Origin of the sequence: Streptomyces sp. NBC_01352 (assembly GCF_036237295.1) — a bacterium.
GTDB lineage: Bacteria > Actinomycetota > Actinomycetes > Streptomycetales > Streptomycetaceae > Streptomyces > Streptomyces plumbiresistens.
In genome coordinates this window covers 1-41521 of record NZ_CP108355.1, presented here as the reverse complement: position 1 = coordinate 41521, position 41521 = coordinate 1, and the positions used below count along the sequence as shown (strand labels likewise).

At 70.4% G+C, this 41521-nt stretch carries 48 protein-coding genes and 1 pseudogene; 35 read left to right on the top strand and 14 right to left on the bottom strand.

Annotation, left to right across the window (positions count from 1 at the left end):
• The first annotated feature begins 48 nt into the window (after positions 1 to 48).
• Together mobF and OG252_RS52220 are read left to right on the top strand one after the other, a co-directional pair.
• Entirely contained in the window at positions 49 to 5250 is a 5202-nt protein-coding gene (gene mobF, locus OG252_RS52225) for a MobF family relaxase (RefSeq protein WP_329345493.1), read from the top strand.
• A gap of 62 nt (positions 5251 to 5312) precedes the next feature.
• Positions 5313 to 5708, top strand: coding sequence for a hypothetical protein (locus tag OG252_RS52220; protein ID WP_329345491.1), 396 nt, complete (start codon positions 5313 to 5315; stop codon positions 5706 to 5708).
• 67 nt (positions 5709 to 5775) lie between these two features.
• On the opposite strand, the gene OG252_RS52215 is transcribed toward OG252_RS52220, so the two are convergent.
• From OG252_RS52215 to OG252_RS52200, 4 genes are all read right to left on the bottom strand, one after another.
• Positions 5776 to 6600 carry a hypothetical protein gene (locus OG252_RS52215; protein ID WP_329345489.1) on the bottom strand — a complete coding sequence of 275 codons (825 nt, stop codon included), beginning with the start codon at positions 6598 to 6600 and terminating at the stop codon, positions 5776 to 5778.
• Positions 6600 to 8294 (bottom strand): type IV secretory system conjugative DNA transfer family protein, encoded by a 1695-nt coding sequence (locus OG252_RS52210; protein ID WP_329345487.1) that lies wholly within the window; start codon positions 8292 to 8294, stop codon positions 6600 to 6602. Before OG252_RS52210 ends, OG252_RS52215 begins: the two co-directional genes overlap by 1 nt.
• 256 nt (positions 8295 to 8550) lie before the next feature.
• Complete coding sequence (locus tag OG252_RS52205; RefSeq protein WP_329345485.1) at positions 8551 to 10650, bottom strand: hypothetical protein; 2100 nt, start codon at positions 10648 to 10650, stop codon at positions 8551 to 8553.
• Between the two features lie 173 nt (positions 10651 to 10823).
• Entirely contained in the window at positions 10824 to 11000 is a 177-nt protein-coding gene (locus OG252_RS52200) for a ribbon-helix-helix domain-containing protein (RefSeq protein ID WP_329345484.1), read from the bottom strand.
• 256 nt (positions 11001 to 11256) lie between these two features.
• Here OG252_RS52200 and OG252_RS52195 point away from each other — a divergent pair, with 256 nt between their 5' ends.
• The 11 genes and pseudogenes from OG252_RS52195 to OG252_RS52145 all read left to right on the top strand — a co-directional run bounded on the left by OG252_RS52195 (position 11257) and on the right by OG252_RS52145 (position 15554).
• On the top strand, positions 11257 to 11559 hold the full coding sequence (locus OG252_RS52195; RefSeq protein WP_329345482.1) for a hypothetical protein: 303 nt from the start codon (positions 11257 to 11259) through the stop codon (positions 11557 to 11559).
• Positions 11556 to 11702 carry a hypothetical protein gene (locus tag OG252_RS52190; protein WP_329345481.1) on the top strand — a complete coding sequence of 49 codons (147 nt, stop codon included), beginning with the start codon at positions 11556 to 11558 and terminating at the stop codon, positions 11700 to 11702. Before OG252_RS52195 ends, OG252_RS52190 begins: the two co-directional genes overlap by 4 nt.
• Positions 11699 to 11911 (top strand): hypothetical protein, encoded by a 213-nt coding sequence (locus OG252_RS52185; RefSeq protein ID WP_329345479.1) that lies wholly within the window; start codon positions 11699 to 11701, stop codon positions 11909 to 11911. Before OG252_RS52190 ends, OG252_RS52185 begins: the two co-directional genes overlap by 4 nt.
• Positions 11908 to 12264: a hypothetical protein gene (locus OG252_RS52180; protein WP_329345478.1), complete on the top strand. Its 357-nt coding sequence runs from the start codon at positions 11908 to 11910 to the stop codon at positions 12262 to 12264. The genes OG252_RS52185 and OG252_RS52180 overlap by 4 nt, the downstream gene beginning before the upstream one ends.
• Entirely contained in the window at positions 12261 to 12569 is a 309-nt protein-coding gene (locus OG252_RS52175) for a hypothetical protein (RefSeq protein ID WP_329345477.1), read from the top strand. The genes OG252_RS52180 and OG252_RS52175 overlap by 4 nt, the downstream gene beginning before the upstream one ends.
• Positions 12566 to 12907, top strand: coding sequence for a hypothetical protein (locus tag OG252_RS52170; protein ID WP_329345476.1), 342 nt, complete (start codon positions 12566 to 12568; stop codon positions 12905 to 12907). The genes OG252_RS52175 and OG252_RS52170 overlap by 4 nt, the downstream gene beginning before the upstream one ends.
• Positions 12904 to 13080 carry a hypothetical protein gene (locus tag OG252_RS52165; RefSeq protein ID WP_329345474.1) on the top strand — a complete coding sequence of 59 codons (177 nt, stop codon included), beginning with the start codon at positions 12904 to 12906 and terminating at the stop codon, positions 13078 to 13080. The genes OG252_RS52170 and OG252_RS52165 overlap by 4 nt, the downstream gene beginning before the upstream one ends.
• Positions 13077 to 13724, top strand: a complete 648-nt coding sequence (locus tag OG252_RS52160) for a hypothetical protein (protein ID WP_329345472.1) — start codon at positions 13077 to 13079, stop codon at positions 13722 to 13724. Before OG252_RS52165 ends, OG252_RS52160 begins: the two co-directional genes overlap by 4 nt.
• A gap of 461 nt (positions 13725 to 14185) precedes the next feature.
• Positions 14186 to 14512: pseudogene (locus OG252_RS52155) on the top strand (hypothetical protein); the annotation flags it as partial.
• Complete coding sequence (locus tag OG252_RS52150; RefSeq protein WP_329345471.1) at positions 14509 to 15090, top strand: hypothetical protein; 582 nt, start codon at positions 14509 to 14511, stop codon at positions 15088 to 15090. The pseudogene OG252_RS52155 and the gene OG252_RS52150, both read left to right, overlap by 4 nt.
• A gap of 23 nt (positions 15091 to 15113) precedes the next feature.
• Positions 15114 to 15554, top strand: coding sequence for an NUDIX hydrolase (locus OG252_RS52145; protein ID WP_329345469.1), 441 nt, complete (start codon positions 15114 to 15116; stop codon positions 15552 to 15554).
• Positions 15555 to 15615: 61 nt separating this feature from the next.
• Here the strand turns inward: OG252_RS52145 and OG252_RS52140 are convergent, their stop codons facing one another.
• The 7 genes from OG252_RS52140 to OG252_RS52110 all read right to left on the bottom strand — a co-directional run bounded on the left by OG252_RS52140 (position 15616) and on the right by OG252_RS52110 (position 21356).
• Positions 15616 to 16518 (bottom strand): hypothetical protein, encoded by a 903-nt coding sequence (locus OG252_RS52140; RefSeq protein ID WP_329345467.1) that lies wholly within the window; start codon positions 16516 to 16518, stop codon positions 15616 to 15618.
• A complete protein-coding gene (locus tag OG252_RS52135; RefSeq protein WP_329345466.1) occupies positions 16515 to 17192 on the bottom strand; it encodes a hypothetical protein in 678 nt (225 codons plus the stop codon). The genes OG252_RS52140 and OG252_RS52135 overlap by 4 nt, the downstream gene beginning before the upstream one ends.
• Before the next feature lie 219 nt (positions 17193 to 17411).
• On the bottom strand, positions 17412 to 17681 hold the full coding sequence (locus OG252_RS52130; RefSeq protein WP_329345464.1) for a hypothetical protein: 270 nt from the start codon (positions 17679 to 17681) through the stop codon (positions 17412 to 17414).
• 17 nt (positions 17682 to 17698) lie between these two features.
• Complete coding sequence (locus tag OG252_RS52125) at positions 17699 to 19162, bottom strand: 3'-5' exonuclease (RefSeq protein WP_329345461.1); 1464 nt, start codon at positions 19160 to 19162, stop codon at positions 17699 to 17701.
• 176 nt (positions 19163 to 19338) lie between these two features.
• Entirely contained in the window at positions 19339 to 19791 is a 453-nt protein-coding gene (locus OG252_RS52120) for a hypothetical protein (protein ID WP_329345460.1), read from the bottom strand.
• A gap of 609 nt (positions 19792 to 20400) precedes the next feature.
• Entirely contained in the window at positions 20401 to 20793 is a 393-nt protein-coding gene (locus OG252_RS52115) for a restriction endonuclease (protein WP_329345531.1), read from the bottom strand.
• Positions 20790 to 21356: a hypothetical protein gene (locus tag OG252_RS52110; protein ID WP_329345530.1), complete on the bottom strand. Its 567-nt coding sequence runs from the start codon at positions 21354 to 21356 to the stop codon at positions 20790 to 20792. Before OG252_RS52110 ends, OG252_RS52115 begins: the two co-directional genes overlap by 4 nt.
• 131 nt (positions 21357 to 21487) lie before the next feature.
• Between OG252_RS52110 and OG252_RS52105 the strand changes: the two genes are divergently transcribed.
• The 11 genes from OG252_RS52105 to OG252_RS52055 all read left to right on the top strand — a co-directional run bounded on the left by OG252_RS52105 (position 21488) and on the right by OG252_RS52055 (position 30551).
• Positions 21488 to 22675 carry an XRE family transcriptional regulator gene (locus OG252_RS52105; RefSeq protein WP_329345529.1) on the top strand — a complete coding sequence of 396 codons (1188 nt, stop codon included), beginning with the start codon at positions 21488 to 21490 and terminating at the stop codon, positions 22673 to 22675.
• The gene (locus OG252_RS52100; protein ID WP_329345528.1) at positions 22675 to 23220 is read left to right on the top strand and encodes a flavoprotein; all 546 of its coding nucleotides are present in this window, start codon (positions 22675 to 22677) and stop codon (positions 23218 to 23220) included. The genes OG252_RS52105 and OG252_RS52100 overlap by 1 nt, the downstream gene beginning before the upstream one ends.
• A gap of 425 nt (positions 23221 to 23645) precedes the next feature.
• On the top strand, positions 23646 to 25052 hold the full coding sequence (locus OG252_RS52095) for a hypothetical protein (RefSeq protein ID WP_329345532.1): 1407 nt from the start codon (positions 23646 to 23648) through the stop codon (positions 25050 to 25052).
• Positions 25053 to 25183: 131 nt separating this feature from the next.
• Positions 25184 to 25456 carry a hypothetical protein gene (locus OG252_RS52090; RefSeq protein ID WP_329345527.1) on the top strand — a complete coding sequence of 91 codons (273 nt, stop codon included), beginning with the start codon at positions 25184 to 25186 and terminating at the stop codon, positions 25454 to 25456.
• A gap of 388 nt (positions 25457 to 25844) precedes the next feature.
• Entirely contained in the window at positions 25845 to 27509 is a 1665-nt protein-coding gene (locus tag OG252_RS52085; RefSeq protein ID WP_329345526.1) for a hypothetical protein, read from the top strand.
• A gap of 220 nt (positions 27510 to 27729) precedes the next feature.
• Positions 27730 to 28452 (top strand): hypothetical protein, encoded by a 723-nt coding sequence (locus tag OG252_RS52080; protein WP_329345524.1) that lies wholly within the window; start codon positions 27730 to 27732, stop codon positions 28450 to 28452.
• Positions 28453 to 28729: 277 nt separating this feature from the next.
• Positions 28730 to 29137 carry a RapZ C-terminal domain-containing protein gene (locus OG252_RS52075; protein ID WP_329345522.1) on the top strand — a complete coding sequence of 136 codons (408 nt, stop codon included), beginning with the start codon at positions 28730 to 28732 and terminating at the stop codon, positions 29135 to 29137.
• Between the two features lie 127 nt (positions 29138 to 29264).
• Positions 29265 to 29531 (top strand): hypothetical protein, encoded by a 267-nt coding sequence (locus tag OG252_RS52070; protein WP_329345520.1) that lies wholly within the window; start codon positions 29265 to 29267, stop codon positions 29529 to 29531.
• Between the two features lie 16 nt (positions 29532 to 29547).
• A complete protein-coding gene (locus OG252_RS52065) occupies positions 29548 to 29943 on the top strand; it encodes a hypothetical protein (protein WP_329345518.1) in 396 nt (131 codons plus the stop codon).
• 36 nt (positions 29944 to 29979) lie between these two features.
• On the top strand, positions 29980 to 30282 hold the full coding sequence (locus OG252_RS52060) for a hypothetical protein (protein ID WP_329345516.1): 303 nt from the start codon (positions 29980 to 29982) through the stop codon (positions 30280 to 30282).
• A complete protein-coding gene (locus tag OG252_RS52055) occupies positions 30279 to 30551 on the top strand; it encodes a hypothetical protein (protein ID WP_329345514.1) in 273 nt (90 codons plus the stop codon). The genes OG252_RS52060 and OG252_RS52055 overlap by 4 nt, the downstream gene beginning before the upstream one ends.
• 160 nt (positions 30552 to 30711) lie before the next feature.
• Here OG252_RS52055 and OG252_RS52050 read toward each other — a convergent pair whose 3' ends face one another.
• Both OG252_RS52050 and OG252_RS52045 read right to left on the bottom strand, forming a co-directional pair.
• Positions 30712 to 31239: a type II toxin-antitoxin system prevent-host-death family antitoxin gene (locus OG252_RS52050; RefSeq protein ID WP_329345512.1), complete on the bottom strand. Its 528-nt coding sequence runs from the start codon at positions 31237 to 31239 to the stop codon at positions 30712 to 30714.
• 62 nt (positions 31240 to 31301) lie between these two features.
• Positions 31302 to 31781 carry a hypothetical protein gene (locus OG252_RS52045; protein WP_329345510.1) on the bottom strand — a complete coding sequence of 160 codons (480 nt, stop codon included), beginning with the start codon at positions 31779 to 31781 and terminating at the stop codon, positions 31302 to 31304.
• Positions 31782 to 32022: 241 nt separating this feature from the next.
• Between OG252_RS52045 and OG252_RS52040 the strand changes: the two genes are divergently transcribed.
• On the top strand, positions 32023 to 33087 hold the full coding sequence (locus OG252_RS52040) for an integrase (RefSeq protein ID WP_329345509.1): 1065 nt from the start codon (positions 32023 to 32025) through the stop codon (positions 33085 to 33087).
• Between the two features lie 84 nt (positions 33088 to 33171).
• Here OG252_RS52040 and OG252_RS52035 read toward each other — a convergent pair whose 3' ends face one another.
• Positions 33172 to 33621, bottom strand: a complete 450-nt coding sequence (locus tag OG252_RS52035; protein ID WP_329345508.1) for a hypothetical protein — start codon at positions 33619 to 33621, stop codon at positions 33172 to 33174.
• Positions 33622 to 34658: 1037 nt separating this feature from the next.
• Between OG252_RS52035 and OG252_RS52030 the strand changes: the two genes are divergently transcribed.
• The 10 genes from OG252_RS52030 (at position 34659) to OG252_RS51985 (ending at position 41081) form a co-directional block, all read left to right on the top strand.
• Complete coding sequence (locus OG252_RS52030; RefSeq protein ID WP_329345507.1) at positions 34659 to 35234, top strand: hypothetical protein; 576 nt, start codon at positions 34659 to 34661, stop codon at positions 35232 to 35234.
• Between the two features lie 11 nt (positions 35235 to 35245).
• Positions 35246 to 35470: a hypothetical protein gene (locus OG252_RS52025; protein WP_329345506.1), complete on the top strand. Its 225-nt coding sequence runs from the start codon at positions 35246 to 35248 to the stop codon at positions 35468 to 35470.
• Positions 35471 to 35481: 11 nt separating this feature from the next.
• Entirely contained in the window at positions 35482 to 36615 is a 1134-nt protein-coding gene (locus tag OG252_RS52020) for a hypothetical protein (RefSeq protein ID WP_329345505.1), read from the top strand.
• Between the two features lie 81 nt (positions 36616 to 36696).
• A complete protein-coding gene (locus tag OG252_RS52015; protein WP_329345504.1) occupies positions 36697 to 37908 on the top strand; it encodes a hypothetical protein in 1212 nt (403 codons plus the stop codon).
• Positions 37901 to 38302 (top strand): hypothetical protein, encoded by a 402-nt coding sequence (locus tag OG252_RS52010; RefSeq protein ID WP_329345503.1) that lies wholly within the window; start codon positions 37901 to 37903, stop codon positions 38300 to 38302. Before OG252_RS52015 ends, OG252_RS52010 begins: the two co-directional genes overlap by 8 nt.
• 49 nt (positions 38303 to 38351) lie before the next feature.
• On the top strand, positions 38352 to 38771 hold the full coding sequence (locus OG252_RS52005) for a RapZ C-terminal domain-containing protein (protein ID WP_329345502.1): 420 nt from the start codon (positions 38352 to 38354) through the stop codon (positions 38769 to 38771).
• A gap of 107 nt (positions 38772 to 38878) precedes the next feature.
• Positions 38879 to 39259 carry a hypothetical protein gene (locus OG252_RS52000; protein WP_329345501.1) on the top strand — a complete coding sequence of 127 codons (381 nt, stop codon included), beginning with the start codon at positions 38879 to 38881 and terminating at the stop codon, positions 39257 to 39259.
• 19 nt (positions 39260 to 39278) lie between these two features.
• On the top strand, positions 39279 to 39587 hold the full coding sequence (locus OG252_RS51995) for a hypothetical protein (RefSeq protein ID WP_329345499.1): 309 nt from the start codon (positions 39279 to 39281) through the stop codon (positions 39585 to 39587).
• The gene (locus OG252_RS51990; protein WP_329345497.1) at positions 39587 to 40105 is read left to right on the top strand and encodes a hypothetical protein; all 519 of its coding nucleotides are present in this window, start codon (positions 39587 to 39589) and stop codon (positions 40103 to 40105) included. The genes OG252_RS51995 and OG252_RS51990 overlap by 1 nt, the downstream gene beginning before the upstream one ends.
• A 70-nt stretch (positions 40106 to 40175) precedes the next feature.
• On the top strand, positions 40176 to 41081 hold the full coding sequence (locus tag OG252_RS51985) for a hypothetical protein (protein ID WP_329345495.1): 906 nt from the start codon (positions 40176 to 40178) through the stop codon (positions 41079 to 41081).
• Positions 41082 to 41521 lie beyond the last annotated feature (440 nt).

Genomic DNA, 41521 nt, shown 5'->3' with positions numbered 1-41521 from the left:
TAATTTGTCGGTGTCGCTCGCGCTCTTGATCGCGTATCCTCAGTGACCATGCTGCGCATTACCGCGATCTCCGGAGGAGAGGCAGGGATCAACTACCTGCTCTCCGGTTCGGGATGCGCCGGCGGGCACGGGCAGGAGGTCGAGGCCACGCTCGACGGGCCGGAGGGCTACTTCGCCAAGGGCACGGAACACGGAACTCCGCTTGCCATCTGGGTGGGTGAGGGTCTCTCAGAGTGGGGTCTCACCGAGGACGCTTCCGCGACGGAGCGTGACATTCGCGCGGTGTTCGCGAACCACTCGCACCCCGAGGAGTACCGGGCCGCGGTGTCCGCCGCGAAGGCGTACATCGACGAGAACGGCATCACCGGCACGGCCGCGCAGAAGGTCATGAAGGACGCCGAGGCCAGCGCCCGCCGGGGCCGGAAGCCATACGAGTACCGCACGGTCGAGCAGCGGGTCGACGACCGCCTGGCGAAGGAGCCGAGCGCCGACCCGGAGCGTGTGGCGGAGATCCGGAGGGAGGAGCGGGACAAGGGTCAGTCCGCTCCCGCCATGTACTTCGACCGGACGTATTCGGTCCAGAAGAGTGTGTCCGTCTACCTCACTTCGCTGGAGGCCGCCGGTCGTCACGAGGACGCCGCGAAGGTGAGGGCCGCGTTCGTCACGGCCATCAAGGCCGGCGAGAAGGTGTTCGAGGCGGAGGCCAGCTTCGGCCGGATCGGCTACCACGGCAAGGCGAAGGGCGACCGCCCGTCGACCGGGAGGTACGTGGACTCGACCGGCTACACGGCCGCGATCTTCACCCACGAGGTCTCGCGTGAGGGTGACCCGCAGTTGCACGCGCATGTGGCGGGTCTCAACAAAATCAAGGTCCACGACGCGGACGGCAATGAGCACTGGGTGACCCTCGACTCGCGTGCGATGAACAAGGCGCGCGAGGCCGCGGCCGCCGTCTTCGAGCGCACGCTTGAGCAGGAGATCGAGAACGTCGCGCCCGTCGTGTTCGAAATGAGGCCGGACGGACTGGCCCGCGAGATCAAGGGGTTCGAGCAGGAGCTGCTCGACGGTATGTCGACCCGTTCCTTTCAGGTCGACCAGCGGTATGAGGAGCTGTTCGAGCAGTACGTCCAGGACCACGGCCGTGAGCCCTCCGCGTACACCCAGGCCAGGCTCAAGGAGATGGCCACGCTGGACACGCGTGACCCGAAGCGGAATGAACACCAGTCGGCCGAGGCGAGGATCGAGCGTGCTACCCGGATCGCCGAGGAGTGCGTCGACGGGGGTCTGCTCGGTGCGCTGGAGCGGGTCGAGCAGGTTGGCGTCGAGACCCGGCTCGCCGAGGTCGACGTCCCCGAGTTCGACCGCGAGCAGGTCATCACGGAGTCGCTGGAGGCCCTGCAGACCAAGCGGGCGACGTGGGACCGCAGCGAGCTCATCCAGCAGCTGAACACCACGCTCGGTGACAATCTCCCGCGCGACATGCCGCTGCTCGCGGTCGCCAACGAGCTGGCCGACGAGGCCCTGAAGTCCGGGAACTACGGCGTCGTGCAGACCGCCGGCCTGTCCATCATCGGTGACGCGCCGTCCCGCATCCGGGCGAGCGACGGCCGCTCGGTGTTCAGCCCGAGCGCCATGGCGTCCGAGAAGTTCTCGTTGGAGGAGCACCTCGGCGACGAGGCCCGGGTCGCTTCCCGCGCCCACCAGACCGGCGCCCCGTGCCTGGCCCCGCCCGTCCTCGACCAGGTGGTGAAGGAGTCCGGCGTCAGCGCCGACCAGGCCGACGTCGTGCGCGGTGTCCTGGGCGACAGCAAGAAGATCAGCGTGGTCGAGGGCCCCGCCGGCGCCGGTAAGTCGTACGCGACCGGCGTGGTCGCGGCCGCCTGGCAGGAGCACACCGGGGGCCGCGTGATCGGCCTCGGTCCGAGCGCCGTCGCCGCCGAGGTCCTCGGCGAGGAGGGCATCGACATCCGGGAGAACACCACCCGCTTCCTCGACGTGTACTCCCAGGGCCTCGGCAGTCGGGAGATGGTCGAGAAGTTCAGGCTGCGCGCGGGTGACCTGGTGGTTCTCGACGAGGCCGGTATGGCGAGCACCGACCACATCACCCGCGTCTCCGAGTTGTGCGAGGCCGCCGGGGCCAAGTTGGTGCTCATCGGTGACCAGCAGCAGCTGCAGTCCCCGGAGGCCGGCGGCTTGCTGCGGACGATGGTCGAGGAGGGCCCGCACTACTCCCTGTCGAACGTGCGCCGCTTCCGGGAGGCGGACGGCACCGTGCGCGAGTGGGAGGCCAAGGCGAGCCTTGCCCTGCGCCGCGGCGATGCCCGTGCGCTGGAGGAGTACCGCCTGCAGGGCCAGATCGAGGGCGGCACGATCGAGGAGATGAAGGACGCCGTAATCCAGGCGTACGTGGCGGACACCCTCGCGGACCGCGAGTCCGTGGTGATGACCGCCACCAACAGCCGCGCTACCGAGCTGAGCAGGGAAATCCGTACGGAGCTCGTGCGGTACGGGCTGGTCGACGAGGAGGGCGTGCCCCTGGTCGACGACAACCGTGCGGGTGTCGGCGACCTCATCCAGGCCCGGAACAACGACGCCAAGTTGAAGGACAGCGAGGGCCGGTTGGTCCTCAACCGCCGGGTGTACCGGGTGACCGGTGTCGGCGAGGAGGGGCAGCTCGTCGCGCGCCGGGTGGCCGGCCGCGACGCCGACGGCACCGAGCGGCTCGCCGGAACGGTCACCCTGCCCTCGGACTACGTCGGGGAGCACGTCTCTCTCGCGTACGCGGGCACGGTCAACGCGGTGCAGGGCCGCACGGTCGGCTACGGCGGATACTTGCTGGTCGAGGAGGGGATGAACCGTCAGCAGGTCTATCCCGGCCTGACCCGTGCCCAGCGGAAGAACCGGGCGTTTGCCGCGTGCCAGGTTCCGGCTGACGAGCACCGGCTGCAGAGGCTCGACCAGGACGCGATGTCCATGCTCCAGACCGCCGTTGAGCGTGACGGAGGCGAGCTGTCCGCGCTGCAGGAGCTGCGGGAGAGCCAGGACTGGGCCGAGTCGATCCCGGCCCTTGAGCCGAAGTGGCGCGACTACGTCGAGGAGCACACCCGCAACCAGTACGAGCCGATGCTTCGGCAGATGCTCTCTGAGGACCACTACAACAAGCTCCGGCAGGGCGATCCCGGCACGGTCTACCGCAAGCTGCGGGAGGCCGAGCTGGCCGGGCACGACGGCAAGAAGCTGCTGGCGAGTGCCATCGCGATGCGCCCGATGAGCTACCCCGTGCCGGACAACGTCCCGGCGCTGGTCAACTGGCGTATCGACACGGTTCTTGAGGACCGCACGCCGGAGCACGAGCCGGCCGGACCCTGCTGGGCGGACCGCACACCGGAGATCCCCGGCATCAACGGCGAAGTCGCCAACAAGCTGGCCGAGGCCATGGACGCCCGGCGCGACGTGCTGGGCGAGCGCCTGGCAGAGGAGCCCCCGGAGTGGGCCGTCCGTCATCTGGGCCCCGTGCCCGAGGACGTCCTCGACCGCGCCGACTGGGAGCGTCGCGTCGGCACCGTCGAGGCGTACCGCGAGCTGTACGGCGTGGACGCCCCCAACACGGCGATCGGCCGTCTGCCGGCGAAGGGTGCGGTCGAGCAGCGCGCCGCGTGGGAGGCCGCGCACTCCGCCCTCGGTCGTACCGAGGACCAGGAGACCCTGGCCAGGACCTCGGACGCTGCTCTGCGCGAGATGGTCAGCCGCTACGAGCGCGAGAAGTCGTGGGCCCCGACGTACATGGGCGAGGAGCTGTCCGAGGCCCGGCAGTTGGTACTGCGCTACGAGGAGAAGGCCATCCTCGCGCAGGCCGACGCCGACCAGTGCACGGACGACGCCGAGCGCGCCGAGCTGGAAGCGCAGGCCCGCGGCTACGAGGACCTGGTGTCCAACATGTCCGAGCGGGTCGAGGTGATGGAGCAGATCGACGCGGCCCGCTCTGCCTGGTACGAGGAGACCGCCCCGGCCCGGGAGGCCGCCGAGGCCGCCCGCGACGAGCTCGACCGCCGTGGTGTCGACGACCAGGCGCAGGCTCAGCAGGACGCCGACGAGGCCGAGCAGCAGCTCGACCAGGAGGTCGACGAGGAGCTCGTCGCCGAGCCGGAGTACGACCTCGACCAGGCGCCGGAGATGGACTGGGAGGTCGAGGGCGAGACCCTCGACCAGGCCCCCGACGTGCGCGACGAGGCCGAGTTGGCCCCGGAGCTCACGCACCAGGAGCAGGAGGAGCTCGACCAGGCGCTCGCCGCGTACGAGCAGCGGCACCGCGTGGCCGCCGAGGTCGCACACGATGCCGAGCAGGCGCCGGAGATGGACTGGGACGTCGAGGGCGAGACCCTCGACCAGGCCCCCGACGTCGAGCAGGAGCTGTCCGAGCAGGACGAACAGCAGCGGATCCAGGACGAACTGGCCGCCGAGGCCGCCGCGTACCGCGAGGACCGGCGGGTCGAGGCCGAGCAGGCCGCCGCCGAGCAGGCGCCGGAGCTCGACTGGGACGTGGAGGGCGAGACGTGGCAGGTCGAGGAGTCCCTCGACGCCACCGAGGAGACCGCCGAGGTCACGGCCGAGGCGGACACGCCCACCTACACGGTGGACCCCGAGATCAACGCGGCGATCGAGGCGTGGGTGCAGCAGTCGCGCGAGCAGGTCGAGGCCGCGCGTGAGGCCGAGCCGCACGACCTCGACCAGGCGCCGGAGATCGATTGGGACATCGAGGGCGAGACGTACGAGGAGCGGCACGAGGAGACCGTCGAGGCGGAGGTCGGGCAGGACGTCGAGGCCGAGCTGCAGCCGGAGGCGCCGGCGCAGGACTTGGTGTCGGTGGTGTCCGGGCCCTCGGCCGAGGAGGAGCTGCTGCGTGCGTACAACGAGACGGAGTACGTCAACGAGAACGCGCGGATCGACCAGGAGCGTGCCCAGCGCGATCAGCTGGCGCCCGCGCAGCAGCAGGAGCCCGAGCAGGAGTCCGCTCCCAAGCTTCCGGTTCAGCTGTCGGACCTGCAGGAGGACCTCGACAAGGCCCACGCCGCGCTCACCGAGATTGCCGCCCGCATGGCGGAGAGCAACCAGGCAGCCGCCGCTGCCGACGAGGCGGTCCGCGCCGAGCAGGCCGAGGTCAACCGCAGCCGTCAGGCCGAGGCCGAGCAGGCCCCGCAGATCCAGCACCAGCAGGAACAGGGCCCGATCATCAGCTACGGCCCGCAGTAACGGCGTGCTGGCCCTCCGGTCGGCCCGCCCCATACCCTCAACCGACCAGGAGGTGAACCGAGTTGAGTGCCCAACCGGAGTGGACGCCGCCCGAACTGCGGTCGCAGGACGAGCTCAAGGCGATGGTCGCGTACGTGACCGAGCACGGCTATGGCAGCACGAGTAAGACCTACGTCCGGGGCATCGTCACGGCGCTGAGCTGGGCGATCGGCGAGGCGGACGTCTCCCCCATCACCGGCAGGTCGCTCGGCCGGCCGGTCACCGGCATGGAGGCCAGCGGCGAGCGCAGCCGCGCGTACGAGGCCCTGTACCCCAACAGCGACCCCGCCCTGTGGCGGGTCACCCAGGAGCAGGGCCAGGACTACACGCTCGCCGTCGAGCACACGCTCGCGTGGGCCACGGGCGGGGACACGGGCCTGGCCGTACCGGCTGACTGGCCCTGGCCCCAAGACCGGTAGGAAAAGCCGCAGAAGGCAGCAGGAAGCCCCCAGCGCGTTGCGCTGGGGGCTTTCCTTGTTCGGGCCGCTAGTTGGCCGCTACAGGGCCAGCAGAGGGCGGCTCACTGCGCTGGTCACGGTCCCACTCGAAGTAGACGGTCAGGGTCGCGTCGTCGTCGATCGCCCGTGGGGCGCCGGAGTGCTTCGGGTCGTTGGCCCATTCGTCGTCCTGGTGTTTCTTCATCTCGATGCACTTGGTGAGGGCCGTGATGAGCCGCCGCTTGACGCCGGGGGCGTACCGGTCGTGCCAGTCCCCCGCACGGCTCGGGGTGCCGTACGACGTCCGGTAGATCTTCATCCATTCCTGGCAGAGCCAGCCCAGTTCGACCACGGCCTCGCGGTGCCGGTACCAGCACGGAGGGATGCGCGGCGGGGTCACCGGGCCGCCGGACACGGAGCCGTAGCCGGTGGGGTTCTGCTCGGCGTAGATGTTCGCCGGCCACCCGACCCACCCGTATGTGCCCTGCAGTTCGGACCGCACCCAGCGGATCAGGACGTCCCAGGCTTCTGCGGCTTCTGCCTTGTTCATGCCGTTGTCGAAGGAGAAGTTCCAGACCGCGAGCTTCTCCTCGGCCGTCGAGGCGAGTGCCTCCAGGTCCTTGGCGAGCTGCTTGACCGTCTTGCCGAGAGCGTCCAGGCCCGTCCGGATCGGGGCGAGGGCCTGCACCTCCGCCTGCAGGCCCGTGGTCCGCTCCTCCAGGTGGTCGAGCGCCTCCTGAACGGAGCCGAGCTGGGCGAGCGCGGTCTGCACGTTGCCGTCGCGCTCGCTCAGCGTCTTGACGTCCTTCTCGACCTTGCCAATGTCCTTGGCCAGGGCGAAAACCTGCGAGGCGAGCCCGCCGTCCACCGCCATCAGCGGCTTCCCTTCGCCATCGAGACGCCGGAGTCCGTGGAGTCGCCCGAACGCTGGCCGGGCACCTTCGGGTTGGACGTCAGCTTCTTCACGTCACGCCGCTTCCACAAGGGCTTGATATGCGTGATGACGGGGCTGCAACCAGCGAAGATGACCAAAGACTGACGCTTGCCGAGCTTGAAAACCTGGCCCGGCGTGATGACCGGCTTCTCCTCGGTGACTGTGGAGATGGACGACTCCCCGTTCTTCGTGGTGGTGGTCCTGCGTTCCTTCTCGTAGGTGCCGCACATGTCGCTGATGTCCTTGCGGACCTGGGCGTCGCCGATGCCGCGCAGGAAGATCCGGATGTTGGCGTCGTCCCAGATGATCCGGCCCGCCTGCTCTCCCCAGACTTTGAACAGCTGGGCACGGGACTGAATGACGATGACCAGGGTGATTCCCCGGCCGCCGGAGTCGGGCATCCAGCTGTCGACCGGCAGCGGGATGATGTTGGCGATCTCATCCAGCGCCCACAAGCAGGGCGGGTCCATCCGACCGCTGCCGTTCTTGTTGCCCAGCTCGATCGTGACGCTGCGCAGGTAGTCCGCGAACATCACGAACAGCGGGGCCACGACGGACCCGGGCTTGTCACTGCCGATCATGTAGAGCGTCCCGCGGTTGAGCAGGAAGGTCTCGGCGTCGAAGTGCTCGCCGGGGCCAGGCAGGACCGTGGCCGCGACCTTGGGGTTCGACATCCAGCCGAGCGCGTTGGACAGCGTCGTGAAGATGCCGTCACCCGTGCCCTGTACGACCTGCTGCCGCTGGACCAGGAGCTCCGCCCAGTCCCGGGCGCCGGCCATGTGCAGGATGTTCGCCGCGGTCTGGTCCTTGCGGTTCTGGCTCCACTGGTAGACGTCCATCATCGTCTTCCCGCCGAGCGCAGCCGCGTGCATGAACCGCGACAGAACCTCGCAGGCCGTGGACTTGAAGAACGCGTCCACGCCCGAGCCGGAGCCGTCGCCGGAACGCGCGCCGTACAGCAGGTACGCGGCCCGCTGAATGGCCACGTCGCGCACCTCGCAACCGCGGATCGGGTCCCAGCGGAAGGTGTTGAGCTGCTGCTCGCCGCTCAGGCCCAGCGGGTCCCAGACCCATACGGGGCCGAGCAGTTCGCGCAGTTCCTTGGTCGCCAGGTGGTCCCCGACCTTGGACGACGTGTGTACGACCGCGCCGTCCCACTGGTAGATCATCGAGTTGATGATGATGGACTTGCCCTGCCTCGACGGGGCCAGGATCAGGTAGTTCGCCTCCGGCGTGCCCCAGATGCCGGTAGGCAGGCCGCCGGAGCGCAGACGGCCCAGCGGCACGGCGTACGCCGTGGTGGCCACCTTCTTCTCCTGCCCGACCAGGCTCGGACGGGTCTGCGGGATCAGCTCCCGGGCGTGACGGGCGCTCATCTCGTCGCGGATCTCCCGCTTGCTGGCGAACCCGGGACGCGGCCTGAACTGCGCCCAGGCCCAGCCGATGCCGCCCACGGTGGCCGCAGCCGCCACGGCCACCGCGATGCCGCCGGGGCCGTACAGGAAGTGGTTGAAGCTTTCGAGGTGGTCGATGATCGCCGGGTTGTCGGTGTTCGTGGCCGGATCGGAGCCGGGCAGACCCGGCACCGGCGTGGCGGCCAGCTCCATGGCCTTAATCTTCGCGTGGGACATCATGGGGTGCGTTCTCCTGTCGTCTCGCTCAGCCCCCGGATAGGCGCTGCAATCGCCTTCCGGGGGCGCTGTCTGTTGTGGGCCGATGACCTTGTTGGGAACCGTACGTCTGAGGTCGGACAACCTCCCGCGCGTTTTTGCGTGGGAGCGCTCGGATAGCGCGCGGTTTGCCGCATACGGCGATCGGATGACCCCCGCCGGTCGAGTCTGCAACGGTCGGCCTGTGGATACTTTCCGCGCAGATTCAGCTGACGAGGCATCAGACCGGCTGACGCTGGCCGTTGATCGAACGGGTCTGCGCGGCATCCTCAGCCCGCTCGTGACCGTCCGCGCGGTAGTCGCTCGGCTCCTGCCGCGCGCCGCTCGACTCCGCGCGGCGGCTTTCCGAGCGCGCGGTTTCGCCCTCCGGCTGCCGCGCGCCGCCGTTGGCGATCATCGCGGCCCGCTTCTTGCCGAACTCGATCAACCAGTTGCGTGCGTTGCCCTCGTTGACGCCGTACGCCACCGACAGCTCCTTGGCGGTCGGGAGCTCCCGGCCCTCGGTCGCGGCCGCGAGGTACTCCACCCAACCCTTCTGCTTGTCCGGGCTGCGGAAGGTCGGCGCCTCGGCCAGCGTCGCCACCTCGGCCTCACCGCCGAGCCGTTCGGCCAGCTGCGGCCGCAGGGACTCCAGCAGCTCCGCCGCCTCCCGTGCCTCAGCCTGCGTGCGGGCCGCCTCCTCGGCCGCCAGGCGCCGGGTCTCCTCGGCCTCCCGCCGCAGCTCAGCAGCCTGTTCGGCCGCCGTGGTGTGCTCACGGACCGCGTGCTGCGCCTCGACGAGAGCCGACCGCAGACGCTCGACCTCACCCTCGGCCCGACGCGCCTCTTCGGTCTTGGTGCGAGTCGTGTCCTCGGCGGTCGCCTGCTCGTTGACCAGACGCTGCAGCTGCTCGCGGATCGAGGTCACCTCAGCCGCGGCCGTGGTGCGCCGCGTGGTCTCCTCGGCGATCAGGTCCTGTACCCGGGACAGCTCCGCAGCCGCCTCGGAGAGCTTCTTCTGCTCCTCCTCGGCACGCTCAGCGAGCCGAGCGACGTTACGGGACTCTTCGGTCATTTCGGATTCCGCGCGCTTCCGCGCAGCTTCCGCGCGCTGCCGAGCGTCTTCCGCGCGCCCCGCCTCAGCCTTGGCCTTCTCGGTCTCCTCGGCCGCCTTGGCGAGTGCCTCCTCGGCTTCCTCCCGCGCGGCCACGGCCGCCGCCTTCTCCTCGACCGCCGCGCGCTTCTCCTCTTCCGCGCGCTCCCGCGCGGCCTCGGCCTCGGCCTGAGCCTGTGCCGCGCGCTCCGCCTGCTCTTCCAGTTCTGCCGCGCGCTCCGCGTTCTCGATCCGCTTCGCCGCCGGCATGATGGCGACCCGCTCCATCAGGTCCGTCACTTCCAGCGGGTCCTTGAAGTTCACCGTGGCGACATCGTCCACCTCGGTCCACCCGCCCAAACCGCGCAGCACGGCGAGCGCCTGGCCGCTGTCGGTGGCGAAGTCGGCCCGAGCCATGGAAGTGGTCGCCGCCTTACGCGCCTGCTCCAGTTCCTTGACCGCCGTGGCGAGGCGCCGCCGCTTGGCTTCCTTGCCCTCGATGAGCGTCTTGTGCGCCTCCAGCAGCGTGCGCAGCCGGAACAGCTGCTTGCCCGCCTTCTTCGCCAGGGCCGCCCGGTAGACCTGCCCGCCCTTGCTGGCCGGGTCGATGTCGAGGCCGGCGAACAGGGCCGCCCAGCCCTTGGTCCACAGCAGCCCGATGAGCTTGGCCGGACCGGGCTTTGCCTCGGTGTCGGGGAGCTCCGCCCCCTTCATGACCGCCCGGAACTCCAGCTCGATGACGACGGCCGCGACAACCGGCATGATCATCATGAACGGTGCGCTCGCCGCGTTGGGGGCGTGGATGAAGTTGGCCGTGGCGGACACGGCGACCAGGCACCAGGCCAGGTCATGCATGAGCCGGAGCTGAGTGGTCCAGCCCTTGTCAGCGCGCTTGTAGAGCAGGGTGAACAGCACCAGCTCCGTGATGTCGAACGCCGCCAGGAATCCGACCGCAAACGGCTCCGGGAGCTGGGCAGTCTCCCGGGCGAAACCCCACATTCCGTACAACGACACGGACATGCTGCACAGGGCCATGACGTACAGCCGCTTGGGCAGCGAGGGCCGCCGGCCGCTGTCCGGCTCCTTGCCCGCCTCGACCGCCGCCTGGCGCTCCTCGGCGAGCCGCTTGCGGGCCCGCTCAGACGCACGCCACGCGGTACGGATCGCCACGTACGTCATGCCGAACCACACCAGGACCACGGCGGCGACGCTGACCGTGAGGACCCAGGCCGGGGTGTCGGACACCATCCGGTCAAGAGTCGACGACCAGTCAACCTCCTGACTGGTTCCTGCAGCTTGTGACCAGGACGGATGCACTCCGGCCGTAGTCTGGGACAGACGCATACAGACCTCCATATCTCTGCGTCTTTGGCCTCGGCGGTCCCTACAACCGCTGGGGCCTCTTCTTTGTGTCGTGCGGGTCAGGCGTTTCGGTTGCGAAGGAACTCGTCGAGCGCTTCGTCGAGGAGGTCCTGCAGGTTCACGTCGTGGGCAGCCGCGTAGAGCTTCATGCGCCGCCGTACGGACGCTCGGACCCGTCCGCTAATGAGGACCCTGTCCTCGGTCGCGGGTGCCGATTTCTCCTGCTCATCGGGCACTTCGCCTCTCCTCGTCGGTGGTGGTTCCAACACTTGGAGCCCCATCTTTCCCTCCCGCTGATCGCGTGTCCCATGACCTTACAGCTAACAAGCTACGAAGTCACGTTCTTAGCTTGTTGACAACGTAGCTTCGATGGGGCTTACTGGAATAGCGAAGAGGGCCGGGGTTGCTGCCCCGACCCTCTCGGACCGAGCCGGAGTTGCTGCTCCGGCTGGTCACGGACACCCCTGCCGTTCTCACCGAGAGGGATCTCCTGTGCGTCATCTTCCCAGGTCCAAGCGTGCCGTCACCACGCACGTGAACGTCGACACGACCACCGCCGCGCCGAACGGGCGCCGGGTGCTGGTCGTGGGCCGCTTCCTGCGCCCGACCTGCGACAACTGCGACGGCTTCAAGGCCGTGAAGGTCGTGATCGGCAAGAGGCTGGTCACCATCCACTGCTCCGAGTGCGCCCCCGCCCCGACCGCCGGCCTCGACGACGTCATGGACGACGTCGAGCGCCAGGACAACGAGCAGGGCCCCGAGGCCGACGACCTGTTCGCGGGGTGGGCCGCATGAGCGCCGAGCAGCAGGCCGAGGCCGCGAGGGTCGCCGCCGAGCAGGCCCGGCAGGCCGAGGAACAGCGCCAGCAGATGGCGCAGGAGCTGATCCGCCACGGCCAGGCCGCCGCCGCCGTCGCCCAGATCGGGGCGCGAGGGTGACCGAGTTCCCCGTCCCGGACGCGGTGCTCAACGCGGAACTGCCGGTCGGCGAGGACTACGTCGCCCCCGCCGACCGGCCCGCCGAGTGGGCCCGTATGGCCCGTGAGCTGGCCGCCAGCGGCTACGACGAGGCGCAGGTCGCCGAGGCGCTCGCGGTCGACGAGGCGACGATCGAGCGTCTCCTGCAGGGGACGGAGGGCCCGCGATGAGGAACCCCGTCCGCCCCCTGCTCGTGTGGTGGGGCCAGGCCCTCGGTGCCGTCGGCATCGTCGAGGACGTCGTGTCCACCGTCCGCGACCGCCGTCTGACCAAGGCCAACAGCGAGCAACTGACCGCCAGCGCGCGGAACACGGCGCTCGCCGAGGCCCGCCGGGGCTGCACCCACACCCCGACGTGCCCGCCGGCCGCCGCGCCGGACCGTACGAAGGCCGCCGAGGTCTGGGCCGACGACGCCTGTGTCTACCTGTGCAACGGGCTCGTACTGGCCGCCAAGGCGATCAAGGCCCCGGACTCCCTGTCCGGCCTCTACACCCCGATGCGGGAGAAGGAGAACACGCCGTGACGCACGACGACCGTGTCCAGGCCGCCGCCGTCATCGCCCTGCTCGCGGCCGTCCTGGCCGCCGTGTGGGGCTGGCGCAACGGCCTGGCTCCCGAGCCCATCGGATGGCTCGCCGGGGCCGCGTACGGGGCCGCGCTGCTGTTCGTGGCCCCGGCCCTGCGGGCGCCGTCCGGCGCCACGGCGGTGACCAGCATCAAGTACGCCCTGTTCACCACGGCGTTCAGCGTGTGGGTTGCCGTCGCCGGGGTCTACGCCATCGGGCAGCTGCTGCGCGGCCGCGAGGACTCGAAGGTGGTGTTCGCATGAGCAGGCTCGCGGAACTCCTCGGCAGCGAGGCCGCCGCCGCGCAGTGGAAGAACTCCCTGGTACACCGGCTGGTCATCTGGGACCGGCTCGACCCGAACGCAGCGCTCGGCATGGTCGAGCGGGCCGTCGCCGAGCACGACCCGGCCTTTCTCGCCGAGATCGGCCAGGTGTGGACCCGGCGGTTCGGGACCGACCCCGATCTGCCTGACGTGCTGTACCTGACGCACTGGCTCGGCAGCGAGCACCTGGTTGCCGAGGACGGAGGCCGTACCGGCACGGGCGTGATCCCGCTCGGCCTGCTGTACGCCTACGAACTCGACTACTGGCACCGCCCGTGACACCCCGCCAGCCCTTCTCCGAGGAGATGGCCGGCGGTCACCAGCTGCGCCTGTTCGACGAGAACCCCGAGTCCGGGCCCGCCACCACGGCGGGCCCGGCCCCGGGCGAGGCGACCACATCCCCCACCACCGACACCGACCCCGAGACGTCCCGGACGGAGCCCCAGCCGTGACACCCCCCGACCAGTTGCCCGCCTGGTACAGCCAGCAGTTGCCGCCCCCGGCGCCGCTGGTCCAGCACAACGGGCTCACCCTGCTCATCGCCTACTCCGGCCGCGTGGTCCCGGTCATCACCACCACGACCGCCTTGATCCTGGCCCGGATCTGGCACGAGCAGGGCGCCGCCAACAGCGTCGGCAACATGGCGTTGGTGCTTGCGCTCGCCGCCGGATCGTTCGCGGCCGCGTGCGTCTCCGCAGTCCACCGCAACGGCGATCCCGTCACCACCGCCGTGGCGTTCACCGGAGCCGGAGCGTTCGCCCTGCTCGGACCCGTTGCCTACACCGCGTCGTGGGCCCTGTCCGCGCTGCTGTGGCTCGTCGCCACCGTCCTGGTCTACGCCGTCACGTCCCGGCACTGGCGGGCAGCCAGGCAGCTGCGCGAGGCCCGCGAGCACGAGCTCACGCTCGCCCGGCTCGACAGCGCCACCACCGTGGCGACCGCCGTGATCGACCGCGACGCCAAGGCCCAGGCCCTGGCGTACGGACTGACTCTCGCCCGCGCCGTCGAGCAGCGCATCCAGCTCGACCCGACCACGTACGACCATGCCGTCCTGCAGAAGGCCGGCCTCCCCGAACTCCCCGCATCCGACCGCTGAGGAGCACCGCACGCATGATCACTGACCCCCGGGTGAACCGCACGATCACCTACCAGACCCACCAGCGACGCGCGATCGAGCCGGACGGCACCACCCACGCCGCCAAGTACGCCGGAGACCGGCAGCACTTCACCCTGGCCTGCGCCGTCTACCCGATGCCCGTCATCGAGCACCTGGTCCACGACGGGAACGTGCAGACCGTCACCTGCCAGGGGTGCCGGACCGCCCTGGCGATCGTCATCACGTGCCCGCTCTGCAAGGCCCCCGGCGCCGAGGAGTTCGGCCTCCCGATCCCCAACACGGACGACTCCGCCGACTGTGCCCGCTGCACGGCGTGCGGGCACACCTGGGGACTCGACCCCGGCGCCAACGGCGCGTGCACCGAGTGCGGAGGCTCCGGCAACACCGGACGCGGCACCTACCGCGACCCGCGCTGTGCCTGCACCGAGGAGGCCGACGAGCCGACCGTCGTCGTCCTGTGCGGCAGCACGCGGTTCATGGCCGAGATGACCGAGGCCAACCTGCAGGAGACCGCCGCCGGCCGCATCGTGCTCGCCCCCGGATGCGACCTCAAGACGACCCACCCGCTGTGGGCCGACCCGGCGGACGCCGAGGCCCTCAAGGCCCGGCTCGACGCCCTGCACCGGGCGAAGGTCCGCATGGCCGACGAGGTGCTCGTCGTCGGCGACTACATCGGCGACAGCACCCGCGCCGAGATCGAGTACGCCCGCCAGCTGGGCAAGCCCGTCCGCTACACCCACCCCGAGGTCGAGGAGACCGCCAAGTGATCCGCATCATCACCGCCGAGACGAAGCGGTACTACGAGGGCAAGGTCGAGGAGGCCGGGAAGGTCCCGGGGCTGGAACACCAGCTCAAGGAGTCCCAAGAGGACGTGGCCATGTGGAAGGCCCAGTCCGACGACTACCAGCAACAGCGCGACCAGGAGCGCGAGCGCACCGGCCAGCTCACGGCCGAGCTGCGCGAGCTCCGCGCCCAGCTCGGCGGACAGCAGGACGAGTTCAACCGCCAGCTCCGCGAGGCCAGTGAGCCCGTCGCGGCCCTGCTCACCGACCTGATCCACCGGGCGGAACACCCCGTCGAGGGCCCCGACTTCCGCAAGGAACTGGCCCTGCGCGTGGTCGAGAGGTGGACCGAGAGCCTGACGCCCGAGGACCAGGCCAGCCCCATGGGCCTGATCCTGCGCATCATCACGGACACCCGGAAGCCCGGCGAGGTTCTCGGCGACGATGCGCCGGCCCCGGCCGAGAAGCCGGGCACCCTGCCCAAGGCCGACCCCAAGCTCGTCGGTCAGACCATGGACGCCGCCCTGCTCCAGGGCCCGGAGCCGTTCCCCGGCCTCGGCTGATCCCCTCACCAGAAAGAGACCTGATGACCGAGAACCTTGATGAGACCATCCAGCTCACGGCCGATGTCGTCTGCCTGCGCGGCGACGACGTCCTGGTGATCCGGCGCGGCTGGGAGCCGTACAAGGGCGAGCTGGCCCTGCCCGGCGGATATGTCGACCGAGGAGAAACGTCCCGCGAGGCCGCCGCGAGGGAGCTCCGGGAGGAAACCGGGATCACCGTCGCCGCCGAGGACCTCGACCGTATCGACGTCTACGACCGCCCCGACCGAGACCCGCGCGGCCGGTTTGTGAGCGTGGCCTACTTCGTCGAGGTCCCCGCGGACACCGTCGCCCAGGCCGGAGACGATGCGATCGCCGTGCAGTGGGTTCCCCTGGCCGACCCCGGTCACCTTGCGTTCGACCACGGCGAGATCCTGGCCGATGCCAGGCGCCACCTGCTCACCGTTGGCTCCGGCCGCCGCTGAGCTCACACGGAAGCGCCCGCCCCCCACGACGTCCGGGGGCGGGCGCTTCGCTGTGCTGCCGTCAGCCCTCGACAACCTCCGCGTCGATGACCGTGTCTTCCGGCACCACGGTCTTGCCGCTCAGCCAGCGGCCCGCCGCCTTGATGCGGTTCACGGCCTTCTCTGCCGCCGGAACGTCGTCCGGGGCGACACCGGCCTCAGCGAGGGCAGCGAGCCGCTCGACCAGGTCATCCAGCTGCTTCACTGCCGCGTCGAGTGCCGAGTTCACCCGGCGCTGCTCGAAGGAAGCCTCTACCTCTTTCGCTTTCGTGTTCGAATCTTCCGAAGCTTCGGAAGCGATGTCCTTCCAGGTCTTCCGCAGCCCGTCCTCGGTGACCTTGCCGTCCCGCTCCAAGGTCTCCGACCACATCCTCGGCGCGACCTCGGCCCCGGCGGACCGCATCGCCGGAATGAGCGCCCGGACGTGTCCCGTGTTCACGGCGATGCCCTGCACCCTGTAGTCGGTCGTCCCCGCGATGCCGAGGCCCGCCCGTACCTCCACCGAGTCCATGATCAGGTACGTGTGACTGCTCTCGTAGCCGAGAGCCCGCTTCGCCCACTGGCGGAAGGTGAGACCGTCGACCAGTTCTTGCATGGTCTCCCAGTGGTCCCGCACCCACATCAGGTACGGCCCGGCAGTGTCCATGAAACGGGCTGTCGACCGCTCCCGGGCCTCCCGGAGCGTTTCCTCCCGCCGCTCCTCAGCCTCCCGGATGACTCGCGCGCACTCCGCCAGCTGCTCCGCCGGCGACAGCTGACTCAGCCGCTGGGCAGCCGAACCCAGCACCATCAGGGCCCGGTTCTGCGGCGAACCGGCCGCAGCCGCCGCCAGCTCCAGCCCGCCCGTGCCGCCGTTGCGGTCGGCGAGGCCACTCTGCAGGGCCGCGAGCTTGTCGGCCGTACCGTTCTTGGTCTTGGTGCTCACCGGCCCGACACCGCCGCAGCACCGATCCCGGCCAGTTCTCGCGACAGCTTGCCCAGGGGCGAAGTGAAGTCGATCCGGACCGGCTTGGGAAAGCTCTGTCCGTAGCCGTCCATGGCGTGCTGATCAGGCATCTCGTTCGTGAGGACGTGGTACTTGGCCCCGGCCAGGGCGTCCCTGCTCTGATCGGCAGCGTTGGCCGACGACTTGGTCCGGGTCAGCAGGATGACCAGCTTCGGAGCCCTGCCGCCGACCGCCTCGATCTGCTTAATCGCGCTCAGCAGCGACCCGGCACGGTTCAGTTCCATCCCCGTGGGCTGCAGGCAGAGCACCGCAACGTTGACCAGCGACAGCGCCCGCAGGTGGATCGTTTCCGGCTTCCGCTCCCAGGCCGGGGTGTCCAGACCGAGGATGCCGCCCGCAGGCAGGTACAGGTCGAGTTCGACGTCCAGGTCGTCATGGTTGGCCGGCGCCTTGCGGACCGGGGCGCCGAGGGACGAGGTCTTCGACCAGGTGTAGAGCGATCCGTCCTCGTGCTCACCCGGCTCGTCCGAGTCCATCGCCCCGCAGGGGATGCTGTCCGCCGCCCAGTGCGCGGTCACGTGCGCGAGCGTGGTGGTCTTCCCGGCGCCGCCCTTGCCGAACACGCCGATCTTGCAGCCCTGCGGTGGGATCACCACAGGCTCCCATTGGCGGGGAACGGTAACGTCTTTGGTGTCTGCCACGTCTGAACTCCTCTGTCGTCAACGGGGGTTGTGTGGCAACGAGACGCGCCCGCCGGGTCTGCCTCCGGCGGGCGCGTGACGATCCGCTGATATTACGGACGCCCCGCTACCGAGGAACGGTATCGAGGCTGCCCGCCGCCGCGAGGGACAACGCCCGCGACGGCCCCTGTGTCATCCTCCCGGCGGTAGCGCCGGCCGCCGCGGTTGACGACGACGGGCAGGAGCCCCGCCCCCCGACCGCGCGCGGCCCGACCGGGGGACGTCGTCCCGCTCGACCGTCACGGTCGGCGCCCCGGCCAGCTGCACGTCCAGGACGACGCGGAGCCCGCCGCCCCGATGCGAGAGCTTGGTCGGTTCGCTCGCCTGCAGGGCCGTGCACGCGTTGAGCAGCGGCAGAAGCACCGCCAGGACGTCCTCCCCGATCTGCTTGTCATCGGTCATCACTCGTACCTGAACCATCAGTTCGTCCCCTCACTCGTGCCGCCGGCGCCCACGGCCGCCGTGGCGTACTCGTGCGCGTACCTGCGTCCCATGGACCGGAGGCAGTCGAGCACCGCACGGCAGTCCCCCGCAGCCCTGTGGCCGCCGTCCAGGGCCTGCCAGGTGTTGTTGCCGTGGTACTCGTTCCAGTCGCCCACAAAGTCCGAGTACGGGATCATCACGTCCTCGAACCGCATGACGTCGAGCCAGGCCGCCGCCTGCTCACGGGCCTCAGCGAGCGCCCGCGCCCGCAGGTCCGCCGCCACGGCTTCCGTGCCCTCGGTCTCCTCGGCAGCCTCCCGGGCCGCGCGGTTGAGGAAGTGGAGCGTCAGCTCGTGCCGCAGCCGGTTGACGTCGTACACGTCGTTGTAGATCAAGCAGCGCTTGCCGTCGAGCAGGCCGGTCAGCTTCACGAGCACGTCGGAGAAGGTGGGTGCCGAGGCGACCATCGCGTCCGTGATCCCGTGGAACTCCGAGTTCGGGATCGGCTCGCCCGGGTTGAGGAGCGTGTCGAGGAGGACCTCCCCGCGCGAGTTCAGCACGGCCAGCTCGACGATCCGCGCCTCAGCGTGCAGGCCCGACGTCTCGGTATCGAGGACCAGGACGTCCGGGTCGACGAGCGCGGCCGCGGCCCACCGCTCGCGAGTCTCGGCCGCCAGCTGCTCGGCCTCCCGTCGTTCCTTTTCCCGACGCTCGTACGCCGCCTGGTACTTGGCGCGTTCCTCGGCGTCCCGCCGCTCGTTGGCCTCGGTGCACGGCGGACACCGTGTCGGCCAGTGCGAAGCCCTCGACCACCAGGTCCTCTCCGCCCCCTGGCCCCTCTGGTAGGCCCGCGCCTCCTTCTTCGTCACGAGCTTCACCGAGCAGCCGGACCCGTAGCCGTCCCCCGGGCACACGGTGACCTTCTCGACCCACGCCACCGCCTCCTGGCGCTGCTCGTCGAGCTGCTTGCGGCGGCATCCTCCACAGCGGTGATGCGCCGGGAGCCGCCGCTCGGAGACCTCCCGGCAGTCCCAGCACGTCCGCGCCTCCTTGCGCTGCTGCTCGGCACGGGCCTTGTCCCAGCACACCGAGCACCGCTTGCCGTGCACGATCCGGTCACGGACCTTGCCGCACGTCGGGCAAGTCCGCCGCTTGGCCATCCGGGCCTTGGTAGACGAGGGCAACGGCCGCATCTTCTCCGCGCCGGCGGGGTCGTACAGCGGGATGTCGCCGTACTTCCGCGTCCCGATGTACGCGAGGACCGGCTGTCCCTCGGTCAACTTGAGTCGTTCTTCACCGAGTTGGGTCTGCGTACGCAGGTACGGCGGAGCCTGGCCCCAGCTGTAGACCGGCACGCCGTCGATGTGGCTCCGGGGCTTGCCCTTGGCGACCCGGGACAGGTCCGGCTCCGTCCGGCTGGACGGGATCTGCTCCGTCACCGCCGCCGTGGTGGTGCTCACTCATGCCTCCCGAAAGAGCTGTCGAGGGAATCAAAACCGTAGCATTCATAAACCCCATTCCGCCACCGCTCAAACATTCCCATCGGCTCAATTCGGATGGCGAAATTGTGCCCCTAATACTGCGTGCGCGGGGGCGCATTATCTAAATGGAGATCCATTATTTAGCGCGTGGATCTTCACTCGTCCGACGCAGCGGGTCCGTACCGGGCCAGGGCCTCCCGGACGATCCTCGGCACCGGGTACAGCCGTGCCGCCAGCTCGTCGCGCTGCACCTTCTGCGCCTCGGTGAGCACGAGGCCGGCGCCCACCAGGTCGCGCTCGTTGAGCTCACGCAGGGGTTCCTCCGAGACCCGCCAGGCCGCCGTACGCAGGCGCTTGACCAGGGTGGAAGGGAAGTCGTAGTTCCGTTGGACCATCGAGACGCCCAGGCTCGGCCCCGGCCACCGGCCGGAGAGGGCGAGCCCGGCCTGCTCGAAGTCGGTCAGCTCCGGCCACGGGCCGACGAGGTCCGGCTCGTCGAGGCGCTGCTCGACCGCCGCGGCGACGATCGTCTCCAGAGGAGGCCATTCCTCCGCCCGCATCCGGGCCACGATGATCCGTGCCTGTCGCCGCGTATTTCCCTGGTTCACCAGTGCATTTACAGTCGCCTTTTCCTCTAGCCTCTGCTGCCTTTTCACGAGGTCCAGGCGTGCCGCCTGATACGCGTAGATCATCACGGTTACGGGGGTCTTGGTCACGGACTTATCTTAATGGAGATCCATTGATCAGCGGCGGCTCGCCCGATTTTTCCCCCGGCAAGCCATCGATCTGAAGGCAACCGTGACCACGGCAACGGCGAAGGCCTTCAACCTGTCCCAGGTCAGGAGCCCCTTCGTTTTGAAGGGGACGCGAGGGGTCGGCTGCTCCTCGGCCCGAGGGGCCTGCGGTGCCCCGCCGGGGCGGCTGGTCAACGCCGGCGACTGCGGGTCGGTGGGGGCCATCAAGGAGGGAGGCGTGGCTAAGACCGGGAAGGGGTTGCTGGAGACACACGCGCGCCTGCTCGGCAGGGTGCGGGTCCGCCGTGGCTGACTTTCGTGGGCTGAGGTCGAGTCAGCTGGCAGGAGAGTCCCGGTCGGTTGTCGTCTGCAGAAAGTGCCCTGAACATGGCGGAGCCCCCAGCTGGGTCGGGTGGACGACCAGCTGGGGGCTCCCTGCGCCCGAGCCCACGGGGGAGAGGCGTCGGGCGGTCTCGGAGGTGGTCAGGTGGGCGACGTGTCCTCGGGAGGGTCGAGTTCGTCCAGGCGCTCGTACAACGACTTGACCGTCTGGGCCCGTTGCCGCACGCAGCGCGCCGTGCCCACGTACGGCTCGGCGAGCTGGAGATCGGCTTTCGCGAGGACGACCTCGGCCCGGATGCGGGTCCAGTTGAAGATCGGCATGGTGTCGGAGTAGCGCCGGACGTCCGAGGCGACCGCACGGGCGTGACCGGTCAACTGCAGGGCGATCTGCTCGCAGTCGCTCGGCGGCAGGACCGCATCGTCGTCCCAGGCCAGCACCGCCGCGACCAGGCACATGTACGGCTCGCGGTCGAGGGGGAGCTCCGCCTCGATGAGGCCCTCGGGGTCGTACAGCACGGTCGGCTTGTTGCTCATGAGGCCACCGCCCCGCACGTCGCCGTGCGGCCGGTCAGGGCCTCGTACAGCCGCCGGGGGTCGAGGGCGCCGGCGGTCACCACAGCGCGGAGGGAATCGGGGGCGAGCCCCACGAGCGTGGCGTCCTCACCCTCTTCGCCCCACTCTCCCCCCTCGGCCTGCTCTTCCTGGGGAGTGAGCTGCGGAGGAGGCAGGCTCAGCCACGCCGCGGCGTACGACCCGGCACCGCCCGGCGCGGGCACCACGACCCACCCCCCGCGCGGTACGACCCGGACGTCCGGCTCGAACTCCCACAGCTGCGCCCAGCCGGTGGGCACGACCGCCAGCAGCTTCCCGTGCAGGTAGTCGGCGATGAGCGAGTGGCCGTCCGCGATCGGCACCTCGGCCGCGTCGAGCGCCGCGAGTCCGGGCGTGAGCGGCAGGACGATGACGTCCAGGCCGCCGTCGTGCTGCAGGAGGCGCGTGGCCCAGGTGCTCGCTGCGAGCAGCTCGTCACGGCGTTTTCCCTGCGGCTCGCTGTACTGCGATGTCCACGTGGGAGGGGTCTTTCGGGACTTGGCCATATCCGGACGGTAGGGGCGGTATACCGGTTGTAGCCCACACGATGTGTGTGGGTCGTCACTCCGAGTCCGGGAATCCCATGGACGCCTTACAGATTGGCCGCCGAGTCCGATACTGGCGCACGCGGCGGAACATGACGCAAGAGACCTTCGCAGCCTTGATGAACAAGAGCGTGCGGTGGGTCGAGGAGTTCGAGGCCGGCCGCCGCCAGGCCGACCCCCAGCTGTCGATCATCCGACTTGCCGCCCTGCGCCTGAACATCACGCTGGAACGCCTGTTGAGCGATCCCGTCGATGCCGAGTGCATCGAGGACAGCGAGATCGAGGCCGTCCGCCGTGCGCTGCACCGGCACGACGTGATCACCGGATCGTGTGACGACTCCTCCGCCGAGCCGCTACCCGTCGAGCAGCTGTACGCCAGCCTCACGCACGCCCGACTCGGCTTCCAGGCCGGGCACTTCGCCCAGCTCAGCGGAGCGATCCCGAAGCTGCTCGTCGACACGACCCGGGCCGCTCAGCGACACGAGGGCGACGACCGGCTCGTGTCGTACGAAGTGCTGTCGCTCTCGCTGGAGTTGACCGAGGCCGCCGCCATCAAGTGGGGGTCCACCGAACTGGCGGTCATCGCCGGGCACCGTGCGGTCGCCGCCGCCGAGCGCAGCGAGAACCCCGTGATCAAGGCGAGCGCCGCGCGGCACCTCGGCGACGCGATGACCAACCACGGCCAGGCCGCCGAGGCCGCCGAGTTCGTGCTCGCCGCCGCCCGGAGGCTGGAGCCCGAGCTGCTGCGCAGTGGGCCGGACGGTTTCAGTGTGCTCGGGATGCTCTACCTCAAGGCCGCCATGGCAGCCGCGGCCGCCGCCGAGGCCGACGACCGCAATCCCGGCCAGCACTCCCGCCGCGTTCCCGACCACCTCGGTCAGGCCAAGGAGCAGGCCGGGCGCCTCGGAGGGGACGACAACCGGCTCTGGACTGCGTTCGGGCCGACCAACGTGTCGCTGTACACGGTCGCCGCCCACGTGCAGCTGTCCGAGGGGGCCGACGCCCTGGCCGTCGCCGCCAGCATCACGCCCGAGGCGTTCCACAACCTCCCCAAGGAGCGCCGGGCCCACCTGCTCGCCGACCGGGCACACGGCGAGATGCAGGCCGGACTACGGGAGGAGGCCGTCGCCACGCTGCTCGACGCCGAGGAACTGGCCTCGGAAGAGGTCCGGTGCCGGCCCCGCACGAGAACGCTCGTCGAGAACCTGCAGCTGCTCGGAGCCGGTTCTGCCGAGGGCCGGTTGCGCGCACTCGCTGATCGCTGTGGACTGCCCGGGTGATGAACCGCACCCTGTACCTGATCGCGTGCGCGGCCCCGCCCGCGCGCCGCCTCGAAATCCCCATCCGCGCTGCCCAGAAGGCCGGTTGGGACGTCTGCACCATCCTGACCCCGTCCGCGTACCGGTGGGCGAGCGAGGACGCCGTGGGCGAGGTCGAGGCCCTGCAGCAGCTCACCGGGCACCCCGTCCGGCACCAGTACAAGCTCCCCAGCCAGCCCGACGTCCTCCCGTCGCCGGACGCGATGCTCGTAGCGCCCCTGACATCCAACACGCTGAACAAGTGGGCCGCCGGGACGTCGGACACCCTGGCGTTGGGGCTGATCACCGAGGGGATCGGGCTGCAGATCCCCACCGTGGCGTTGCCGCACTGGAACGACGCCCAGGGCCTGCACCCCGCCGTCCCGCGCAGCGTCGAGACCCTGCGCGCCGCCGGCGTCACCATCCTGCTCGGGGAAGGCGGGTTCGTCCCGCACAAGCCGAGGCACGGTGACCTCGACGCCTACCCGTGGCAGGCCGCCATCGACGCACTGCCCGCAACCGCCTGACCTGACCGGACAACCGTCTCCCACGGGAGACACCCGCCCCGATTTCTCCATGGACATGGGGCAAAGCTGGAGAGACGCGGGGGCTCTGCCCCCACACCCCCGGCCCTACTCGGAGGGGGTGGGGGACGCGTCGCGATCTTGCGGTGAGTGGGGTGTGGGGGTGTGGGTCGCGGTGCGGCCCCCTCCTCGACCGGGCCCCCGAGGGGAGTCGAGCCCGCGCCGGGGCGCAAGGCCAAGCCGCTCCGCGGTCGCCTACGGCGAGCCTTGCACCCCACCACGGTCCCGACTGCGCAGAGCGCGCCCGACCGAGGAGGGAACCACCCCGCTCAGGCCCGACGTACGGCGGACCGCCGCCGGAGGCCGAGGCAGCCCGCCGAAGTTGACCGGTCCTCAACAGGCCCAGCGGATACGGTGCGTAGGTGCAGATGAACGGGGCGCAAGATCGACCGGGGACCGCGCTGCTCATTGCGGCCGCGCCCACGGGCAAGGGCAAGTTGACCGAGGCGAGCAGCGTGATTCCCGTGCTCGCCGCCGTACCGCCGGCCGCGCTCGCGGGCACCGCGGCCGCCACGCTCATCGAGCTGGCGGACCCGACCGACCCGCAGGCCGTCCTTACTCGAGTACGGGGAGCCGCCGCCACCGAGGGCCCGCTCACCGTCGTGCTCGTCGGCCAGCTGCAGCTCGACCACCGGCAGCGCGTCGTGCACCTGGCGCTCGCCCGCACCACGCCCTCGACCATGAGGTACACCGCCCTCCCGTGGCCCTGGCTCGTCAGCGAGCTGCAGCAGCGCCGCCCGGACACGACCGTCCTCTACGTGGACCTGGTCTGCGACGCCGAGGTCTGGCAGCTGCTCGACGAGGAGCCGCTCGACCTCCCCGGCGGAGCCCGGACGTACGGCGTCATCTCCCCGCCGCCAGGCCGCCGGCGCATCGCCCACCCCGCCTACACCCACGCCCTGGCCCAGATCCTGCGCACCGGCCAGCGCCCCGACCCCGACCGGCTGCACCACGAGATCCTCCGCCGCGCGGCCGCCGTCGAGGGCGCGCTCGTCCTCGGCCCCGAGCGGCCCACGGCCGCCGTGAACACCCAGCTCCCGCCGTCGCGCCCGGCCCCCGCTGTTCAGGCCCCCGTGCGTCCGGCCCCCGCCCTGGCGCCCATCCCGGCGCCTGCTCCGGCCCAACTGCAGGCGCCCGTCGCGCAGATGCCCGCGCCGCCCGCCGGCCCCGGCGCGTTCCAGGTCCCGCCGCCTCCCACGTTCGACCACACCCGGGCCCCGGCGCTCCCGCCCCAGGTACGGCCTGTCAGCCCGGCACCCGTGGTGCAGGTCCCGCCGCCACCGCCGCGCGCCCAGCGCGAGGTCTCGCCCGTCTACGTGCCCAGCCCCGACGTGCCCGTACAGGCCGACCCGCACGAGCGGATCGCCGCCCTGGCGCAGGCCGGCCGCCACCAGGAGGCCGCCGCCCTGGCGGTCGCCGCCGAGCAGCACGCCGTCCGCACCTTCGGCGCCGACACGTTCGCAGCGGTTCACTGGATCGAGGTACGCGCCCATCTCGCCTCGGTTGCCAACGACCCGGGCCAGTCGTGCGCGTTGTGGCTCCAGGCCGCTCAGACCCGCCTCGACACGCTGCAGCAGGCCCCCGACGCCCACGACGTCGAGGAAGCCGTCGACCGCGCCCACTACCAGTGGGACCGCATCCGTGACGCCGCCCAGGCCCGGAACCTCGCTCCGCAGCTCGTCGCCCAGCGCCGCCGAGTTCCCGGACGTCAACACGCCGCCCTCAACGCCGTCCAGAAGAAGTTGGAACGGCTGAACAGCCTGCCCACAGGCTGATTGACGGCCCGTGAGCTGCGGTCCGCCTGACGGGACGCCGAGAGAGGTTCTCGCCCGGCAGACGGGAAAATTCGACGCGACACGCGTTTGATGTTGAAACAGTGACCCTGAGTATGGGTAAGATCGTTTCCATGCCAGGAGTACAAGGAAGCCCGCACCCCAAGACCACGGAATTCAACCGGGGTCGGGACATGCGTGCCACCGTCGTGCTGAAGCCCGGCGAGAGCGCTCGTAGCCACTACGAGGAGCTCGTCAAGGCCATGGGAGTCTCCGGGGCCCAGGTGCTCCGGGAAGCCCTGGCCGAGCTGCACCGCAAGATGCTTCCCCAGCAGAAGGCAACGCAGCAGAACGACCCCGGACATGCGGAAGGCCCCGGCTCCCCAGCCAGGGCCTCGCTTGTCTAGGGGGGACCTCGAATCCCTCCCCAGGGAGAGGTCCCGTCGCGCCGTACAGGTGATCAACAAATAAATCCCGTAAATCCCGGCTGACTTGCCAATCAGCCACCCCCACTACCCCGGGTTGATCGAGCGCCAACTCAATCGCCCACAGAGAACAGGAGGCAAACACCCAGAACCTACAAAACCCCAGGTCAGAGCCGGTTTCCCGGTTCTTTTCCCAGCAGGCCCTCCGTCGGAGGGTCCCGTTTTTGTTGCTTTGTAGACCCAGAAGGTGGTGTCCCCCATCGTAGCGGACAGCTGCGGTGTCAGCCCAGTGCGCCCAAATTCCGGTGTGTCCACTCCGGGGGCCGCTCTCGGCGTGTCGCGTACGGATGCAGGTACCCAGGAAAGCCCCGTGCTTGTCCTGCGGGCCCCCGTGCTCAGGCTCACCACCCTGTACCGGATCGCTGAGATCGCGCGGTACCGCGGAATGCTCCCCGAGACCAAGTTCCGCCTGATCAAGTTCCTGAACACCCAGCGCCTCGACCCCATGACCGGCCGCATCGAGGGCCGGTACGGCACGGACCAGGTGGACGGGGGAATGGCCCTGGCCGAGCGCTACGCCTGGCAGTTCGGAGTCGGCCCAGACCGGTTCTGGGAGGACCTTAAGGGGGTCAAGGCGTACGGCCTGGCGGAGCAGGTCGTGAAGCCTGCCCCGGGCCGCCGCGCGGTGTACGCGCTCGTCCTGCGCGCCGATGCTATCCCCTCCGACCTCCCCGAGGACCTCATGCGCGAGCTGCGTGTCTGGGACCTCCCCGAGGCCGAGGACCCGGACGAGGATGCCGCCTACGGCCACCTGTCGGCCCGACCGGCCCCGGCCGTCGAGCCGTTCGTCGTACGCGGCGAGAACCGCGAGACCCAGCAGCTCATCACCGAGCTGGCCGCCGCTCCGCTGTGGGAGCACCCGGCGGACAGCCCGGCCGCCGCCGTCGCTGAGGAGCTCAGGACGCAGTGGCAGCGCGCGTCCCGTGCCGTCGACCCCTGGCCCGGCTGGGAGCCCGCAGAGGAGCCGCAGGCCGCCCTGGTGGCCCCCGCCGTGGTGAAGCCCGCCCCGGCCCCGGACCTCCGCTGCATCGCCGTCGCCGACCGCGACCGTGCCGCCGAGATGACCGCCCGGATCCACCGCCTGATGGCAGTTGGGGTTAATGGCAAAACGTCCCCTCTATACGCGAGGGGGTTCTCACAACTAGATGGTTTTACTTCTAACGGTAGTAAGTGGCTGAACCGGGATGAAGAGATGGAAAAAGCAGAAACGACGCCTTCGGCGGCGACTGGAAAGAGGACTGGCCAGGCGTTCGGGGATGACCTCAGCTCCGTTGCCAGGAGCGTCATGCGCCGCGTGTGGCACTCGTGGAGGGTCCAACTCGGCCGTGGGGTGGTGTTCTTGCCTTCCGGCACCCCGGAGGAGCTCAGCCGGTCAATGACGGGCGATGCCTGGTCTGACCTGCACCACACGATCACCATTGCCCTGCGCCGGTCGACCGAGTCCGAGCTCGTCGACCTGCTCACGAGCAACATCGTCCGGCGCAACGAGTGGGGCGAGATCACGTTCCGGGCCGAGAACTTGGGCCGTCTGGCTGGGTGGCGCCTGTGGAAGCTCATCAACTCCCGGAAGAACGCCCACGGCCACGGTCCGCGCCGCGAGGTCAAGGTCGCCGCCCACGTCCAGGTGTGGGACGAGGCCACGGCCGAGGAGCGCGACCGTATCCGGAATCGTGTCGAGCAGGTCCGTGAGCTGGACAAGCAGCGCGAGCAGGTCCGCGTCGAGGAGCGCCTGGCCGAGCGTGCCGAACGGCGCGAGCGCTGGGGGCTGCACCGGTTCGAGCAGCCCGAGATCCGTGGGACGCAGCCGGAGCCGCGCCGCTGGGCCCAGCAGCCCGAGGAGGTCCACCTTGAGGAGCTGGCAGGCCAGCGCCGCGTGCCGTCGAAGTCCTCGCGTGAGGCGGACGCCAGTTGGCGGGCCGCCCTGGCCAAAGCCCGCGCGGAGAAGGCCGCCCGCAAGGCCCTCGGTGGAGGGTGATCCCGCTACGCTTCCCGGCACGTCGATCACCGAGGAGGACCAGCTCATGCCCGTGAAGGACGGTTGCCCGAACTGCGGAGCCGCGAGGTCGCCCAAGGACAGCAAGTTCGGTGCGTGCGCGAAGTGCGGAGCCCGGCAGCGATGAGGACCAGGACGACGCCGGTACGGTGAACGAAGACCGGAGACGACCAGGTCACCGGCACAACGAGGGGAGCGGGCCATGGCACTGGCCATCCACATGAGCCCGGAGGTCGAGGCCCTGCTCGGTCCGCAGATGGCGCTGCAGGCCCGGGGCATCAGCGAGGGCACGTGCATCGAGTGCAGCCAGCCGCTCGACGCCGGACCGGTCAACGTGGTCGTCGGCCAGGGCCCCGTGGGCGCCGGCGGCATCTGGTTCGTGCACGACCGCTGTGCGCCGTCGAGGATCATCGAGCTGAACGCCGAGGCCGAGGCCGCGCTCGTCATGCCCGAGGACGGGTTCAACATGACGATGACCTCGGCCGTGATGGACGGCTCGCCCGTGCTCATAGCCCGGATGGCCGCGACGCCGTTCACCGACTCCGGCACCCACGGCGCCGAGCCGCGCAACATCTTCATGCAGGCCATGCTGGAGAACGGCTTCCACCTGGTCACGGCCGAGTTGGACGCGCCGCCGCTGGGGGAGTGGATCGCAGTGTTCCAGCCGTACGGTCGCGACCTGCAGCTCATCGTGCTGAGCCCGACCGGGGAGAAGTTCTTCCACGGCACCCTGGCCAAGCCGCCCGCCGGGTGGGTCAAGACCGTGCTCGCCGAGCGCCAGGTCCTGCTGCTCGGCGGAGACATCGGTGGCCTCAACGGCGACGCCGACCAGCAGCGCGAGGCCCTGGCCGTCGCCGCCAAGGGAGGTCAGCTGGCCGGCGCCCGCATCGCGTGCGGCCGACCCAGCGACTTCAACCTCTCCTGACGGTTCAGCCGCCGGCGTTGTGGAGGCATCCGCCGACCATGGCGAACAGCATGAAGGCACCGATCAGCCGCCACGTCCACTTGCGCCCGAGCAGCTGAAAAATCAAGAACACCATTGAGGGCCCCCTGAGTTGACGTCAGGGGGCCCATTGTCGTCCGGATGATCCACCGCCCGCCAGACGATCCCCGGATCTCCCCGCAGCGCCGCCCGAAAGAGGCAACGGGCAACACCGCGAAGTGTCTAGCGCCGCAGGTCAGTTGGCCCGACCGTAGAGCCCATGCCCCAGTTACGAATCGTCAGCTTCGGCTACGGACACAGCAAGCCCAGGCCCAGCTGTGCCCTGATGTTCGACGCCCGCCACCTCACCGACCCGTACCTTTCCCCCGCCCTGCGCGACCTCGACGCCCGCGACCCCCGCGTACAGCGAGCCGTGATGCGCACGCCCGGCGCCCAGGCCCTGCTCGCCGCGATCGTCACCGCCGCCTACCAGCTGCTCGCCCAGGCCGCCGACGACGAGACCGTGACCATCGCGGTCGGATGCGGGGGAGGTCGCCACAGGGCCCCGGTTTTGGCTTCCCGGGCAGCCGCCCAGATGGACCACCTCGACGAGCTCCGCGTCCAGGCCGTCCACCGCGACCTCGACGAGCAGCTGCTCGCCGCCGGCGCGGGCGACGCCGCGGCGTAGGGAAGACTGACCCAGTGCCCCGGCGGTGCGCGTCCCGCCGATGCTGCCCGCCGCCGGGGCCGTCCCCTATATAAGGGGAGTGGCCCCGGCGCCCGACCGGACGAGGCCGAAGAAGGAGCCCAGCACCGTGACCCTGCAGAACGGCGTGCGGATCTACCAGTTCGTACGCGACCGCCTCGACGACCAGCGCGAGGAGCAGCACCCCCACGGACACGAGGCGTACGTGGACGCCTGGCGCAAGGCCGCCGGTCTCAGCCAGGACCACGCCACCGCCGTCCAGAACGGTGACACCGACGAGGCCGAGCGCGCCCTGCAGGAGCTGTATGCGATGGCCGACGAGTGGAAGCACCACCCGGAATATCCGGCCGCGCCCGCCGTTCCTCCCGCCGCCTGACGTCGTTGATCAGGACGTGAAGTCGTTGTCCACCGTCGCGGCGCCGGGTGTAGCCGAACGGGCCGAGGCCCTGGCCGATGCCGCGTGCGAGCTGCACGACACCGTCAGCACTCCGGCCAGTTGGAGCGCGGACGCCGTCGAGGACGCGGTCGAGTCGATGGAGACCACCGCGCTCGCCCTGGCGGTCGCGCACCCCGAAGCCGCCGCGGCGATGTTCGCCATCGGGCAGCAGCTGGCCCAGCTCCGTGAACGCCTCGGCCTCCCGCCCGGCGAGCACCCGGGCGCCGGCCCCACCGCCGACGAGGACCAGGCCGTCGACCCACCGACGCCGATCCGGTCCCGCCGACGCGGCCTCGGCCCCGGCTACCGGGGCGTGCGGATTCCCCCGGGCCGTACCGCGTCCGGGTCGTAGGCGAGTAGCGTCGATGCCAGAGACGAGGAGGTCACCGTGACAGCGCAGCCCGACCACCAGCCCGACCGGTCCACCGGCTTCAACCCGCCCATGGGCACCCTCGGCGAGTTGCGCGAGGCACTGTCCGCGTGGGGGTTCCCTGGCGACCGCCAGCGGTTCGAGCAGGAGCTCGACGCGGCCGACCTCGACGACCTGACCAAGGTGCGCGAGCTCGCCCAGGCGTATCGGCACCGTGTCCTGCTCCGGTACGACGCCCAGGGCATGGCCGCGCTCGCCCGGACGACCGCCGACGTCGAGGACGAGCTCCGCCGCAAGCTGGCCGAGGCCGGCGCCCGGTGAGCCACGCGTTCTACTCCGACGCTGCCGACAAGGCACTCCGCGATCTGTCGCCGAGCGAGCAGGCCGCCGTCGAGTCCGTCCGCCGCGCGTTGGAGGAAGACCCCGATCCGGAACATGCCCGCGGCCTCCCGGACGCCGACCCGCAGTCGGAGAGCTACGTCATCGAGCTGTTGCCCGAGCAGACGCGCGGGCGCGGGATCTCCGTCGTCTACCGGTACAGCCAGGAGCTCGACTCGTCGCTCATCTTGTGGTTGATCGCCGGACCCTGACCAGGGGACGACTCCGCACAGGGAAAGGGGCCTGCTCACCCGAAGGTGAGCAGGCCCCTTTCGTTGGTCGAGGCCCCGGGCCCGGGAACCGCCAACCACTCGTCAGGCGAGCGCCTGAAGTCATGACTTCACCAGGGGAAACGACCGGGCCGAGGGAAGGTCACGCGCCGCCGAGGAGGTCCAGTTGGCCGGGCACGGATTCGCTGCCGTCCCGGAGGTCCTGCAGAGTCCGCCGCCGTCCGGCCCTCCCAGCCGGGGCCCCGGGCCGTTGCTCCTCACCGCCGCTCGCGCCCCGGGCCTGAGCGAGGAACCCACGGACACTCGCGGCCTCCCGCTCCAGGGTCGCGCGGGTGACGTCGTCCAGGTCGACGTGCGCCAGGGCCTCGGCGATGCGGAGAGCCGCCCGCAGGCCGATCTCGAACTGGCGACGCGTCCAGTCGAGTTGCACCTCGTGCAGGTCCTCGGTCTGCTTCCGGTCGAGGGCCGCCCGTTCCGCCTCACGCTTCATGGCGGACACCGACCGCGCGGCCGACGCCGGCACCACGGCCGCTACCGCCTTCCCGTGCCGGGTCAGGTAGGTGACACGGTCCCCGTGCTGGGCCGCCGCCGCCAGGTCGCCGAGTTCCTTGCGTGCTTCCCGCAGGCCGATCTCGTGTCGGTCGGCCCCGTCGCCCGGGGCGGTGCTCACTGTGCTCATTGTGTACACAACGCCTGTCCGGCGATCACGGACACGGGCCGCGGCCGCCGTCGTCACTGCGGCGGCAGCCCGCACGGCCCTTGATGGAGACGGAGCTGGGGGCAGGCGCGGCCGACACGGTCGATCCACCGCGAGCAGCGGATCGTGAACAGCTCTCCGGGCGGGATGTGCCAGAGGGCACCGTCCCGTTCGCGCTCCCGCTCGGACGGCTGCTCGGCGACGCGGACGACGTCGCCCACGGCGAGGCTCAAGTCGACGCCGTTGTCGAAGGCGACGCCGTACGGGAACGGGGTGACGTACTGCCGCACCCGGATCACACGGCCGAGCGTCCCGGCGGGCACGTCGTAGGGGACGCGGCAGTCTTCACCCTCCGCCTCCAGGTCCTCATCGACGTACGACCCGCGCAGCCGTCGGCCGGCCGCGACACGGTCACCGTCGCGCAGGAGCAGGGAGCCGACCCTCACGCGCCGGACCAACTCCAGCTTGTCCGCCAGCGAGAGCTTGTCGAGGACGTCGTCGAGCGATGTGGTCATGCCCCCACCGTAGGAAGACGACGGAGGGCTTAACCCACGTTTTTGAGATCTTGGTCGTCGACACCGAGACGCCCTTGACACTCGCAGCGGATGCGACCCGGCCCCCTCGGCGAGGAACATCGGAACGGAAATTGGCGGTAGCGGCGATTCCGCTTCCAGACCGGGCACCCGGTGCTGGACTCCGGATAAGCTCACTTGTCCGGAGTCCAGAAAGCCGCATGACGGGCACTCAGGGGAGACCATGACGAACGCGGATCAGTCGGTCACGACGAGCACCACGGACCGTCAGGTCGTCATCCCGCCGCCCGGACGGTTCGACGCGGAGACCGAGGCCCGGCTCGACGGCATCGACCGCGACGCGACGAAGCACGTCGAGGACAACCGTCCGGCGAAGACCCGCAACGGGTACGCCGCCGACTGGCGCGCGTGGGAAGCGTTCTGCAAGGAGACGAACCTCCCGCCCCTGGCCGTCCGGACAGGCACGCTCGTGCTGTTCACGGAGTGGTGCTGGATTCAGCCCGGCTACAAGGCCGGGTTGTTCATGGCGCCCTCGACCATCGACCGCCGACTCGCCGGCGTCGTCGTCACCGGCCGCCGCCAGCACAAGCTGCAGCTGGCCGTCGACATCGCCGAGGAGGCCCGCGCCCTGCTCAAGTCGAAGGTCAAGGCGATGGAGAAGAAGGGCGAGGAGCGCGGCCGAGGCCAGGCCCCGGCCCTGCTCGTACGGCACATGGAGCGGATCGTCCGCATCCTGCCGGACGACCTGTCCGGCATCCGCGACCTGTCGATGATGACCATGCACTTCGCCATCGCCGGACGCGAGCACGAGGTCGGATGGCTCCGCGAGCGGCACGTCGCCGAGGACCCGGAAGGCCGGGGCCTGATCGTGGACGTGCGGATCAGCAAGAACTACCCCCGCGTGGTCCAGGTGCCGTACGGCTCCCGCGCCCACCTCTGCCCCGTCCGGGCCTGGCGCCGCTGGCGCGAGGCGTCCGGCATTGGCGCCGACCCGGACGGGTTCGCCTACCGGCGCCTGCACTCCCGCCACCACACCGTCATGGAGGCCGGCCTCGACGCCGAGGCCGTGGGCGATGTCATCACCCGGCTCGCCGACCGCGCCGACCTCGACATCCGGCCCACCGGGCACAGCCCGCGCCGGGGGCTGGTCACCGAGTCCTCCCGCGCGGGCAACCCGGACGCCGTGGCGGAGAAGCAGGGCGGTTGGGCCAAGGGCTCCAAGGTGATGCGCACCTACCGCGAGGACGACGACGGGTTCGCCGAGAACGCTCTGCACGGCGTGCTGTAGGCCCACCCCGCGAGGGCTTAACCCACGTTTTTGAGATCTTGGTCGTCGGCACCGCGATGCCGTGGCCGCCCCACACCGCAGCAGCTACGACCGGCCCAGTTCCTCGCGCGCCTGCAGGCCGTACTCCCACAGCTCCGATTCCTCCGGTCCCGAGACCATCCAGCCGTCCGCGACGAACTGGCGGACCATCCGCTGCAGGAGCTCCCCGCCCCGCGACGTCCCCAGAGAGACGTGCAGGACGATGGTCGCGCTCGGCTCGGTGTAGCTGTCCCACCAGGACGGCACCGCGCCGTCGCGCTCGGGGACCAGGTGGTGCTCGACGAACCGCACCGGCAGCTGATTCGGGCCCGGCAGAGGCACCGCCGACTCGCGGTCGGCGACCCGGAGCGACGCCGCCATGAGACGGGTACCCACCGCCGGCACTGCCGCCGCCCGGTATCCCTCGGTCCGCTCGGCGGAGCCGAGGAAGCCCTTGGAGGGCTCGCCCTCGATCACCTGCTCGTAGAACTCGACACGTACGCCCAGATCGATCATGGGGCGATCCTGGCACAGCGGGCAGGCCCGCAAGGGCAGTTGAGCGGTTCCCTCACCTCGACCGCCCTCGGTCGAGGAGGACCTCGGCACCCCCGGGCCGAGCGGCGAAGAGTGTCTCCGCCGATACCTTGCTCCGCGCGGGAGCTCCCCTTCTGTCCCAACTTGCTGGCCCTCGGTCGAGGTCAGGAATCTGAAACCCGCGCAGGTCAGGACCTTCGTCGAGATGGACGCGGGGCGTCCCCAGCTCTCACGCTCATGGTCGTGGCCGCCTTGGCCGGCGCACGCCGAGATGCGGGGGAACACCGCGGCGTAGGCCGTGGCCGTCCGCTCCGCCTCGGTCGGGGCAGCGCAGTCCATGACTCGACCGTACGACCGCGCTCCGAGCGGCGCCAGCCAGGACAGGGCACCCTCCCCAGCGACCCGAGCGGCTTCCTGTTTTCGGCCCTCATTTGAGGTCGGATTTTTAGAACTTCCCCAGGTCAGCACCGGGGACTGTTACCGCGCCGAGCGTTGCCGATCTTGGCCGTCGAGCGCGGCCGCGGCCCGTCCGTGGGGCGCCCGAGCTCCGTAATCCTCCGTGGCCTGCACCGTGCGCGTCTGCAGGTGCTCCGGGCTGGAAAGGACGGCCAGCGGCGAAGGGAGGGGGGTCGGTGGCGGACGGGTCGCCGTCTGCCTGGCCGGAGTGGGGCCGATCGCCGTACCCCCGCCGTCGCGGATGCACGCGCGTGAGGCGACCGCACCGCCGGCCGTGGCTGAGGGGGAGCAGCTGCTGCCGCGCGTCACGCGGGGGCCGTCGTGGTCGCTCCGCGTCGGTGCCGGTCCGCTGTGGCCGAGGAGCGTGTCGTCGCCGGTCGGCTGAGGCCCGTGGGGAGCCACCGCCCACGGCCGTCGCGGCGAGCACGGCGGTCCGCACGGTTGTCGATCTTCACCCCCTCCAATTCAATCCATTTCATTCCATCACCACAATGCAATGCATTGACGTAATGCATTGCAATGCATTAGACTGAGGGGGCCGCGAAGGCGACGAGGAGGACGAGATGACCGACCTGGTGACCGCGTACCGCACGGCCCCCGGCCTGTACGACGAGGAGCAGGAGCTCGTGCGGACGATGGCCCAGCTCCCGCTGCGCGAGCGGCTGTTGCGCCGTGCCGCGCTCGCCGACCGGGGCACGCTCGACACCCCCGAGGTGGACGGCAAGGCCCTGCAGTCGATCCGCTCGGCCGCGCTCAAGCTGGCCGCGCACGACCAGGCGCACGGCACGGGCGCCGGCCCCATCGCCGCGGCGACGATCGGCACCGACTCCCCCGCCGCCGCCCTCCGGTCGTACGTCCGCCAGGAGTACGCCGCGTGGAGCTCCCCCGCCGCGCCGTCCGTCTGGCTCGTCACCCGGGCCGAGGACCCCGGCGCGATCCCGTGCGTCGACGAGGCGACCGCCCGCGCGTACGCCGAGGAGCGGTACCGGGAGGATGAGGACCCCACCGCCCCCGCCGCCCTGCGCTGGGACGACGACGGGGAGTTGATGGACGACTCGCTCCCCAGTTACCAGGGCACCGGCTGGACCGTTGCCGAGACGTCCGTGATCCGCCCCGCCGACCTCCCCAACGCCCAGTAGGAGCAGCAGAGATGTACGACGAGCGCACCGGCAAGAACACGAACACCCGGATCGAGGAGGCCGCCGCCTCCGTCCAGGTCACCCCGGCACAGAAGGCCGCCGCCTACTACCTGCTCGACGACCTCATGGCCGTTGCCCAGAAGCACGGCGTGCAGCTCAGCGACCTCGACGCCTTCACCAACCTGCCCACGGCCTGCCTGCAGGTCGCGAGCACCCTCAACCTCACCGCGGAATAGGAGCCCCTGAGATGAGCGAGCAGACGACCGAGCAGGCCGGGCAGGCCGAGAAGGCCGCCGACGAGTGCGCGTTCCCCGAGTGCCACCGCAAGCGGGTCCCGAAGGACCCCGCCGTGCGCGGGACGCCGCCGAAGTACTGCGACGACCCCGACCACAACGCCGCCACGGCGTACAAGGCCAAGCACCGCAGGCCCGCCGGCCCCGGCGCCCAGGCCATCCAGGAGGAAGACACCGACCGTCCGGTGACCGGCTCGGCCGCCACCGCCGTACTCGTGCGCGAGTCCGTCCTCACCGCCGTCCGTGAGCTGGGGGAACAGCTCCCCCGGTACGTCGAGCTCATGGAGCGGGTCGCCGACCCGGAGGCCGCCGAGGCCCAGGTCGCCGCCGCCGAGACTCGCGCCGAGGCCCGGATCGCCGAGGCCCAGGAGGAGCTCGTCACCGAGCGCGGTCGGCGGGAGAAGGCCGAGCGCCGGGCGAAGAACGCCGAGCAGGCCAAGACGGAGGCCGACGAGGCAGCGGAGGAGGCGCTCCGTCAACTCGACGAGGCCAAGGCCAGGTTCGAGGCGGAGACCGCGCGCATCCAGGAGGAGGCTGACGCCGCCGTTGCCGAGGTCGAGCGGCAGCGGGACGAGCAGGTTGCCCAGGCCGTCACCGACGCCGAGACCCGGATCGCCGAGGTTGAGGAGCGGACCGCCCAGGAGGTCGCGGTCGCCGAGGAGAAGGCCGGGAAGGCCGAGGTCGAGGCCGCGCGCAAGGTGGCGGAGATGGAGGAGATCGTCGAGGCGGAGAAGAAGGCCGCCGCGCAGGTTAAGGCCGACTCCGTCCAGGCCGTCGAGAACGCCAACGCCCGCGTGGTCGACGCGAACGGCAAGGTCGAGGACGCCCAGGCCGCCGCCCGCCAGTCCGCCGCCGACGCGAACACCAAGGTCGCGGCGGCTGACTCCGTGGCCAAGGCCCTGCGCGAAGAGGTCGAGCGGATGGCTACCGCCGCCCAGACCCGGGACGCCCGCATCACCACGCTGGAGGGCGAAGCGAGGGACCTGTTCGGCCAGCTGCGTACGGCCGACACCAAGGTCCGCGACGCCGAGGAGAAGGAGCGCGAGACCCGGCGCCAGCTGGAGGAACTGCAGGCCCGGAAGAAGTAGATCCCGCCAGGCGCACGTAGATCCCGCCAATCATGCGCAACCAGGTTGCGGAGCGATGAACTTATGCCGCAACCTGGTTGCATGACGAACACTCAGGAGACCGTCGCCATGGCGCCGAAGCTCACCGTCCGCGAGACCACCGCCGACCAGGTGCCGCCCATCCCCGACGGGGAGAAGGCGCGCAAGTACATCGAGAGCGAGGGCCGGTACGCCGAGGGCAACATGCACTCGGCCGCCGGCCACTACCAGAAGCTCGTGCTGCACGTCCGTACCGGGGAGTTCTACTTCTACTGCGACGACTGGCGCGTCCGACGTGACCCGAACAAGGACGACAGGTTCCCGCCGTCCGAGGGCGTATGGGCCCCGTTCCACTGGCTCAAGGTCGCCGACATCCTGTTCTGGACGATCGACTCGCACAACGTCGTCGTCGAGCGCCCGTTCCTCACCGTCGAGGAGGGCAACGCGTTCGCCCGCGAGGTCGCCCCGCTCGCCGAGGCCCTGCTGCTGAACCTGCAGCCCGTGCCCGGCACCGACACCTACGACTGGAGTGCGGAGGCCGCCAGCGCGGGCATGGACATCCAAGCCGCGTGCAGCCGCCACCAGTACCCGCCGAAGGGCCGCCGCCCGGAGCTCGTGAACATGCACGAGGCCGTCTCCGTCCTCCCCCAGCTCGTTCAGGACCGGTGGGCCACCCTCGACGACAAGCACCTCGACGAGGAGGCCGAGCACCTCAACCGGTCCGGCCTGCACCGCAACCCCGCCATCGCCGAGGACCTCGGATTCGATCCCAAAGCCCACCGTGCCTCGATCCTCGGCACCCGGGCGTGGCTGTACGAGCACCGCCTCAAGGCCGCCGCCGGCCGCCCGATGCAGAGCGCCGCCGCCTTCCTCGCCGAGCACCCCGCGCTCGTCACCGCCGACACCACCAACGCCGAGCTGGAGATCGTGCCGGAGCGGGCCCGCGTGGCCGCCGAGGCCGAGGGCATCCTGCTGCTCAGCAACACCCAGTACGCGGCCCGAGACCGGCGCGAGCAGCTCCGCAAGGAGGTCCTCGACGAACTGGCGACGTACGGCGAGGCCCGCGCCGCCGCCGAGGCCGCCGTGAAGAAGAACCGCTCAGCCGTCTACGCCCGCCTGTACCGCGCGTTCTCGTGGGAGGAGCGCTACGAGGGCAAGCCCGCCGTCAGCGACACCGACCTCGGCAAGTCGGCCCACATCAGCCGCCAGGCCGTGGCCAAGCTCCGCGAGCAGCTCGACGAGACCGCCGCCGATGAGGAGACCCTCAATGCCTGACCCGATCACCGGCGAAGGGTTCGACGCGCCGTCCCCCGAAGTCGCGTACATGGGAGCCCCGGAGATGCTGCACGAGGTCGCCGAGCTCACGGCGATTGCCGAGCGCCTGCAGGTCGAGGCGAGCACCGCCTCCATCAAGGGCGAGACGTACGAGCCCGACGAGCACCAGGAGCGCCTCTACCTGCTCCGCCGTGCCGCCCTGTCCGACCGGCTCTCACTCGCGCACCCGGACGTCGAGGACTTCCTGACCGACGCCGTACAGCTGGCCCACCGGCTCGCCGAGTTCGACCGCGAGCACGACACCCACGTCGGCCCGATCGGCCCCACCGCGATCGAGTGGGACCCGAGCCACCGCCCCTACGTCCGCCAGGAATACGACCACTGGGGATGGTGACCACCACCCCGCCGTACCGCCCACCCCGACGAGTGAGGAGCACATCAGCATGGCGTTCGACTACAGCACCAGCGAGTTCCCGTGGGTCACGGTCGAGACGTTCGGATTCACCCGAGGCGTCCCCGAGACCGTGACCGGCTGTCTCTTGGTCGACCTGCGAGGCGTCACCTTCGACGACCCCGCCAACGAGGAGGCCCTGCGCGGCCGGGACGGCAAGGACGCCGACGTCGTCCAGTACGTCCTTGCCTCGAAGGGGGCGTTCACCAAGCTGTCGGAGATCACCCGCCAGGCCAAGGCCCTGCTCGACTCCAACGCGACGCGGAACCTGACGCTGCGAATCCTGATCGGCGACGACAACGGCAGCACCAGGGCGGTCGTCGTCGGCGACGCCGTCGCGGAGGTCCTCACCGCCCGCGGCATCCCGACCGAGGTGGAACACCGCCACCTGCCCGAGGCCGCCCAGAAGTGAGCGTGTCCGGGACTGCTGATATCAGCCCCGGACACGCCCCTCCAGCACACCACATCCGGCGGGGCCCGCACCATCGTGGGCCCCGCCCCCACCAGTGAAGGGACCCCATGTCCACCACCCCCGCCGACGCCTACGAGTTGCCGCCGGCCTCCCGGCTCGCCGACGTCCTGCAGGCGCTGATGACCGAGTACCCCACCGACGACGCCGAGTTCTCCCCGGACGCGGTCGCCGCGGTGCTGACTGTCATGCCGCTGCACGGCGACGACCAGGGCATCGCGGTCGAGGTCCCGCTGCAGGCCGGTCAGGTCGAGTGGCTGACCGACTTGCTCAGCAAGGAGTCGGACCACTGCCGCAACTCCCACCCGGACGAGAGCGGGCAGTGCGGGCACTGCGCCGGCACCGGCTCCGCCCGACCCACCTCTGTGATCGGTCCCGCCGACCCCGCCGCCGACCGCTCGCTACGGTGGACCCCACCGCAGCAGCACTGAACACGGGGAGGCCAACGCCATGTTGATGGCAGCGGACAAGGGCGATATCAACACGATCATCGGGGGCATCGCACCCGACTGGGGGCCGTTCGGCGCCCTCGGCACCGAGGCGAAGACCATGGTCCAGGTCGTCATGGCACTGGCCATCCTGATGTGCCTGGCCATCGCGATCTGGGGAGCGGCGAAGCAGCGGATCGGCGCCACGGCGATGCGCGACACGTTCAGCGCGGAGCAGGGCAAGGGCCTGATCATCGCCGGACTGGCCGGAGTCTTCATCATCGGCTCGCTCGGCACCGTCTTCACCATCGTGTACGGCATGGCCGTCTGATGAGTCCCGAGTCGGTCGTCCCGTGGGCCGCCCTGGCGGCTGACCCCGCGACCGTCGAGAGCTACCGGGCCAAGGTCTACACAGACCGGGGCCCGGACCTCTGCCACTACTTCCTCGGCGCGATCAGCAGCTCCGGCCACGGCAAGCTCCGCGCCGGGTCGAGGAAGACCGGCACCTCCCGCGTGGTCACCGCGCACGTTCTCGGCTACGTGATCGCCAACGGCGCCGCCGCCCTCCCCGAGGGCCACGTCGTACGGCACACCTGCGACGAGTCCAGCTGTCAGCTCCCCGCCCACTGGGTGGCCGGCGAACGGCTCGACAACATCCGCGACTACTACGCCCGCAGCCACCGGGCCGGGCACGCGCTCGGCGATGTCCGGGGCCCGGACGGACGCGCCACGGCCATCCGCGACGCGATCCTCGGCGCCCTGGCGACCGGCGCCGACGTCGAGGTGGCCATCGCCGCCGCGATTGCAGCGGGTAACCCCTCGGGTGCCTCCCAGGAGACCCTTTTCTGAACTCCCCTGGTAACAGTTGGAACCGCCCGTACGTTGATCAAACCCCATGCACATGGAGGCAGGAGCGACCGTGAACGTCCCGAAGACCGACCCGGGCCGCGAGGGCACCCGGATGATCGCCGCGCTGGAGAAGTGCTGGGCCGCGATCCAGAAGCACCACCCGGACGTGCCGCCGGTCCTGTTCATCAGCGGAACCGGAATCGCGCGCAGGCAGACGGAGAAGCCCCGCACGTCGACCGACGCACCCCGCCGCCGGCACTACCCGACCCGGGGTCACCACTGGGCCGACCGGTGGGCCGTGGCCGAGCACGAGGACAGGCTCGCCGAGCTGTTCGTGGCCGGAGAGACGATCCGCGACGGGGGCGAGGAGATCCTCAAGACCGAGCTGCACGAGGCCGCCCACGCGCTCGCCCATGTTCGAAAGATCCAGGACACCTCCAAGGGTGACCACCGGTGGCACCGCAAGGAGTTCGCGGCCCTGGCCCGCGAGGTCGGACTCGAACCTCCGCGCAAGAGCGAGAAGCCGTTGGGTTTCTCCAACTGCACGTTGACCGACGCGACCCGCAAGAAGTACGCGTCCGTCATCCGCCAGCTCGACGCCGCCGCCCTCCCCGGCCTCGGTGGCGACGACGAGGACGCCGCCGTCGAGGAGGAGCCCACCGAGCCGGAGACCCCCGGCTCGACCAACGGCAAGCGGGTCAAGGTCACGTGCGGGTGCGAGCCGGAGCCGCGGGCGTTCCCCGTCACACCGAAGGTGTTGGCGGAGGGTCCGATCATCTGCGGACTGTGCGAGCAGCCGTTCACCCTCCCCGCCGAGGCCGCCGACGAGGAGGACCAGGAGCAGCCCGCCGACACCGTGCCCGGCCCCGAAGCGGAACCCGACTCCCCCGCCGCCGAGTTCACCGTCGCCCTCCCCGAACCCCGCCCCGCCGAGGCCGTCGAGCCCCGGGATTCCCCCATGGACATGGGGCGCTGACTCGCCCGGACCGGCCGCGCTCGCGCGGCCCACGGCCGCCGTGGTGCCCGTGCGTTTCCCCATGGACATGGGGCGCAGCCCAGCGCCGGCGCGCGAAGCGCGCGGCGGAATCGGCCGCCGCCGACAAACACTCCTGGTAACAGTCGAGGCCCGCCCCCATGTTGGGGGTCGGGCCTCAGCTCGTCTCTGGCGAGCGTACAGGGGCTCGTGCGGCTCGTCGAGCCTTGCTCTTCTGAGAGGCGCTCAAGCCGCCCTCTCAGACTCTCCAGGCACCGTCTCCCCCTACAGCTCGAATCCCTACCGCACCTCAGAACCAACACCCACTTACCGCCGTCCAGCACCATCCGCATCCATACAGCTCAGCCCACTACAAACCCCTCTCCTACCGCCTCTCATCCCTACTGCTACAACCTCTACTACATAACACACCTAGGCATTCT

Bases quoted from the DNA above. Each gene is read 5' to 3' on its own strand.
- OG252_RS52145 (WP_329345469.1), top strand. From the start codon at position 15,114: ATGACCGAGAACCTTGATGAGACCATCCAGCTCACGGCCGATGTCGTC.
- OG252_RS52020 (WP_329345505.1), top strand. From the start codon at position 35,482: ATGAGCGAGCAGACGACCGAGCAGGCCGGGCAGGCCGAGAAGGCCGCC.
- OG252_RS52170 (WP_329345476.1), top strand. From the start codon at position 12,566: ATGAGCAGGCTCGCGGAACTCCTCGGCAGCGAGGCCGCCGCCGCGCAG.
- OG252_RS52080 (WP_329345524.1), top strand. From the start codon at position 27,730: ATGGCACTGGCCATCCACATGAGCCCGGAGGTCGAGGCCCTGCTCGGT.
- OG252_RS52180 (WP_329345478.1), top strand. From the start codon at position 11,908: ATGAGGAACCCCGTCCGCCCCCTGCTCGTGTGGTGGGGCCAGGCCCTC.
- OG252_RS52005 (WP_329345502.1), top strand. From the start codon at position 38,352: ATGGCGTTCGACTACAGCACCAGCGAGTTCCCGTGGGTCACGGTCGAG.
- OG252_RS52090 (WP_329345527.1), top strand. From the start codon at position 25,184: ATGCCAGGAGTACAAGGAAGCCCGCACCCCAAGACCACGGAATTCAAC.
- OG252_RS52215 (WP_329345489.1), bottom strand. From the start codon at position 6,600: ATGGCGGTGGACGGCGGGCTCGCCTCGCAGGTTTTCGCCCTGGCCAAG.
- OG252_RS52115 (WP_329345531.1), bottom strand. From the start codon at position 20,793: ATGAGCAACAAGCCGACCGTGCTGTACGACCCCGAGGGCCTCATCGAG.
- OG252_RS52105 (WP_329345529.1), top strand. From the start codon at position 21,488: ATGACGCAAGAGACCTTCGCAGCCTTGATGAACAAGAGCGTGCGGTGG.
- OG252_RS52010 (WP_329345503.1), top strand. From the start codon at position 37,901: ATGCCTGACCCGATCACCGGCGAAGGGTTCGACGCGCCGTCCCCCGAA.
- mobF (WP_329345493.1), top strand. From the start codon at position 49: ATGCTGCGCATTACCGCGATCTCCGGAGGAGAGGCAGGGATCAACTAC.
- OG252_RS52130 (WP_329345464.1), bottom strand. From the start codon at position 17,681: ATGACCGATGACAAGCAGATCGGGGAGGACGTCCTGGCGGTGCTTCTG.
- OG252_RS52095 (WP_329345532.1), top strand. From the start codon at position 23,646: ATGAACGGGGCGCAAGATCGACCGGGGACCGCGCTGCTCATTGCGGCC.
- OG252_RS52035 (WP_329345508.1), bottom strand. From the start codon at position 33,621: ATGATCGATCTGGGCGTACGTGTCGAGTTCTACGAGCAGGTGATCGAG.
- OG252_RS52040 (WP_329345509.1), top strand. From the start codon at position 32,023: ATGACGAACGCGGATCAGTCGGTCACGACGAGCACCACGGACCGTCAG.
- OG252_RS51995 (WP_329345499.1), top strand. From the start codon at position 39,279: ATGTTGATGGCAGCGGACAAGGGCGATATCAACACGATCATCGGGGGC.
- OG252_RS52205 (WP_329345485.1), bottom strand. From the start codon at position 10,650: ATGGTGTCCGACACCCCGGCCTGGGTCCTCACGGTCAGCGTCGCCGCC.
- OG252_RS52210 (WP_329345487.1), bottom strand. From the start codon at position 8,294: ATGATGTCCCACGCGAAGATTAAGGCCATGGAGCTGGCCGCCACGCCG.
- OG252_RS52075 (WP_329345522.1), top strand. From the start codon at position 28,730: ATGCCCCAGTTACGAATCGTCAGCTTCGGCTACGGACACAGCAAGCCC.
- OG252_RS52015 (WP_329345504.1), top strand. From the start codon at position 36,697: ATGACGAACACTCAGGAGACCGTCGCCATGGCGCCGAAGCTCACCGTC.
- OG252_RS52100 (WP_329345528.1), top strand. From the start codon at position 22,675: ATGAACCGCACCCTGTACCTGATCGCGTGCGCGGCCCCGCCCGCGCGC.
- OG252_RS52110 (WP_329345530.1), bottom strand. From the start codon at position 21,356: ATGGCCAAGTCCCGAAAGACCCCTCCCACGTGGACATCGCAGTACAGC.
- OG252_RS52030 (WP_329345507.1), top strand. From the start codon at position 34,659: ATGACCGACCTGGTGACCGCGTACCGCACGGCCCCCGGCCTGTACGAC.
- OG252_RS52025 (WP_329345506.1), top strand. From the start codon at position 35,246: ATGTACGACGAGCGCACCGGCAAGAACACGAACACCCGGATCGAGGAG.
- OG252_RS52045 (WP_329345510.1), bottom strand. From the start codon at position 31,781: ATGACCACATCGCTCGACGACGTCCTCGACAAGCTCTCGCTGGCGGAC.
- OG252_RS51990 (WP_329345497.1), top strand. From the start codon at position 39,587: ATGAGTCCCGAGTCGGTCGTCCCGTGGGCCGCCCTGGCGGCTGACCCC.
- OG252_RS52000 (WP_329345501.1), top strand. From the start codon at position 38,879: ATGTCCACCACCCCCGCCGACGCCTACGAGTTGCCGCCGGCCTCCCGG.
- OG252_RS52190 (WP_329345481.1), top strand. From the start codon at position 11,556: ATGAGCGCCGAGCAGCAGGCCGAGGCCGCGAGGGTCGCCGCCGAGCAG.